The 54,691-nt window shown below is 70.7% G+C and carries 47 protein-coding genes and 2 pseudogenes (1 of these 49 running past the window's edge); 22 read left to right on the top strand and 27 right to left on the bottom strand.

From position 1 onward, the window contains the following. Positions 1-423: 423 nt before the first annotated feature. A complete protein-coding gene (locus KVT44_RS43355; RefSeq protein ID WP_217573446.1) occupies positions 424-1,431 on the bottom strand; it encodes a stage II sporulation protein M in 1,008 nt (335 codons plus the stop codon). 119 nt (positions 1,432-1,550) lie between these two features. On the opposite strand from KVT44_RS43355, the gene KVT44_RS43350 reads away from it, so the two are divergent. Further along, entirely contained in the window at positions 1,551-2,576 is a 1,026-nt protein-coding gene (locus tag KVT44_RS43350; protein WP_217573444.1) for an RDD family protein, read from the top strand. Positions 2,577-2,604: 28 nt separating this feature from the next. On the opposite strand, the gene KVT44_RS43345 is transcribed toward KVT44_RS43350, so the two are convergent. From KVT44_RS43345 to KVT44_RS43305, 9 genes and pseudogenes are all read right to left on the bottom strand, one after another. Continuing rightward, positions 2,605-3,219, bottom strand: coding sequence for a hypothetical protein (locus KVT44_RS43345; RefSeq protein WP_190171976.1), 615 nt, complete (start codon positions 3,217-3,219; stop codon positions 2,605-2,607). 99 nt (positions 3,220-3,318) lie between these two features. Next, positions 3,319-4,776, bottom strand: a complete 1,458-nt coding sequence (ahcY, locus tag KVT44_RS43340) for an adenosylhomocysteinase (RefSeq protein WP_217573442.1) — start codon at positions 4,774-4,776, stop codon at positions 3,319-3,321. A 350-nt stretch (positions 4,777-5,126) separates the two neighbouring features. Next, positions 5,127-6,107: a cation diffusion facilitator family transporter gene (locus tag KVT44_RS43335; protein ID WP_099922336.1), complete on the bottom strand. Its 981-nt coding sequence runs from the start codon at positions 6,105-6,107 to the stop codon at positions 5,127-5,129. 141 nt (positions 6,108-6,248) lie between these two features. Further along, positions 6,249-7,400 carry a mannose-6-phosphate isomerase, class I gene (gene manA, locus KVT44_RS43330; protein WP_190171973.1) on the bottom strand — a complete coding sequence of 384 codons (1,152 nt, stop codon included), beginning with the start codon at positions 7,398-7,400 and terminating at the stop codon, positions 6,249-6,251. Between the two features lie 84 nt (positions 7,401-7,484). Then, entirely contained in the window at positions 7,485-8,612 is a 1,128-nt protein-coding gene (locus KVT44_RS43325) for an SIS domain-containing protein (RefSeq protein WP_190171972.1), read from the bottom strand. An 80-nt stretch (positions 8,613-8,692) separates the two neighbouring features. Next, a complete protein-coding gene (locus KVT44_RS43320; RefSeq protein WP_075027380.1) occupies positions 8,693-8,863 on the bottom strand; it encodes a Trm112 family protein in 171 nt (56 codons plus the stop codon). A gap of 453 nt (positions 8,864-9,316) precedes the next feature. Next, positions 9,317-10,678 carry a phosphomannomutase/phosphoglucomutase gene (locus KVT44_RS43315; protein ID WP_190171970.1) on the bottom strand — a complete coding sequence of 454 codons (1,362 nt, stop codon included), beginning with the start codon at positions 10,676-10,678 and terminating at the stop codon, positions 9,317-9,319. A gap of 146 nt (positions 10,679-10,824) precedes the next feature. Beyond that, positions 10,825-12,168: pseudogene (locus KVT44_RS43310) on the bottom strand (L-lactate permease); the annotation flags it as partial. Between the two features lie 413 nt (positions 12,169-12,581). Further along, positions 12,582-12,956, bottom strand: coding sequence for a DUF3499 domain-containing protein (locus KVT44_RS43305; RefSeq protein ID WP_054229213.1), 375 nt, complete (start codon positions 12,954-12,956; stop codon positions 12,582-12,584). Between the two features lie 352 nt (positions 12,957-13,308). On the opposite strand from KVT44_RS43305, the gene KVT44_RS43300 reads away from it, so the two are divergent. Further along, positions 13,309-13,758, top strand: a complete 450-nt coding sequence (locus KVT44_RS43300) for a metallopeptidase family protein (protein ID WP_079090353.1) — start codon at positions 13,309-13,311, stop codon at positions 13,756-13,758. A gap of 81 nt (positions 13,759-13,839) precedes the next feature. Here KVT44_RS43300 and KVT44_RS43295 read toward each other — a convergent pair whose 3' ends face one another. The 3 genes from KVT44_RS43295 to KVT44_RS43285 form a co-directional block, all read right to left on the bottom strand. Further along, on the bottom strand, positions 13,840-15,339 hold the full coding sequence (locus KVT44_RS43295; protein WP_217573440.1) for a DUF5719 family protein: 1,500 nt from the start codon (positions 15,337-15,339) through the stop codon (positions 13,840-13,842). Further along, positions 15,336-19,013, bottom strand: coding sequence for a glycosyltransferase family 2 protein (locus KVT44_RS43290; protein WP_217573438.1), 3,678 nt, complete (start codon positions 19,011-19,013; stop codon positions 15,336-15,338). Before KVT44_RS43290 ends, KVT44_RS43295 begins: the two co-directional genes overlap by 4 nt. 186 nt (positions 19,014-19,199) lie before the next feature. Beyond that, positions 19,200-19,463: a WhiB family transcriptional regulator gene (locus KVT44_RS43285; protein ID WP_003975777.1), complete on the bottom strand. Its 264-nt coding sequence runs from the start codon at positions 19,461-19,463 to the stop codon at positions 19,200-19,202. Between the two features lie 706 nt (positions 19,464-20,169). On the opposite strand from KVT44_RS43285, the gene KVT44_RS43280 reads away from it, so the two are divergent. The 4 genes from KVT44_RS43280 (at position 20,170) to KVT44_RS43265 (ending at position 24,282) form a co-directional block, all read left to right on the top strand. After that, the gene (locus tag KVT44_RS43280; protein WP_054229209.1) at positions 20,170-20,661 is read left to right on the top strand and encodes a cysteine dioxygenase family protein; all 492 of its coding nucleotides are present in this window, start codon (positions 20,170-20,172) and stop codon (positions 20,659-20,661) included. 62 nt (positions 20,662-20,723) lie between these two features. Further along, the gene (gene cofD, locus KVT44_RS43275; RefSeq protein WP_099922328.1) at positions 20,724-21,683 is read left to right on the top strand and encodes a 2-phospho-L-lactate transferase; all 960 of its coding nucleotides are present in this window, start codon (positions 20,724-20,726) and stop codon (positions 21,681-21,683) included. Further along, positions 21,680-23,086 carry a coenzyme F420-0:L-glutamate ligase gene (locus tag KVT44_RS43270; RefSeq protein ID WP_254650684.1) on the top strand — a complete coding sequence of 469 codons (1,407 nt, stop codon included), beginning with the start codon at positions 21,680-21,682 and terminating at the stop codon, positions 23,084-23,086. Before cofD ends, KVT44_RS43270 begins: the two co-directional genes overlap by 4 nt. 182 nt (positions 23,087-23,268) lie before the next feature. Next, a complete protein-coding gene (locus tag KVT44_RS43265) occupies positions 23,269-24,282 on the top strand; it encodes a DNA-3-methyladenine glycosylase (RefSeq protein WP_217573436.1) in 1,014 nt (337 codons plus the stop codon). Between the two features lie 652 nt (positions 24,283-24,934). Here KVT44_RS43265 and KVT44_RS43260 read toward each other — a convergent pair. Continuing rightward, positions 24,935-26,017, bottom strand: coding sequence for an NDP-sugar synthase (locus KVT44_RS43260; RefSeq protein ID WP_217573434.1), 1,083 nt, complete (start codon positions 26,015-26,017; stop codon positions 24,935-24,937). A gap of 120 nt (positions 26,018-26,137) precedes the next feature. After that, on the bottom strand, positions 26,138-27,472 hold the full coding sequence (locus tag KVT44_RS43255) for a peptidoglycan recognition protein (protein WP_254650683.1): 1,335 nt from the start codon (positions 27,470-27,472) through the stop codon (positions 26,138-26,140). A gap of 129 nt (positions 27,473-27,601) precedes the next feature. Between KVT44_RS43255 and KVT44_RS43250 the strand changes: the two genes are divergently transcribed. From KVT44_RS43250 to KVT44_RS43235, 4 genes are all read left to right on the top strand, one after another. Then, positions 27,602-28,357 carry a TIGR03089 family protein gene (locus tag KVT44_RS43250; protein WP_190171964.1) on the top strand — a complete coding sequence of 252 codons (756 nt, stop codon included), beginning with the start codon at positions 27,602-27,604 and terminating at the stop codon, positions 28,355-28,357. Between the two features lie 261 nt (positions 28,358-28,618). Next, positions 28,619-29,833 carry an LCP family protein gene (locus KVT44_RS43245; protein ID WP_217573432.1) on the top strand — a complete coding sequence of 405 codons (1,215 nt, stop codon included), beginning with the start codon at positions 28,619-28,621 and terminating at the stop codon, positions 29,831-29,833. A gap of 244 nt (positions 29,834-30,077) precedes the next feature. Beyond that, positions 30,078-31,820 carry an LCP family protein gene (locus KVT44_RS43240; protein ID WP_217573430.1) on the top strand — a complete coding sequence of 581 codons (1,743 nt, stop codon included), beginning with the start codon at positions 30,078-30,080 and terminating at the stop codon, positions 31,818-31,820. A 141-nt stretch (positions 31,821-31,961) separates the two neighbouring features. Then, positions 31,962-33,782, top strand: coding sequence for an LCP family protein (locus tag KVT44_RS43235; protein ID WP_217573428.1), 1,821 nt, complete (start codon positions 31,962-31,964; stop codon positions 33,780-33,782). Between the two features lie 88 nt (positions 33,783-33,870). Here KVT44_RS43235 and KVT44_RS43230 read toward each other — a convergent pair whose 3' ends face one another. Beyond that, the gene (locus tag KVT44_RS43230) at positions 33,871-34,911 is read right to left on the bottom strand and encodes a glycosyltransferase family 2 protein (RefSeq protein ID WP_217573426.1); all 1,041 of its coding nucleotides are present in this window, start codon (positions 34,909-34,911) and stop codon (positions 33,871-33,873) included. A 72-nt stretch (positions 34,912-34,983) separates the two neighbouring features. Here KVT44_RS43230 and KVT44_RS43225 point away from each other — a divergent pair, with 72 nt between their 5' ends. Continuing rightward, positions 34,984-36,540, top strand: a complete 1,557-nt coding sequence (locus KVT44_RS43225; protein WP_217573424.1) for an LCP family protein — start codon at positions 34,984-34,986, stop codon at positions 36,538-36,540. 74 nt (positions 36,541-36,614) lie between these two features. Here the strand turns inward: KVT44_RS43225 and KVT44_RS43220 are convergent, their stop codons facing one another. Further along, positions 36,615-37,901, bottom strand: a complete 1,287-nt coding sequence (locus KVT44_RS43220; protein ID WP_217573422.1) for an LCP family protein — start codon at positions 37,899-37,901, stop codon at positions 36,615-36,617. Positions 37,902-38,020: 119 nt separating this feature from the next. Here KVT44_RS43220 and KVT44_RS43215 point away from each other — a divergent pair, with 119 nt between their 5' ends. The 3 genes from KVT44_RS43215 to KVT44_RS43205 all read left to right on the top strand — a co-directional run bounded on the left by KVT44_RS43215 (position 38,021) and on the right by KVT44_RS43205 (position 39,965). Continuing rightward, on the top strand, positions 38,021-38,566 hold the full coding sequence (locus KVT44_RS43215; RefSeq protein WP_217573420.1) for an acyl-CoA thioesterase: 546 nt from the start codon (positions 38,021-38,023) through the stop codon (positions 38,564-38,566). Positions 38,567-38,717: 151 nt separating this feature from the next. Beyond that, positions 38,718-39,356 (top strand): HAD family hydrolase, encoded by a 639-nt coding sequence (locus KVT44_RS43210; protein WP_190171958.1) that lies wholly within the window; start codon positions 38,718-38,720, stop codon positions 39,354-39,356. Between the two features lie 48 nt (positions 39,357-39,404). Then, positions 39,405-39,965 (top strand): SMI1/KNR4 family protein, encoded by a 561-nt coding sequence (locus KVT44_RS43205; RefSeq protein WP_217573419.1) that lies wholly within the window; start codon positions 39,405-39,407, stop codon positions 39,963-39,965. A 114-nt stretch (positions 39,966-40,079) separates the two neighbouring features. Here the strand turns inward: KVT44_RS43205 and KVT44_RS43200 are convergent, their stop codons facing one another. Continuing rightward, positions 40,080-41,237 (bottom strand): acyl-CoA dehydrogenase, encoded by a 1,158-nt coding sequence (locus KVT44_RS43200; RefSeq protein WP_054236893.1) that lies wholly within the window; start codon positions 41,235-41,237, stop codon positions 40,080-40,082. A gap of 175 nt (positions 41,238-41,412) precedes the next feature. On the opposite strand from KVT44_RS43200, the gene KVT44_RS43195 reads away from it, so the two are divergent. Further along, positions 41,413-42,756 carry a UDP-glucose/GDP-mannose dehydrogenase family protein gene (locus tag KVT44_RS43195; protein ID WP_099941717.1) on the top strand — a complete coding sequence of 448 codons (1,344 nt, stop codon included), beginning with the start codon at positions 41,413-41,415 and terminating at the stop codon, positions 42,754-42,756. A gap of 179 nt (positions 42,757-42,935) precedes the next feature. Here the strand turns inward: KVT44_RS43195 and KVT44_RS43190 are convergent, their stop codons facing one another. Then, on the bottom strand, positions 42,936-43,433 hold the full coding sequence (locus tag KVT44_RS43190) for a CGNR zinc finger domain-containing protein (protein WP_217573417.1): 498 nt from the start codon (positions 43,431-43,433) through the stop codon (positions 42,936-42,938). Positions 43,434-43,537: 104 nt separating this feature from the next. Between KVT44_RS43190 and KVT44_RS43185 the strand changes: the two genes are divergently transcribed. Continuing rightward, positions 43,538-43,906 carry a VOC family protein gene (locus KVT44_RS43185; RefSeq protein ID WP_099922312.1) on the top strand — a complete coding sequence of 123 codons (369 nt, stop codon included), beginning with the start codon at positions 43,538-43,540 and terminating at the stop codon, positions 43,904-43,906. Between the two features lie 106 nt (positions 43,907-44,012). Continuing rightward, a pseudogene (locus KVT44_RS43180) lies at positions 44,013-44,387 on the top strand (hypothetical protein); the annotation flags it as partial. Here the strand turns inward: KVT44_RS43180 and KVT44_RS43175 are convergent. Genes KVT44_RS43175 through KVT44_RS43165 form a run of 3 tightly spaced genes read right to left on the bottom strand, consistent with a single transcriptional unit; the run spans position 44,327 to position 47,237 of the window. After that, positions 44,327-45,544, bottom strand: coding sequence for a dipeptidase (locus KVT44_RS43175; RefSeq protein ID WP_217573415.1), 1,218 nt, complete (start codon positions 45,542-45,544; stop codon positions 44,327-44,329). The pseudogene KVT44_RS43180 and the gene KVT44_RS43175 sit on opposite strands and share 61 nt — an antisense overlap. Positions 45,545-45,549: 5 nt before the next feature. Continuing rightward, a complete protein-coding gene (purE, locus tag KVT44_RS43170) occupies positions 45,550-46,080 on the bottom strand; it encodes a 5-(carboxyamino)imidazole ribonucleotide mutase (protein WP_075027355.1) in 531 nt (176 codons plus the stop codon). Continuing rightward, positions 46,077-47,237: a 5-(carboxyamino)imidazole ribonucleotide synthase gene (locus KVT44_RS43165; RefSeq protein ID WP_217573413.1), complete on the bottom strand. Its 1,161-nt coding sequence runs from the start codon at positions 47,235-47,237 to the stop codon at positions 46,077-46,079. The genes purE and KVT44_RS43165 overlap by 4 nt, the downstream gene beginning before the upstream one ends. Positions 47,238-47,466: 229 nt before the next feature. Between KVT44_RS43165 and KVT44_RS43160 the strand changes: the two genes are divergently transcribed. Beyond that, complete coding sequence (locus KVT44_RS43160) at positions 47,467-48,018, top strand: GtrA family protein (RefSeq protein ID WP_190171953.1); 552 nt, start codon at positions 47,467-47,469, stop codon at positions 48,016-48,018. Positions 48,019-48,042: 24 nt separating this feature from the next. On the opposite strand, the gene KVT44_RS43155 is transcribed toward KVT44_RS43160, so the two are convergent. Both KVT44_RS43155 and KVT44_RS43150 read right to left on the bottom strand, forming a co-directional pair. Then, positions 48,043-49,323: an ATP-binding protein gene (locus tag KVT44_RS43155; RefSeq protein ID WP_217573410.1), complete on the bottom strand. Its 1,281-nt coding sequence runs from the start codon at positions 49,321-49,323 to the stop codon at positions 48,043-48,045. A gap of 213 nt (positions 49,324-49,536) precedes the next feature. After that, the gene (locus KVT44_RS43150; RefSeq protein WP_018566970.1) at positions 49,537-50,214 is read right to left on the bottom strand and encodes a response regulator transcription factor; all 678 of its coding nucleotides are present in this window, start codon (positions 50,212-50,214) and stop codon (positions 49,537-49,539) included. Between the two features lie 491 nt (positions 50,215-50,705). On the opposite strand from KVT44_RS43150, the gene KVT44_RS43145 reads away from it, so the two are divergent. Further along, a complete protein-coding gene (locus KVT44_RS43145; RefSeq protein ID WP_217573408.1) occupies positions 50,706-52,202 on the top strand; it encodes an oligopeptide:H+ symporter in 1,497 nt (498 codons plus the stop codon). A 242-nt stretch (positions 52,203-52,444) separates the two neighbouring features. Here KVT44_RS43145 and KVT44_RS43140 read toward each other — a convergent pair whose 3' ends face one another. Both KVT44_RS43140 and KVT44_RS43135 read right to left on the bottom strand, forming a co-directional pair. Then, positions 52,445-52,744: a DUF397 domain-containing protein gene (locus KVT44_RS43140; RefSeq protein WP_217573406.1), complete on the bottom strand. Its 300-nt coding sequence runs from the start codon at positions 52,742-52,744 to the stop codon at positions 52,445-52,447. After that, the gene (locus KVT44_RS43135; protein WP_217573404.1) at positions 52,726-53,568 is read right to left on the bottom strand and encodes a helix-turn-helix transcriptional regulator; all 843 of its coding nucleotides are present in this window, start codon (positions 53,566-53,568) and stop codon (positions 52,726-52,728) included. Before KVT44_RS43135 ends, KVT44_RS43140 begins: the two co-directional genes overlap by 19 nt. Before the next feature lie 189 nt (positions 53,569-53,757). Between KVT44_RS43135 and KVT44_RS43130 the strand changes: the two genes are divergently transcribed. From KVT44_RS43130 to KVT44_RS43120, 3 genes are read left to right on the top strand one after another with little or no spacing between them, the layout of a single operon-like run. Next, positions 53,758-53,904, top strand: coding sequence for a hypothetical protein (locus KVT44_RS43130; RefSeq protein ID WP_190171946.1), 147 nt, complete (start codon positions 53,758-53,760; stop codon positions 53,902-53,904). Beyond that, positions 53,901-54,080: a hypothetical protein gene (locus tag KVT44_RS43125; protein WP_217573402.1), complete on the top strand. Its 180-nt coding sequence runs from the start codon at positions 53,901-53,903 to the stop codon at positions 54,078-54,080. Before KVT44_RS43130 ends, KVT44_RS43125 begins: the two co-directional genes overlap by 4 nt. Continuing rightward, entirely contained in the window at positions 54,077-54,250 is a 174-nt protein-coding gene (locus KVT44_RS43120) for a hypothetical protein (RefSeq protein WP_159055457.1), read from the top strand. Before KVT44_RS43125 ends, KVT44_RS43120 begins: the two co-directional genes overlap by 4 nt. Before the next feature lie 103 nt (positions 54,251-54,353). Here KVT44_RS43120 and KVT44_RS43115 read toward each other — a convergent pair whose 3' ends face one another. Next, a protein-coding gene (locus KVT44_RS43115; protein ID WP_217573400.1) for a histidine phosphatase family protein crosses the window boundary here: on the bottom strand, positions 54,354-54,691 show its 3' portion. Its footprint extends 286 nt past the window's final position; the window shows 338 of its 624 coding nt (coding positions 287-624); the start codon falls outside the window, past its right edge — the gene reads right to left on this strand; it ends in the stop codon at positions 54,354-54,356.

Below are 54,691 nucleotides of genomic sequence, written 5' to 3'. Positions count from 1 at the left end.
CACGCTGTTGAGTTCTCAAGGAACGGACGCTTCCTTTGTACTCACCCTCTCGGGCTTTCCTCCGGGCGCTTCCCTTCTGTGTTTCCAACCTTACCAGATCCGTTTTCCGTTCCGTTTCCGGTCGAGAATTCATTTCCGGTGGCCGTTGGAGGGCCTTTGCCTATTCGATTGCCTTCCGGCTCTCTTTCGGCGAGTCCGACTTTATCAGAAGTTTTTGACCGGCCTTACCGGCCACTCAGTCCTGAATAATCGGGAGGTGCTTCTCGGGAATCGCATTCACAAGAAGCTGGCAGATACTAACTGCCACCGTCTGGACTTGTCCAGCTCTAGGCAACTGTTCGAATCTACCTCCCCATCGGCTCCGTGTCAACGGCTCCTGTGGGGCGAAGAGGAGACTAGCAGGTCAACGGGGATGAACGCACATCAGGCGGCCGTCGGAAGAGTCGCGCTGCGCTCGGACTCGTCGACGTCACCGGTGTCGCCGGCCCGTACCGCGCGACCGCCCAGGACATAGACGTACGTGAGGAAGGCCAGTTCAGCGGCGATTCCTATGCCGACGCGGGCCCAGGTGGGGAGACCGGACGGGGTGACGAAGCCTTCGATGGCGCCCGAGACGAAGAGGATCAGAGCCAGGCCGATCGCCATGCCGAGAGCGGCGCGGCCCTCTTCGGCGAGTGCCGTACGGCGCGAGCGGGGGCCCGGGTCTATCAGGGTCCATCCCAGTCGCAGACCGGTGCCCGCGGCTACGAAGACGGCGGTCAGTTCCAGGAGGCCGTGCGGAAGGATCAGGCCCAGGAAGGTGTCGAGGCGGCCCGCCGACGACATCAGGCCTATGCCCACGCCGAGGTTGAGCATGTTCTGGAAGAGGATCCAGAGAACCGGTAGCCCCAGGAAGATGCCCAGGACCAGGCACATCGCGGCGGCCTGGGCGTTGTTCGTCCAGACCTGGGCCGCGAAGGACGCGGCCGGGTGGCTCGAGTAGTAGGTCTCGTACTCGCCGCCGGGGCGTGTGAGCTGGCGCAGCTGGCTGGGGGCCGCGATCGAGGACTGGACCTCGGGGTGCGTGCCTATCCACCACCCCAGGACGACGCCGACCAGGGTCGACAGGAGCGCCGTGGGGACCCACCAGTGGCGTGAGCGGTATACCGCCGCCGGGAAACCCTGCGTGAGGAAGCGGGTGACATCGCGCCAGGAGGCGCGGCGGTTGCCTGTCACGGCACCACGCGCGCGTGCCACCAGTTGGCTCAGACGACCGGTGAGCTGCGGATCCGGCGCGCTGGACTGGATCAGGGAGAGGTGCGTGGCCGTACGTTGATACAAGGCGACGAGTTCGTCGGCCTCGGCTCCGGAGAGCCGGCGTTGGCGGCGCAGCAGGGCGTCGAGACGGTCCCACTCGGCGCGGTGGGCGGACACGAAGACGTCGAGGTCCATCGGTTCTGCTGCTCCTCGTCCTCTCGTACTGTGTGTCAGCTTGTCGTACTGCGGCGCGATGCGCCCTCAGCTTGGCAGACTGACCGTTCTCAGGGCAGGTCAGGGGAAGGACGGCGAGTGTGAGTGAGCTAGTGACGGGCGAGGCGGTGGCGCTGGAGCTGCGCCCCGCGAAACTGCCGAGCCGGGCGCTGGCCGTGCTGCTCGATCTGGCCGTGTCGATGACCGCCTATTTGATCGTCACCATCGGCCTGCTGGCCGCGACGGCGGCCTTGGACGATGCGGCGCGGATCGCTGTGTCGATCGCGAGTTTCGTTCTGCTGCTGGTGGGCGGCCCGATCGCGGTGGAGACGCTGAGTCACGGCCGCTCGCTGGGGAAGCTGGCCTTCGGGCTGCGGGTGGTGCGGGACGACGGAGGGCCGATCCGGTTCCGGCACGCGTTGGTGCGTGGTGCGATCGGTGTGGTCGAGATTCTGATGACGTTCGGGATCATCGCGTGCATCGCCTCGCTCGTGTCGGCTCGGGGGAGGCGGCTCGGTGACGTGTTCGCGGGGACCCTCGTCGTGCGGGAACGGATTCCCGTCGGACATACGGCCTTCGTTCCTCCGCCGCCGCCCTGGCTGGCGGGGCGGTTCTCCGGACTTGATCTGTCGGCCGTGCCGGACGGTCTGTGGCTGGCCATTCGTCAGTACCTGACGCGGATGCGGCAGCTGGACCCTCAGGTCGGCGGGGCGATGGCGGAACGGCTCGCGTCCGATCTGGCCGCCCGTACGGGGGCTCCGGCGCCGCAGGGGGTGCCGGCGGCCGCCTATCTGGCGGCCGTGGTGCAGGAACGGCAGGCGCGGGACGCTCGGCGGGCCTTCGGCGGCGGGAGCGCTCCGGCAGTGCCCGGGGGCCCGGGCGGGTTCGTCGCCGGGATGCCCGGCGCGGGCGGCGGCCCCGTCCTGGGGCAGCCAGGCGCGCACTCCTCTCCGCAGGCCTATCCGCAGGCGGGTGCCTCCTCGCCCGCTTCGGCGCGGGACCTCTATCCCTCGGCGTCCCCGGCCTCGGAGGGCCCGGCAGCGTCGGCGCAGCAGGCTCCGCCGCCCGCGGCATCTCGGGACGAGCCGGTCGAACGCCCGTCGACCGGGTTCGCGCCGCCCGCCTGAACCCGCCCCGAACGGTGTCCCGGCGTCGTCAGGCGAAGACCGACGGCGGGGATTCGAGGTGCTCGAGTTCCACGCCGGGCGCCGCCAGGACCACGTCTCCCGCGAGGTGTACGGAGTGCTGCTCCCCCGTGTCCAGGGCTGTGACCTGGTATTCGTCCACGGTCAGGGGGCCGTTGTCAGTGGCGTGTGTTTCTCTCGAGATCAAGGCCCAGGACTGGTCGACGGTGCGCGGGGCGAGGACCGGGTCGGTGAAGGCGACGAGGCGTACGCGGGTCGCGGAGGCATCGGGGGTGAGGCGCAGGAGGCGGGCGGTGGCGACGAGGAAGGCGGGGGATGTGCCGGTGAAGGCGTGGGCGCGGACATTGCCTTCGGTGGCCTCGGTGCCGGTGGGGTCGGTGCGGACCCAGGTCACGCCGTCGAGGGCGGCTCCACGGACCTGCCAGCTCGCGGCGTGCAGTTCGAGACGGATGGGGCGGCCGAGCTCGTCGAGGGCGAGGTCGACCGAGCCGGCATGGTCGCCGGAGGGGGTGGTCAGTTGCGAGACGTAGCGCCAGCCGGAGGGGCCGGGCGCGCAGTGGAAGTGTTCTTCGGCGAGGGGGGTGTGATCGTGCGGATCATGGAGCGAATATCGACCGCGGGGCATGGCGTTCAGGTCCTCATCGGGGACAGGCCCCCGCCACGGGGGGCGGGGGCCTGCTGACATCCGTACGCCGAGCCGTGGTACCGCTGCTCGGCGGGGTGCTCAGTAGCGGTAGTGGTCCGACTTGTACGGGCCCTCGACCTCTACGCCGATGTACGCGGCCTGCTCCGGGCGGAGCGTGGTGAGCTTGACGCCGAGGGCGTCGAGGTGGAGGCGGGCGACCTTCTCGTCGAGGTGCTTGGGCAGCACGTAGACGTCGGTCGGGTACTCGTCGGGCTTGGTGAACAGCTCGATCTGGGCCAGGGTCTGGTCCGCGAACGAGTTGGACATCACGAACGAGGGGTGGCCGGTGGCGTTGCCCAGGTTCAGCAGGCGGCCCTCGGACAGGACGATGATCACCTTGCCGTCGGGGAACTTCCAGGTGTGAACCTGCGGCTTGACCTCGTCCTTGACGATGCCCGGGATCTTCGCGAGGCCGGCCATGTCGATCTCGTTGTCGAAGTGACCGATGTTGCCGACGATCGCCTGGTGCTTCATCTTGGCCATGTCCGAGGCCATGATGATGTCCTTGTTGCCGGTCGTGGTGACGAAGATGTCGCCCTTGTCGACGACGTCGTCGAGGGTCGTGACCTGGTAGCCGTCCATCGCCGCCTGCAGGGCGCAGATCGGGTCGATCTCGGTGATGATCACCCGGGCGCCCTGGCCGCGCAGGGACTCCGCGCAGCCCTTGCCCACGTCGCCGTAGCCGAGGACGACTGCGGTCTTGCCACCGATGAGGACGTCGGTGGCGCGGTTGATGCCGTCGATCAGGGAGTGGCGGCAGCCGTACTTGTTGTCGAACTTCGACTTGGTGACGGCGTCGTTCACGTTGATCGCCGGGAACAGGAGGGTGCCGTCGCGGTGCATCTCGTAGAGACGGTGGACACCGGTCGTGGTCTCCTCGGTCACGCCGCGGATCTCCGAGGCGAGCTGGGTCCACTTCTGCGAGCCGTCGGTGATGGTGCGGTGCAGGAGTTCGAGGACGAAGCGGTGCTCCTCGGACTCGGCGGTGTCGACGGACGGGACCTTGCCGTCCTTCTCGTACTCGACGCCCTTGTGGACGAGGAGGGTGGCGTCACCGCCGTCGTCCAGGATCATGTTCGGGCCGCCGCTGGGGGTGTTCGGCCAGGTCAGAGCCTGCTCCGTGCACCACCAGTACTCCTCCAGGGTCTCGCCCTTCCAGGCGAAGACCGGGACGCCCTGCGGGTTGTCGGGCGTGCCGTTCGGGCCGACCGCGATGGCGGCGGCGGCGTGGTCCTGGGTGGAGAAGATGTTGCAGGAGGCCCAGCGGACCTCGGCGCCGAGGGCGACGAGGGTCTCGATGAGGACGGCGGTCTGCACCGTCATGTGCAGGGAGCCGGTGACGCGGGCGCCCGCGAGGGGCTGCGTGGCGGCGTACTCCTTGCGGATCGACATCAGGCCGGGCATCTCGTGCTCAGCGAGGGTGATCTCCTTGCGGCCGAACTCGGCCAGGGAGAGGTCGGCGACCTTGAAGTCCTGTCGGTTGTCGACAGTCGTCATTGCGAGCTGCTCCTCGGGGTCTGGATTGGGGCGAGGTGGATACGGCTGTCTGCGCGGCGCGGGGCATACGCATGCCCGAGCAGGGCACGGACGTGCCCCGCAGCAGGGCACAGGTGTGCCTAGTGCGCGCAGCGCAGTCCGTCGGAGGCCCTCTCTCCCTCGGCCGGTCCGCGGTGGGACCGCCCGACCGCCATCAGCAGCGACGTCTGGCTCAGCCACCAAGCTACACCGGTCGCCCCGGGCCGCCCCAGTCCGGCTCCGGCCAACGGTCGTTCCGGACAAGGTGTGCGGCTCGTCTTCGGGCGGGTGAGTCCAGGGGGTCAGTGCGGGGTGGGTCAGTGCCGGTGGGTTCAGTGCTCGGAAGGTGTCTGGGCGGGGCCCCCGGGGGTCGCTTCGGGGTTCGGGCCCTTCGCGGCCTCCGCCTCGCTGTAGATGTCCGGTTCCAGGTAGATCACGCGGGCGATCGGGACGGCGGCGCGGATGCGGGACTCGGCGGCGTTGATCGCGGTGGCGACCTCGGCGGCCGTGTCGTCGTGCTGGACGGCGATCTTCGCGGCGACCAGCAGCTCCTCCGGGCCGAGGTGGAGCGTGCGCATGTGGATGATGCCGGTGACCGTGTGGCCGTCGACGATGGAGGCCTCGATCTTCTTGACCTCTTCGACGCCCGCGGCCTCGCCCAGCAGGAGGGACTTGGTCTCGGCGGCGAGAACCAGCGCGATCAGGATGAGCAGGATGCCGATGCAGAGCGTGCCGATGCCGTCCCAGACGCCGTCGTCCGTGAGCAGGGCGAGGCCGACGCCGCCGAGGGCGAGGACCAGACCGATGAGTGCGCCGAAGTCCTCCAGGAGGACGACCGGCAGCTCGGGGGCCTTGGCGCGGCGGATGAACTGCGACCAGGAGTGCGTGCCCCGCAGTTCGTTGGACTCCTTGATGGCCGTACGGAAGGAGAAGCCCTCGGCGATGATCGCGAACACCAGGACGCCCACCGGCCAGTACCAGTGCTCGATCTGGTGCGGGTGCTTGATCTTCTCGTAGCCCTCGTAGACGGCGAACATGCCGCCGACCGAGAACAGGACGATCGAGACGAGGAAGGCGTAGATGTAGCGCTCGCGGCCGTAGCCGAAGGGGTGCTGGGGGGTCGCCTCGCGCTGGGCCTTCTTGCCACCGATCAGGAGCAGGGCCTGATTGCCGGAGTCGGCGAGCGAGTGGACGCCCTCGGCGAGCATCGAGGACGAGCCGCTGAAGGCGAACGCCACGAACTTCGATGCCGCGATCGCGAGGTTGGCGCCGAGTGCCGCCACGATCGCCCTGGTGCCGCCTGAAGCGCTCATGTGCTCCTGCTGTCCCTTCGTACGCCGTCCGGGCCCCGTTCGTACGCTCGTACGCCGGTCCGGGCTTTGCCCGCCCTTTGCGGTGGGCCATTGTTGCAGCCCGGTCCGACGGCGGTACGTCTGGCCGCCACAGTCGCCTCGTCAGGCCACCACTGTCGCACGGAAGATCGTGCCGGACCCGGACACCTCTGCCTTTTTGCCCGCCGGTACGAAGACCGACTCGCCGGGGGCGAGCGTGATGCCGTCGGCGTGTACGGAACCCGACGTGCAGAGCAGGATCTGCGGGGTGTCACGCGTGAGGTCGTGCGGGGCGGCGCCCTCCGCGAGGGCGTACCGGGAGAGGCGGAACTCGTCGATGGGGGTCGCGTAGACCTCCTCGCCGTCGGGGGACGCCTCCGGGCGCAGGACGCCGGGGTCGCTCGCCTCGAAGCGGACGACGCGCAGGAGTTCGGGGACGTCGACGTGCTTGGGGGTCAGGCCGCAGCGCAGGACGTTGTCGCTGTTGGCCATGATTTCGACGCCGAGGCCGTTCAGATAGGCGTGCGGGACGCCGGCGCCGAGGAACAACGCCTCGCCGGGCTGGAGCTGGACGTAGTTGAGGAGCATCGCGGCGATCACGCCGGGGTCGCCCGGGTAGTGGTGGGCGATGTCGGCGTAGGGGGCGTAGGCGCCGCCGAGACGGGCGCAGGCGGCCGCGGCCTCGGTGACCGTGTGGGCCATGTCGTCGGGGTCCGCGCTCAGCACCGCCGTCAGGACCTCGCGCAGCGCCGCGTCCTCCGGGTGGGCGTGCAGGAGGTCGACGTACGGCTTGAGGGAGTCGACGTCCAGGCCGGCGAGCAGTTCGGCGGTCTCGTCGGGGCTGCGGAAGCCGCACAGGCCGTCGAACTCGGTGAGGGCGCAGATCAGTTCGGGCTTGTGGTTGGCGTCCTTGTAGTTGCGGTGCGAGGCGGTTATCGGGATGCCGCGGCGCTCCTCGTCCTCGTACCCCTCCTTCGCCTGTTCGAGGTTGGGGTGCACCTGGAGGGAGAGGGGCGCGCCCGCGGCGAGGATCTTGAGCAGGAACGGAAGGCGGGGGCCGAACTTGGCGACGGCCGCGCGGCCGAGTTCCTTCTCGGGGTCCTCGCCGATGACCTCGTCGAGGGGACCGCGCGCCGTGCGGGAGGGCGCGCCCGGGTGGGCGCCCATCCACATCTCCGCCTGCGGTTCACCGGTCGGCTCGACGCCGAGCAGCCGCGGGATGGCGGTGGTCGAGCCCCAGGCGTAGGGGCGGACGGTGTTGTCGAGGCGGTCCATGTGTGTCGTTCTCTCCGTACGTGCGCTGCGCTGGTCAAGAGTCCCGGGTCGGCCGAGGCCGACCCGGGATGCCTGGCTACAAGATCAGGCCCCTGAAGCGAGCGCCAGGTAAACGGCGGCGAAATCCGTGACGGCGATCAGTTCCGCGAGGGTCTCCAGTTCGGGGCCCTCCTCCGGTTCGAGCTCGCTGAGAGCGGTGTCGTGGCTGAGGGCGAGCTCGCGAGCGGCCGGGGCGGCGGTGAGGCCACCGGACGGGCGGTCGCGCAGGAGCACCACGCGCACGTGCAGGGCCTGGGCCTCCGCCACGCGGTCGCGGAAGAAGTCGTCGGGGTCGGCGCCGGCGGCGAGTGCGCCCGAGAGCAGCACGCTGTGGGCGGCGAGCGCCTCGGGGAGTTCCGCGGTGAGGGCGGGGCGGCCGGCCAGTTCCGCGAGCGCGGCGGTGAAGCGGCGGCCCGCGGGGCCCGCGGAGGTGCCTTCCGTCCAGATCACCGGGAGTGCTTCTGCGAGCTCGGCGGCGAGCGTCTTGGCCGGGTTGCTGTAGGGCGCGATGGCCGGGCCGCAGCGTTCGGCGACACGGTCGAGGCGGTCGGCGACCTTCTCCAGCGCCTCGGGCGGGGCGGAGACCAGGCCGGTGCGGTCCAGCAGCGCGAGCAACGGGGTGAGCAGGGCCCACAGGACGCCGGGGGCGGAGGCAGCGAGGGGTTCGGTCGGCTCGTACGGGGCGGTCGCCATCGGTACGAACAGGCCGTGCGTGCCCTGCACCTCCTCCACGATCGGGGTGCCGGCGGGGGCCACCGCTACGACGGAGCAGCCGCGCCGGTACGCCTGCTCGACCAGGAGTTCGAGGCCTGGTTCGCTGCCGTCGGGAGTGGCGATCAGCAGGAGGTCCACCGGGCCCGCCCAGCCGGGCAGTTCCCAGCGGAGGGCGCCGGACGCGGGGGCGACGCCGGTGGGGGTGAGCCGGGTGATGGGGCAGCTGGCTCCGGCGAGGGTGCCGAGCAGTTCGGCGACGCCGGTGGCGGCCAGGCCGGGGCCGGCGATCAGGACGGCGCGTGGGCGGCCGTCCGGCTTCAGTTCCGCGATTCCGGCTTCCGCGGCGTGCCGCACTGCGGTACGCACACGGGCGCCCGCCTCCGCGGCGCCCCGGAGCAGCTCGCGACGGTCGGCGCGGGCGAGCGCCTCTGGGTCGTCGAGCAGCGATTCGTCGAGCATGGGTCGGCAGCCTCCCGATCGCCGGTGTGTTGCCTCTGTCGCCTTTTTCGCCTGTGTGGTGGGTGTCGCCGGTGGGGGTGTTACCCGGGGCGGCGGGCCTCGTCGACGAGGAGTACGGGGATGCCGTCGCGGACGGGGTAGGCGAGGCCGCAGTCCTGGCCCGTGCAGAGCAACTCGCTCTCCTGCTCCTTGAGCGGGGCGTGGCAGGCCGGGCAGGCGAGGATCTCCAGGAGGCCGGCTTCGAGCGGCATGGGGTGTCCTTTCGAACGGGGTGGATGCGGCCTGGTCAGCGTACCGCTGTGGGGGGTGGGGTGCCGGGGTGTGTGGACGTGGTGATTTCGCCCCCGCCGCCCCTACCCGACCCATCCCCAGGGGCTCCGCCCCCTCACCCCCGCCAGGGGCTCCGCCCCCGGACCCCCGCATCGCCCGAAGGGCTCGTCCTCAAACGCCGGACAGGCTGAGTGATACGGGCCGGGGTGGGTGGACCTGGGGGTGGGTGGGATGGACAGAGTGGGCGGGGTACGGCCTTCGGGACGGCTGAGGGGGTGGGCCTGGGGTGGGTGGGGTCTGGTTTTCGGTACCGGCCCCGGCCTCGCAACGCCGTGCGGACCGAGGCTTTTAGGGGCGCGAGGAACTGCGCGACCAGCCCCCACCCACCCCGCAGCCGAACAACCGCCGGACGGAAACAGCACCCCGGGAGGGGGTCAGCCCCTGATGATGTGCAGGATCTCGTCCCGTAGCTTCGCCATCGTCGGCTCGTCCTTCGCCTCGGCGTTCAGGCGGAGGAGGGGCTCCGTGTTGGAGGGGCGGACGTTGAACCACGAGTCGTCCAAGGTGACGGTCAGACCGTCGAGCTCGTCGATGGTGACACCCTCGCGACCCTCGTACGCGGCCTTGATCGCGGCGAGGCGGGCCGCCTGGTCGTCGACCGTGGAGTTGATCTCGCCGGAGCCGACGTAGCGGTCGTACTCGGCGACGAGCTGGGAGAGCGGGCCGTCCTGGCCGCCGAGGGCGGCGAGGACGTGCAGGGCGGCCAGCATGCCCGTGTCCGCGTTCCAGAAGTCGCGGAAGTAGTAGTGCGCGGAGTGCTCGCCGCCGAAGATCGCGCCGGAGCGGGCCATCTCGGCCTTGATGAAGGAGTGGCCGACGCGGGTGCGGACCGGGGTGCCGCCGTGCTCGCGGACGACCTCGGGCACCGACCAGGAGGTGATGAGGTTGTGGATGACCGTGCCGCCGCCGTGCTTGCCGAGTTCGCGGGCGGCGACCAGGGCGGTGATCGCGGACGGGGAGACCGGGTCGCCGTTCTCGTCGACGACGAAGCAGCGGTCCGCGTCGCCGTCGAAGGCGATGCCGATGTCGGCGCTCTCCTCGCGCACGCGCTGCTGGAGGTCCACGATGTTCGCCGGGTCCAGCGGGTTCGCCTCGTGGTTGGGGAACGTGCCGTCCAGTTCGAAGTACATGGGTACGAGGTCGAGGGGGAGGCCCGCGAAGACGGTCGGCACCGTGTGCCCGCCCATGCCGTTGCCCGCGTCGACCACGACCTTCAGGGGGCGGATGTCGGTCAGGTCGACGAGCGAGCGGAGGTACGCCGAGTAGTCCTCCAACGTGTCACGCTGCGTGATCGTTCCCGACGTCGCGTCGGAAGCCGGGAGGCCCGAGTCGAGCCAGGACTCGACGAGTTCGCGGATCTCGGCCAGGCCGGTGTCCTGGCCGACCGGGGCGGCGCCCGCGCGGCACATCTTGATGCCGTTGTACTGGGCGGGGTTGTGCGAGGCCGTGAACATGGCGCCCGGCAGGTTGAACGCACCGGACGCGTAGTACAGCTGGTCGGTGGAGCACAGGCCGATTTCGGTCACGTCGACACCGCGTGCCGACGCCCCGCGGGCGAAGGCGCGCGACAGGCCGGGCGACGAGGGCCGCATGTCGTGCCCGATCACGATGGCGTCCGCTCCGGTCACCTGGACGAAGGCCGCCCCGAACAGCTCGGCCATCGACTCGTCCCACTGGTCCGGGACCACCCCGCGTACGTCGTACGCCTTCACGAGCTGCGACAGATCAGCAGTCACGGCCAACCTTCCAGAAGTCCACTTCGGTCGCCCCAAACTACCCGTACCGGCTGACAGCCCGCCGTGAAGGGGCCGATCGGACGCTCACCCGTCATCTGAGAGCCCCAACCGTCACCCGGGGGTAACGCACGGGGCGGATCCGGCCGTCAGGGCAGCATCCGGTCGAGGACCGGTGAGCTCTGGCCCAGCACGATCCGACACATGATCAACAGCAGCCCGGCGCTCCACGGGAGCACTTTGCGCAGCAGGTCGCCCTCACGGCCCGCGAGCCCGACCGCCGCGCACGCGGTGGTCCGGTTCCGCGGCGAGATCATCTTGCCGAGCACTCCGCCCGAACTGTTGGCGGCGGCGAGCAGTTCGGGAGACGGCCCCGACTCGTGGGCCGCGCTGACCTGGAGGGCGCCGAAAGGGCGTTCGCCGAGGTGTCGGAGCCGGACACCGCCACGCCGAAGCAGCCCAGACGGGTGACAAGAAGGCGAGGGCCGGCATGGACGTCACGGTCAGGATCGCGAACCTCAACTCGCGTACCGTCGCCGCCCATTCCTCGACCGCCACGCGCGCGTGCACCCCGAGTACGACGGCCGTGCACAGTCCGGCGAGCAGGACGAGGGTGCCGCCGGTCGACACGAGCGGGAGCGTGAGGACACTGCCCCCGACCGGCTTGCCCTCGGGGGTGACGACGTCCTGCGTACGCCGGTCAGGACCGCGGCTCGTACGGGCTCGGCGGCGGGCCTGCGCGCGTGCGGTACGGCGACCAGGGCGGCGGCGCCCGCCAAGGGCGCGCCGATGTCGGCGAGTTGCGCGGAGACGTAGTTCGAGGCGGCGAACTGGGCGGCGGCGAAGGCGACTCCGCACACCAGGGCGGGCACCCAGGTCTTGCGCAACCCGCGCCGGCCGTCGGCCAGTCCGACGAGTGCAAGGGGCACGACGAGGGCCGGCAGCGGGGCCTGACGGCCCACTACGAAGGCGACGGAATCCAGTGGCAGGCCGGTGACTTGGGCGAGTGTGACGACCGGTGTGCCCATCGCGCCGAAGGCGACCGGCGCGGTGTTGGCGACGAGCGCCACCACGGCCGCGCGCACGGGGTCGAAGCCGAGCGCGACCAGCATCACCGAGCAGATCGCGCCGGGCGCGCCGAAGCCCGCGAGGGCTTCCAGGAGCGCGCCGAAGCAGAAGGCGACGACGAGTGCCTGGATGCGCGGATCGTCGGACAGCCGCCCGAACGAGCGGCGCAGGACGTCGAAGTGCCGGGCGCGGACGGTCATCCGGTACACCCACAGGACGTTGACGACGATCCACAGGATGGGGAAGAGGCTGAAAACGGCCCCGTGGGCGGCGCTGGAGAGTGTCTGGCCGACCGGCATGCGGTAGGCGAGCCAGGCGACCAGCGAGGCGGCCAGGAGGCCGATGAGCCCGGCCCGGTGCGCCTTCATGCGGACACCGGCGAGCAGGACGAGGACGATCACGAGGGGCAGGGGCGCGACTAGGGCCTGTCCGGCGGATCAGGTCGGAGGGAAGCGACGGTGCCTTACCGGCACTGGTGAGTGGGGCTTGGTGCGTGCGGCTGCAAGGCGGAGGAGGGCGTCGACGCGATGGGGGTCCCCCCTGCTCGAAGCAGCTTGGGGCAGGGCGTGCCAAGCCCCGCGTCTGCGGCATGATCCGCCGGACAGGCCCTGGGGTGGAGAGGCCGAGCGAGTAGTCGGCCACGGGTTCCAGTTCCTGGACGGAGACGGGCGCCTCCCGGGATTCCACCGCGCGGGGGTTTCCGCGATGCGGAAAGCGTTTTCTCACGGGTGAGGAAATCGCCGCGTCCGCGACAAGCCCTCGTCAACGGGCGTGCACGACTCGGTGGAGCCGAGAGAGGAAGCTCGGGGGCGACCCTGGATACGGAGGGGGCGGACGCTCAGTTGTCCGGCGAGCGCAGCACCCGTAGGTGGCCGCGGCGCGCGACCTCCATCGGGTCCGCCGAGCGGGCGCCGCCACCGGCCTCGGCGGCGCGCTGCTGCGGCCTGGCCGCCTCGCGCACCGCGTTCGCGAGCGCTTCCAGATCGTCACCGCTGGGGCGGGAGGGAGCGGAGGCGTCGGCGAGCCGGACGACCTCCCAGCCGCGCGGCGCGGTGAGGCGCTCGGAGTGCTCGGCGCACAGGTCGTAGCAGTGGGGCTCGGCGTAGGTGGCGAGCGGGCCGAGGACCGCGGTCGAGTCGGCGTAGACGTACGTCAGCGTCGCGACGGCGGGACGGCCGCAAGCGGTTCGCGAACAGCGACGTACAGGGCTCACGACGTTGGACGGTACCGCACTCTTGAGCGGGCCGCGACGACTCTCCCCCAGGTCACCCCACCGTGTCGTGCTGTGAGTCCGCCCACACAAGCCTTCGGACCACCCGTCCTGACCTGGGGCGACATCCCGCGACGAGATGCCGAACAGACCTGAATCCGGTCACCACTTGGTGCAAACCACGTCAATTGCCATGTGAGCGACGGTCCCGGAGGGATACGGAATCGAGCCCAAGCTTGGCTGGAATGGTCATCCTGCGACATCCGGAACATGCGCCGGGCTTCCTGCCCCGGGCCGCGGGCAGCCGCGTGGGGGCCGGGCACGCGCACCTCGTGGGGACTACTCTTCGTCAGTGATGGACACCCCCGTACCGCCCACCGCCGCCGCACCCGGGCCCCGCCGTCGTGATCGCCACGGAAGGGGCATGCGCGGCCCCGTCGCGCCGCCCCAGGTGCCGCTCGCCGCGAGCCGCGCCGAGGTCTTCGCGGACCTGGTGCAGGACTCCGTGGAGCGGCTGGAGCGGCGCTGGCCCCAACTCGCCGACATCGACTTCATGGTCCTCGAAGTGCCCCGCCTCGACGGCTCCGGCGAGGGCTGGAGCGACGAGGCGGTGCCCCTGGGGGGCACGATCCCGGCGCACGAGGGCCATCCCGCGCGCGTGGTCGTCTACCGTCGCCCGGTCGAGATCCGCACCAAGGGCCGCGACGAGCGCGCGGCGCTGGTGCACGAGGTCGTCGTGGAGCAGGTCGCGGAGCTGCTGGGACTGACACCGGAGACGGTGGACCCGCGCTACGGCGAGGACTGAGGCCCGCCCGAGCAGTACCGGGAGCACGGCCACGGCGCCACCGGGTCCCCCTCGAGGACCCGGCGGATCACCCCTACGGGATCACTTCTTCAGCAGCACCGACAGATCCTGGTCCGCCTCCGGCACCGCCACCGTCCCGCGGTCGTCCGGGAGGGTCTGGATCGTGAACCCGGGGACGCCCTCCTGGGTGGAGGCGAGGGTCCTGGAGGCGTAGACGGGGCCTCCGGAGACGGGCTCGACCGTCAGGGCGTACGTCCCCTTGAGACCGGCCGGGACCGGTGCGTCGACGTCCTGGGTCGTACCGCCCTTGATCGTGTACGTCTTCGTCACCGCCGTACCGCCCTCGCTGCCGGCGGACGCGGTGACCTTGACCTGGGCGCTCTGGCCGGGGGCGGACAGGGCGAGCGTGGTCCCCTTGGAGCTGTTGTCGGCGACCGTCGCGCGCGCGCCGACCGGGCTGGTGGCCGGGATGAACGCCATCTCCTGCTTGCTGCCCTTGCCGCGCACCACCTGCAGGGCCGCGACGACCGGCGCCGAGGTTCCGGTGGAGGTGAGCACCAGGGAGCCCGCCTCGCCGCGCGTGACGTCACCGAGGTCGGCCGCCGCGGTCATGCCGGCCTTCACGTGCAGCGTCTCGTTCCCGGCCGGCGTGATCAGGCCCGAGGGCGAGGCGAGGCGGACCTTCAGGTCGGCGTCCTGGTCGCCGGGCGCGAAGGCGACCAGCCGCACGGCCGTGGCGTCCTTGGGGATGCCCGGCATGACGAGGCTGCCCGCCGGGTCTCTGGAGGCGGCCAGCCAGTCCCCGCCGATCTTGTCGTCCAGGGCCTGGACAGCGGCGCCGACGCGGCCGCTGCGGACGGTCACGTGGACGGTGAGGTCGGTCTGCTGCCCGCTCGCGAGCGTGCTCAGCAGGATCGGCTCGCTGGCGTGCGGCTGGACCGTGATGCCCTCGCCCACCGTGGACTTGAGGGTGCCGTCCTTGCCGTACAGCTCGACGTCGACGACGGCCGCCGAGTCGTCGGGGTTGGTCAAGTGCACATAGTCGGTGCGGCCGGTGGCGGTGCTGACGCCCGGGAACCAGAACTCGGTGTCCGGAGCGGTGCAGTTGGTGCCGAGCAGACCGCGGCCGGTGCCCGCGGCGACCGCGGTGGTCTCCTGGACGGTCCAGCCGGGCGCGAACTTGCCCTCGGCGGTGCCGACGAGGGCGGGCGGCTCGGCTCCGGAGCCGTCACCGGTGGCCGGCTTGCCGGGCTCGGCCGGCTTCAGGGCGGGCTTCACGGTCTTCTTGCCCGTCTTCTTGCCGCTCGCGGAGTCCGCCGACTCCACGACCGCGGCCTGCAGTTCGGCCTTGCCGCCGTCGGCGGCGCCCTGGGTGACGGGCGTGTACGACGTGTACGCCGTCTCCGCGATCTCGGAGGTGCTGGGCTGCGGGCAGAGCAGGCTGGTGCGCTCCACGGGCTGCTGGGTGGCCGCCTTGGCGGTGTTGTCGCCGGAGGCGGCCGGCGCGTTGAGCGAGGCGAATCCGGTGACGGCGGCGAGCGCGGTCGCGCCGGCGATCAGGGACAGGGTGGTGCGGTTCACTGCTGGCTCCCGTCGGGGCGCTCACTGTCGGTGCCGTGCGGCGGCTGCGGGGGCGTGTTCGGGTCGTAGGCGGCGTCGTAGCCCTGGCCGGTCCCGTCGTAGCCCTGGTACGTCTGCATCGGGTCGTACGGTGCCGTGCCCCCGTAGGCGTACGGGTCGTACTGGCCTGTCTGGTAGGGGTCCGCCTGGTACGGCTGCTGCTCGTAGGTGCCCGCCGGGTACTGCTGCTGGCCCTGGTACTGCTCGCCGCCGTAGGTGCCGTACTCGGCGCCCGCGTAGGTCGATGCGTCCCACTCGTCGTACGCCTGCTGCTGCGGGACCGATGCGGGCGTCCGCTCGGCCTCCTCCTCCGGAGGAGGAAGCGCGCCCTCTTCCTGGACGGCCTGGTCGGACTGCTCCGCCTCGGCCTCGGCCTGGGCGCGCAGGCGGCGGGCGCGGCGGCCCTCGCCCGTGACGTCCTGGGCGGGGACGACCGGCTCGTCGGGGAGGTCGTCGTCGACGTCACGGCGCCGCCCGGGCAGGGCGAGGACCACCAGGACGACGGCGAGCGCGCCCTGGGCCCACAGCCAGCCGGTGTGGCTCATCGGGGCGTCGAAGGTGACGTCCAGCCTGCCGCCGCTCGCGGGCAGTTCGAAGCCCTGCGCCCAGCCGTCGACGGTGGTGCGGGTGAGCGGCTTTCCGTCCAGGGTCGCCGTCCAGCCCGCGTCGGCCGTGTCGGCGAGGCGCAGCACGCGGCCCTCTCCCCCGGAGGGGATGGTGGTGTGCAGTTCGACCGGCCCGGCGGCGATGGACAGGGCCTCGCCGGACTTGGGGACGATCGAGGCACGCGAGACCTGGCTGTCCAGGCGCCACAGGGCGCTGCCGTCCTGCTGGCTGAGCCGGGTCAGGCCCGGGGTGGCGTCCAGGACGCGGCTCATCTCGCGGGGCGCGCCCTTGCGGACCAGGACGTAGCGCACGGCGAAGCCGCCGAGCTGGTTGGCCTGGTCGGCGCCGGAGCCCGCGACGAGGTTGGCGACGACCTTGTCGAGCTTCTTGTTCTCGCCGCCCTCGGCCGCGAGTTCGCCGTCGCCCATGCGGGCGCCGGAGCCGCGCACGAGGGTGTAGCCGACGCGGGCGCCTGAGTCGCTGTCGAGGACGAGGGTGCGGGCCTGGTCGCGGGTGCCGCTCTCCTCGGCGACGAACGCGGGCACCTGCACCGGGTCGCGGCGCTCCACGGGGCCGGCGGCGCCGCCGAGGACCCATCCGGCGGCCACCAGCAGCGGGCCGGCGGCCGAGGCGAACGCGATGAGCGCGGCGACCGGCTGGCGCCAGCCGAAGCTCTGCTCGGCCACCCGCGCGCGTGCCCCGTCGGCGCCGAGCGTGGCGGCGGCGAGCAGTGCGAGGCCGTAGACGAGGGTGGCGGGTCCCGCCCAGGCCGACTTGTTGGACAGCACGGCGAAGACGAGCGCCACCAGGGCGACGACCCAGGCGGCCCACACCGCGCGCTGCCGCTCGCTGCGCATCAGGGCGGCCAGTGCCGCCAGCACGATGCCGATGAGCATCAGTCCGCTGACCGTGCCGGGACCGCCGGGGCTGGCGCCGAGCAGGTCGAGCGCGGAGGCCGCGCTCGCGCCGTAGGGCATCCCGGCTTCCTTGAAGAAGCCGAACGGGAGCAGCGTCAGCGACCAGGGGGCGAGGACCAGCAGCGGGGTGCCGAGCTGGGCCAGGAAACGCGGCCCGTAGGCGGTGATTTCCCTTCGGCGCACTACGAGGAGGGCGATTCCGAGGACCAGCGCGATGGGCCACACGATCGGCGTGAACGCCGTGGTGAACGTCAGCAGGAGGGCGTACGCCCAGGTGGCGCGCCAGCTGCCGCGCGCGCCGGAGGAGTGGGCCAGCCCGCTGGCGGCGATGCCCGCGCGCGCGATGAGCGGCAGCAGGATCGCGATGACGGCGGTGCCGATGCGGCCGCCGGCGAGGGCGCCGGCGGCGGCGGGCAGGAAGGCGTACGCCACGGACGCCCAGGCGCGCAGCAGGCGCGACTCGACGAGGGGGCGCGAGGCGAAGTACGCGGCGAAGCCGGCCAGCGGGACGGAGGCCACCAGGAGCACGGTGACCGCGAGCCCGGTGGAGCCGAGGAGCAGGGAGGACAGCAGGGCGACGAGCGCGAGGTACGGCGGCGCGGTCTCCGTGCCGCCGGCGCCCACCGGGTGCCAGCCGTCGACGTAGCGCGACCACAGCTCGGAGGCGTCGGCGGGCGCGGGCAGCAGCGCGCCGCCCGCGAGCGACCCGCTGCCGAGCAGGCCGCGGCAGGCCAGGAGGGAGACGAACAGCAGCACCAGGAAGAGCATCGGGCCCGGGTTGCGGGCGATGCGCTTGAGCCGGGCGAACTGCTCGATCTGCAGGAAGTCGGCATCGTCGCCGCCGGGTCCGGACTCGACGGCGCCGCCGTGCCGTCCGGCGCCGGTGGTGGCGTCGGGGTCGTCGCTGCCCATGAAGTTGCCCGCGACCTGCTCGACCGTGGCCCGCACGGTGGCGCCCGGCGGCGGGAACAGGGCGCGCAGCTCGCCCTTGTCGACCTGGGGGCGACCGCGTCTGCGGCGGCCCGCGAGGATCCGCTCGGGGCGCAGCAGGGTTCCCAGCAGGCCGCGGATCTCGTCGACGGCCTGTCCGGGGACCTTGCCCACGAGGTAGGCGACGGTGCGCAGCAGGGTGCCGAGGACGAGCCGGATCAGGATCCAGGGCAGCTGTGCCGTACGGGCGTTGACGAGGAGGGTGTAGACGGCACCCGCCTTGTCGACCTTGTGCGGGGAGGCGGCGGTGCGGCCCACGCAGTCGACGGTGCGGCGCTCGCGGGAGGCGGCCTCGGCGTGCCGGACGACCGCTTCGGGGGCGACGAGGACGCGGTGTCCGGCGGCCTGGGCGCGCCAGCACAGGTCGACGTCGTCACGCATCAGGGGCAGTCGGCGGTCGAAGCCGCCGAGTTCCTCGTAGACGTCGCGGCGGATCAGCATGCCGGCGGTGGACACGGCGAGCACGGGGTGGACGTGGTCGTGCTGGCCCTGGTCCTGCTCGCGGCGGTCCAGGCCCGTCCAGCGACGGCCGGAGTTGGCGATGGTGACGCCGATCTCCAGGAGCGCTCGCCGGTCGTACCAGCCGCGCAGCTTGGGGCCGACCACGGCGATTTCCCTGCCGAACTCCTGCTCGCTCTCGACGACCCGGAGCATCTGGGCCAGGGCGTCTGGCTCGGGGGCGCTGTCGTCGTGCAGCAGCCAGAGCCACTGCTCGGGCTCGCCGTGCGGGAGCTCCGGCATGTCGTAGGCGTCGTCGCGCCAGGTCCGGGTGACCGGGTCCCAGCCGCTGGGGCGCTTCAGATAGGGCAGGTCGTCCGGGGTGAGCACGCCGGCACCGCGGATGGCCTCCTCGACGGCCTGGCCGAAGCCGGTGCGCCGGGCGAGGTGCAGCACCCGGTCGGCGCCGAGTGCGTCGGTCAGCAGCTGGGCGGAGTCGTCCGCGCTGCCGGTGTCGGCCGCCACGGCGTTCTGCACCGGGCGCTCCTGGCCGAGCAGCCCGGCGAGCGCTTCGGGCAGCCAGCGGGCGCCGTCGTGGGAGACGAGGACCGCGGTCACCACGTGGCGCGGAAACTCAGGTGTGGCGGCGTCGTGTGGGACTGCCGAATGGCTGTGCACGGACATCGAGGTACGGGCCCCGGTTCGATGGACTGCGGTGGACGCCTGTGTCCGGCGGGGACAGCGGGACGTCTCGGACGAGGGCCCACACTAACGGCTGGGCAACACAGCGGCCCGCCGCCTGTGGATAACCCACCTGCGACGGGCCGTTCTTACCTGCCGGTATCGGTACGAGGGGTGCGCGCCGTGCGGTCAGACGGCGGCCTTCTTCAGCCTTCGGCGCTCGCGCTCGGACAGACCGCCCCAGATGCCGAACCGCTCGTCGTTGGCGAGCGCGTATTCCAGGCACTCGGAGCGGACCTCACAGGCGAGACAGACCTTCTTGGCCTCGCGGGTGGAGCCGCCCTTCTCGGGGAAGAAGGACTCGGGGTCGGTCTGGGCGCACAGCGCGCGCTCCTGCCAGCCGAGTTCCTCGTCCGCGTCGTCGACCAGCAGTTGCTGCACCAGCTCGGTCATGTGCGCCCCTCGTCTGTCTTTCGCGTCCCCGTGATGCTGCCGTTACCGATTTCGGCTGAACGACACGAGTGAAATTACAAGTGTGCCGATCCGGGCCAGTCAAGCCGAGATCTGCTATTGGGTCCCTTATTCACTCTGCGGAACCAAGGCTATGCGGAAAGTGTTCAAATCGACATAAGCCCTGACAGCCTCAAAGGGCCCGCCCGGACCCCCGACCCGCTACTGGGAAGGACGCCCAGAAGTTCGATCTCGTTCCGACGCGGACTCCGAAGCGAACCGGATCACATTTGGATCACGGGATCGCATCGAGGTTTGTGCGCCCGGTTGTGCGCCATGTGTCCGGGGTGGCTCCAGAGCAAACCTTTCGTCACACAGATGAACCGGATGAGGTGAAATATTTCCCATATAGCGGACATGAAGTTGACAGTCGAGGTGTGAACCGATGTCCTTATGGGCATGCTCGCGAACTTGGCGCTCACCTCGACCCGCACCGCCGGGTCCCACGGTGCTGCCCGCGCTCGCTGTAGCTGTTGTTGCTGTCCCAGCTGTTGAGCCGTACCGCGCTCCGGCTGCCTCGCCGCCACTGAGGCGAATCCCCGCCCCGCTTCCGGGGCGATCGCCCGTACCAGGGCACCCTCCCCGTCCGTGACCCGGACGGAAACGGCCCCGCGACACCCCAGCTCCCCGCCGAGGAACCACCGCACCCATGAACAGCGACAGCGACCTCCAGATCGCCGGCGACATCCTCGAAGTACCGCACCTGCTCCAGCCGCCGCGCGAGCACCCCGCCACCGTGTCCGAGTTCGTCGGCCTGGCCCGCTCCATCGCCGCCGACCGCTCCCAGTGGGAGCACCTCGTCCAGTACGACGCGACCTCCCGCTGGTACCACCGGCTGCGCACCGGACCCGGCTACGAGGTGTGGCTGCTGTCCTGGGTGCCCGGACAGGGCAGCGGACTCCACGACCACGGGCGCTCCTCCGGCGTACTCACCGTCCTGGAGGGCGCGTTGACCGAGCGCACGGAGCGCGACACCCGCGCGTTGGGGGCAGGATCCCAGCGGGTGTTCGCGCCGGGGTACATCCACGAGGTCGTGAACGACTCCCTGGAACCGGCCGTGAGCCTGCACGTTTACTACCCGGGTCTTACCGAGATGCCGATGCATTCGGCCCAGTGCGCGCCGGCCGTCGTCACGGCCTGAGGGCGCCCGCGGTCTCGTAACCGCCTCACGCGTTGTCGTACCCGCCTGCCAGACTGAACCCCATGCGCATTGTGGTTCTGGCAGGCGGTATCGGTGGTGCCCGGTTCCTGCGTGGTCTCCAGCGGGCCGTGCCGGACGCGGACATCACGGTCATCGGCAACACCGGCGACGACATCCATCTCTTCGGCCTGAAGGTCTGCCCGGACCTCGACACGGTGATGTACACGCTCGGCGGCGGCATCAACGAGGAACAGGGCTGGGGCCGGACCGACGAGACCTTCCACCTCAAGGAGGAGCTCGCGGCCTACGGGGTCGGGCCCGAGTGGTTCGGGCTCGGCGACCGCGACTTCGCGACGCACATCGTGCGGACGCAGATGCTGAGCGCGGGCTATCCGCTCAGCGCGGTCACGGAAGCCCTGTGCGACCGCTGGAAGCCGGGCGTCCGGCTGATTCCCATGTCCGACGACCGCGTGGAGACCCATGTCGCCGTCGAGATCGACGGGCAGCGCAAGGTGATCCACTTCCAGGAGTACTGGGTGCGGCTGCGGGCATCCGTGCCGGCCGAGGCGGTGGTGCCGGTCGGCGCCGAGCAGGCCAAGCCCGCACCGGGTGTCCTGGAAGCCATCGCGGAGGCGGACGTCATCCTCTTCCCGCCGTCCAACCCGGTCGTGTCCATCGGCACGATCCTCGCCGTGCCCGGCATCCGGGAGGCCATCGCCGACGCGGGCGTGCCCGTCGTGGGCCTCTCCCCCATCGTCGGCGACGCGCCCGTGCGGGGCATGGCCGACAAGGTGCTGGCGGCGGTCGGCGTCGAGTCCACGGCCACGGCGGTCGCCGAGCACTACGGCTCGGGGCTCCTCGACGGCTGGCTCGTCGACACGGTGGACGCGTCCGCCGTGGAACGGGTCGAGGCGGCCGGGATCCGGTGCCGGGCCGTGCCGCTGATGATGTCCGACCTGGACACCGCGGCACAGATGGCGCGCGAGGCGCTGACACTGGCGGAGGAGGTGCGGGAGTCATGAGCGGACGGCTCTCTCCGGCTTCTCCGGAACAAGTTCCGGAAGATGTTCCCGAACACGCTCCCGGACAAGGGCGCGCGGGCGACCAGGAGGTGGACGCCTCCGTCGCCTCTCCCGGTTACCGGGTCTGGGCGCTGCCCGGGCTCCCCGAGGTTCGACAGGGCGACGATCTCGGCAAGTTGATCGCCGTCGCCGAGCCCGGGCTGGTCGACGGGGACGTTCTCCTCGTCACCTCGAAGATCGTGTCCAAGGCCGAGGGGCGCCTGGTCGAGGCCGCCGACCGGGAGGCCGCCATCGACGCCGAGACCGTACGGGTCGTGGCGCGCCGCGGGGCCCTGCGGATCGTCGAGAACCGGCAGGGCCTCGTGATGGCCGCCGCCGGGGTCGACGCCTCCAACACCCCGGCCGGCACCGTCCTGTTGCTGCCCGAGGACGCCGACGCGTCCGCGCGGGCCATCCGGGACGAGCTGCGCGACACCCTCGGGGTCGACGTCGGCGTCGTGATCACCGACACGTTCGGGCGGCCCTGGCGCACCGGGCTCACCGATGTCGCCATCGGCGCCGCGGGCGTACGGGTGCTGGACGATCTGCGCGGCGGCACCGACGCGCACGGCAATCCGCTGAGCGCCACCGTCGTCGCCACCGCCGACGAGCTCGCCGCCGCCGGTGACCTGGTCAAGGGCAAGGCCTCCGGGCTGCCCGTCGCCGTCGTGCGCGGGCTGCCCCATGTGGTGGCCGAGGACGACGGGGAGGGGACGCGGGCGATGGTGCGGGGCGCGCGCGACGACATGTTCCGGCTCGGCACGTCGGAGGCCGTACGGGAGGCCGTGACCCAGCGGCGTACCGTACGGGCCTTCACCGACGAGCCGGTGGATCCGGGTGCCGTGCGGCGGGCCGTGGCCGCGGCCGTCACGGCTCCCGCGCCGCATCACACCACTCCCTGGCGGTTCGTGCTCCTGGAGTCCGAGGAGTCGCGTACGCGGCTGCTCGACGCCATGCGGGACGCGTGGATCGCGGATCTGCGGCGGGACGGGAAGAGCGAGGAGTCGATCGCCAAGCGGGTGCGGCGCGGTGATGTGCTGCGCAACGCTCCCTACCTCGTAGTGCCGTGTCTCGTCATGGACGGGTCGCACACGTACGGCGATCCGCGGCGGGACGGGGCCGAGCGGGAGATGTTCGTGGTCGCCGTCGGCGCGGGGGTGCAGAACTTCCTCGTCGCGCTCGCCGGGGAGCGGCTCGGGTCCGCGTGGGTGTCGTCGACGATGTTCTGCCGGGATGTCGTACGGGACGTGCTGGAGCTGCCGGAGGGGTGGGATCCGATGGGGGCCGTGGCGGTCGGACATGCGGCGGAGGAGCCGCGGGCTCGGCCCTCGCGGGATGCCGGGGCGTTTGTCGAGGTGCGGTGAGAGTGGTTGCCAGGGGGTGGTGACAGCCCTTGTCGAGGAGCGCGGAGAGTCTTCGGCCAGGTGCGGTGCGCCAGGTGTGGTGTGCGTTGCACGTCGAGAGTGGTGTGCGTCGAGAGTCGGGTGTTCGGAGAGGGTGAGCGCCTACTCTCGTAGGGCACCCCGAGCTTCCTAGGACCCTTTTCGTGGCTGGACGTTTCGCTCCTCGGCCGACGCGTACGACTGTGCGCGGCGGGCATGTCGCCGTGCCCGCGGATGCCTCCGGTGGGGTGCCTCGACAGGCGGTCGCACCTGAGCGTACGCGCACCTGGACGCCGCCCTGGCCGGTCGATCTCGGGCTCGTGCTCGGGCCGCTGCGCCGTGGACCCGGCGATCCGACCTTCCGTGCGACGCCGGACGGGGCCGTGTGGCGGACCAGCCGGACGCCCGCCGGGGCCGGGACGCTGCGGGTCTCGACGCGGAGTGGAGTGGTGCGGGGCGAGGCGTGGGGGCCGGGGAGCGAATGGCTGCTCGAACAGCTCCCCGAGATGCTCGGCGCGGCCGACGATCCCGATGCCTTCGAGCCTCGTCATCGGCTGGTCGCCGTCGCGCGGCATCGGCGGCCGGGGTTGCGGCTGACGCGTACCGGGCTGGTGCTGGAGTCGCTCATTCCGTCCGTTCTGGAGCAGAAGGTCACGACGGACGAGGCGTATCGGGCGTGGCGGTTGCTCGTACGGAAGTTCGGGGAGCCTGCGCCGGGGCCCGCGCCGGAGCGGATGTCCGTCATGCCGGAGCCGCGGACGTGGGCGCTGATTCCCTCCTGGGAGTGGCATCGGGCCGGGGTCGACAACAAGCGGGCGTCGACGATTCTGCGGGCCGTTCGGGTGGCGGGGCGGCTTGAGGAGGCGGTGGGGATGGAGCCGGGGGCTGCGCAGGCTCGGTTGGAGTTGGTGTCCGGGATTGGGCCGTGGACCTCGGCGGAGACCGTGCAGCGGAGTCATGGTGCGGCGGATTCGGTGACCGTGGGGGATCTTCATCTGCCGGGGATCGTGGGGTATGCGCTGGCGGGGGATCGGGATGCGGACGACTCCGTGATGCTTTCGCTGTTGGAGCCGTATGCCGGGCAGCGGCATCGGGCGGCTCGGTTGATTCTGTTGTCGGGGCGGGTGCCTGCGCGGCGGGTTCCGCGGATGCCGCGGGGGGATATCGGGCGGCTGTAGTCGTCCCGGGTACGGGCCGGGAGTCTCTCGCCCCCGCCGCCCCTACCCGTCCCATCCCCAGGGGCTCCGCCCCTTCGACCCCGCCAGGGGCTCCGCCCCCGGACCCCCGATCGCCCGAAGGGCTCGTCCTCAAACGCCGGACGGGCTGAGTGATGCGGGCCGGGGTGGGCGGGTGGACCTGGGGGTGGGTGGGGCATCGGCCCCCGACCTCGTCCTCAAACGCCGGACAGGCTGAGTGATACAGGCCGGGGTGGGTGGGTGGACCTGGGGGTGGGTGGGGCATCGACCCCCGACCTCGTCCTCGAACGCCGGACAGGCTGGAGGTGCGGGCCGGGGTGAGCGGGGTACGGCCTCCCACCTCCGGTCCCAAACGCCCGACAGGCCGGAAGTACGGGCCTGGGTGAGCGGGATACGACCTCTCCGGCCTCAAACGCCCGGCAGGCCGGAAGTGCCGGCCTGGGTGGGTGGGATGGACAGAGTGGGCGGGGTACGGCCTTCGGGACGGCTGAGGGGGTGGGCCTGGGGTGGGTGGGGTCTGGTTTTCGGCCCCGGCCCCGGCCCCGGCCTCGCAACGCCGTGCGGACCGAGGCCTTTAGGGGCGCGGGGAACTGCGCGACCAGCCCCCACCCACCCCGCAGCCGATCTGGCCGCTCTACTGGTCCGACGAAAAGCGGAGCGCCCCCGCTGGGATCTTGGCCTCACACCAGACTCTTACGCCCTCGCGGAGTTCGTTGTCGGGGCCGACCACCGCGCCGTCGCCGATGACCGTCCCGGAGAGGATGGTGCGTTCGCCGATGTGGGCGCGGGCGCCGATGAGGGAGTCGGTGATGACGGCGCCGGGTTCGACGACCGCGCCGGACATGATGGTGCTGCCCGTGATGCGGGCGCCCTCGCCGATGCGCGCGCCGTCGCCGACGACCGTGCCGCCGGTCAGCTTGGCGTCGGGGGCGACCCTGGCCGTGGGCAGCACGAGACGGTCCCCGCAGCGGCCCGGGACGGCCGGGGAGGGGGCGCGGCCCAGGACGAGGTCCGCGGAGCCTCGTACGAAGGCCTGGGGGGTGCCCAGGTCCAGCCAGTAGGTGGAATCCACCATGCCCTGGAGGTGGGCTCCCGTCGCCAGGAGGTCGGGGAAGGTCTCGCGTTCCACCGAGACCGGGCGGCCGGCGGGGATCGTGTCGATGACCGAGCGGCGGAAGACGTACGCCCCGGCGTTGATCTGGTCGGTGACGATTTCCTCGGGGGTCTGGGGCTTCTCCAGGAAGGCCGTCACGCGGCCTGTCGCGTCCGTGGGGACCAGCCCGTACGCCCGCGGGTCCTCGACGCGGGTGAGGTGGAGGGAGACGTCCGCGCCGGTCGTCTCGTGGGTCGCCACCAGGGCCCTGATGTCCAGGCCCGTCAGGATGTCGCCGTTGAAGATCAGGACCGGCTCGTCGGGGCCGGAGTGCAGGCGCGCGGCCACGTTGCGGATCGCGCCGCCCGTGCCGAGGGGCTCCTCCTCGGTGACGTACTCGATGTGGAGGCCCAGCCCGGAACCGTCACCGAAGTACGGCTCGAAGACCTCGGCCAGGTAGGAGGTCGCCAGGACGATGTGCTCGACGCCCGCCGCTCTCGCCCGCGCCAGCTGATGCGTGAGGAACGGGACCCCGGCCGCCGGAACCATCGGCTTGGGGGTGTTGACCGTGAGCGGGCGCAGTCGGGTGCCTTTGCCCCCGACCAGGAGGATCGCTTCTGTCACCTGTCGTCTCTGCTTCCTGCCGGGACCGGCCGAAGGGTGATTCGGCCGGCCAGTGTATGCAGTCGGTAGTAAGAAGGCCTTCGACGGCAGTGGGGTGTCCTCGATGGCTCCGCACAGACCTCAGCGGCCCTGGTAGCGGGCCGCGGCCGTTCTGGCCGAGCCGAGTTTGCCGTACAGGAGACTCCCCGGGCAGTCCGTGGCGAACCCGTCCCGATGACCAGAGATCACGTTCAGTCGTGCGTTCTTACCTTTTCGGTAGAGATTGCCACCGCCGGACTTCAGGTATGTCTTGGCGCGCGGATCGGCTCCGTAGAGACCGAGCTTCCATGCCGTGAGCCGCGCGATGGCGGTCACCGAGGCGGCGGCCGGCTTGGTGTTGCCGAAGGTGCCGAGGACCGCGATCCCCATGGTGTCGTCGTTGAAACCGAGGGTGTGGGCGCCCATGACGGGCTTCGACACGCCCCCGGCGCGGCCTTCGTAGATGTTGCCGCACTTGTCTACGAGGAAGTTGTAGCCGATGTCGCGCCAGCCGCTGCTCACTACGTGGTAGCGGTAGATACTGCGGATGACCGAAGGGGCTTGGGAGCAGCTGTAGTTGTTGCCCGAGGCCGTGTGGTGCACGAAGGCGGCCTTCACCTTTTTGGTGTACACGAAGCCGCCTTCGCGCAGGCTCTCGTCCGCGCCCCAGCCGCGCCGGGTGACGATGCTCGGGCGTTCACCGATGTACGGCTCCGCGTGCGACGCGCCCTGGCGGAGGGCCGCGAACTCGCGTTCGGTCTCGGTCCTGGACAGCGCCGGGATCTCCGCGGCGCCGAAGGGGGCGAGATCGGTGTTGGTGGCGTAGGTGGCGTAGGCCTGGGCGCTCTCCGCGCCCGCGAGCCCGTCGCCCGTCACCGCTCCCCGGGGCGCGGGTTCCGCGCCGGGGTCGACGAGTTCGAGGTGCATGCCTCTGGGGAGCGGCGACTCGCCGGCTGCCGTGGCTCTTTCGTCCACCTGCGCCTGGACGCGGACCTCGACCCCGTCCGAGTCGCCCACCCACAGGGGCGCCGTGGAGCCGCGCACCCGGCCCGAGCTGCCCTCGGCGGTGTCCGGGTCGGCCGCGTGCTCGTGGTTGTGGGTCTCGATGTCCTGCCAGCCGGACCAGCGGTTGGCTCCGGTGGCGCGGGTACGGACCTGGACGCGACCGCGCAGTTCGGTGTCGGGGTCGTCCCAGACGACCCCGACCAGCGAGAACGTCCGAACGCTCCGTCTGCCGAGGCCCTGTTCGGGCGCGTCGGGTCCGAGCGAGCGGTCGCCGGAGAGCGGGACCAGGGGGAAGGACTGGGTGCTGCCCGGCGCCGCGGGCTCGGTCCTCGCCGCCTGGGGTCGGGCGTGTGCCGGTGCGGACAGGGTCAGCGGAAAGGTGAGTGCGGCCGCGCAGGTGACGCCGACCGAGGAAGCAAGGATTCCATGCATGCCCCCGATCGTGGACATAGCCATACATATCTGTCCATTGCGGATTTGACGGACCGTCGGGTCGCGCTCGGCCGAACCGGTGGCGCGGACGCCGCATCCCGCCGGGCGCCCCCGCGTACGCTTGCGCGCGTGAACGCCACCGACCGCACCCCTGCCGACCTGCTGCGATCCGCGCTTGCCGCGGACCCCGCGCGCCCCCTGGTGACCTTCTACGACGACGCCACGGGCGAACGTGTCGAATTGTCCGTCGCGACCTTCGCCAATTGGGTGGCCAAGACCGCCAACCTCCTCCAGGGCGAGTTGTCCGCCGAGCCCGGCGACCGGGTGGCGCTGCTGCTGCCCGCGCACTGGCAGACGGCGGTGTGGCTGCTCGCGTGTTCCTCGGTGGGGGTCGTCGCGGATGTCGGGGGCGATCCCGGTGCCGCCGACCTCGTCGTCGCGGGGCCCGACGCGCTCGAGGCCGGGCTCGCCTGCTCTGGTGAGCGCGTCGCCCTCTCGCTCGCGCCGCTGGGGCGCCGCTTCCCGACACCGCCCGCCGGGTACGCCGACTACGCCGTCGAGGTGCCGAGCCAGGGCGACCGCTTCCAGCCGTACGCGCCGGTGGACCCGGAGGAGGCCGCGCTGATCGTCGCCGGGGCCGAGCACACGGGGGCCGAGGTCGTCGAGCGGGCCCGGGCGGAGGCGGCCTCGCTGGATCTGACGGGGCCCGGGTCGCGGATCCTGTCCGCGCTGGCGTACGACACCTGGGAGGGGCTGAGCGCGGGGTTGTACGCGCCGCTCGCCTCCGGGGGGTCCGTGGTGCTCTGTCGTCATCTGGAGCGACTGGGCGAGGACGCGTTGGCCAAGCGGATCGAGAGCGAGCGGGTGACTTCGACGGTTCGGTAGTCGCCGATCGCCGTCCGGGCCGGCCCGTGGGGGCCGGTCGCCTGCCGGGCCGGTCGCCTGTCGGGGCGGGCACGTGTCGGGGCGGGCCTGTGGGGGCCGGTCGCGTCCGCCGTCCCGTCGCGGATCCGTACCTGCCGGGGCCCCGCGCCCCTGACGGATCCCGTCACCCGTTCGGCCCCTTATCTGCCGCCGTCGCCGGGCCTCCGAGCCATGGTCGTAGGAGCACCGCACGCTCGCACGCCATGAGGGGTGGACTCCGACGTGACCGACAGGACAGGGCCGGGAGCGGGGGCTTCGCCCACCGGTGCCGGGCTCGTACGACGGCGACGGCGACGCTGGGTGCAGTACTCGGCGCTCGGTGTCGCCGTCGTGGTCCTCGGTGCCGTCGGCGTCGGTCTGGTCGCGTACGAGAAGCTGAGCCGGAACATCACGGCCGACGAGGAAGCCGCCGCCGAGCTCGCCCGCTACGAGAAGGAGCGGCCCACCGCGCTGGTGCGCGACGCGCAGAACATCCTGCTGATCGGGTCGGACTCGCGGTCGGGGGACGGGAACAAGGCGTACGGCCGGGACTCCGGGACCGAGCGCTCCGACACCACGATCCTGCTGCACCTGTCCGCGAACCGGAGCAGCGCCACCGCCGTCTCCCTGCCCCGCGACCTGATGGTGGACGTGCCGAGCTGCCGGCGTCCGGACGGCACCCGCACCCGGCCCATGTTCGCGATGTTCAACTCCGCCTTCGAGGTGGGCGGTTCGGCGTGCACGATCCGGACCGTCGAGAAGCTCACGAACATCCGTGTCGATCACCACGTGGTCGTCGACTTCCACGGGTTCAAGGACATGGTCGACGCCGTGGACGGCGTGGAGGTGTGCCTGAAGGAGCCCATCGACGACAAGGCGGCCAAGCTGAAGCTGCCCGCGGGCAAGGTCGTGCTCGACGGCGAACAGGCCCTCGGCTACGTCCGCGCCCGCAAGAGCATCGGCGACGGCAGCGACACCGACCGGATGGAGCGCCAGCAGCGGTTCCTCGGCGCGCTCGTCAACAAGGTGCAGAGCAACGACGTCCTGCTCAATCCGGCACGGCTCTATCCCATGCTCGACGCGGCCACTTCCTCGCTCACCACGGACCCGGATCTGGCGAGCCTGCGCGGGCTGTACGACCTGGTCCGCGGCATGCGCAATATCCCCACGGAACGTGTCCAATTCCTGACGGTGCCCCGAACGTCGTACGTCTACAACGCCAATCGCGACCAGCTCGTGAAACCCGCGGCAGACAAACTCTTCGCCCTGCTGCGCGCGGACGCTCCGGTGGCGGTCGCGAAGGACCTTCCGACGGACTCGGCAAGCGGCCACGACTCGGCATTCGACTACGAAGAGGAGTCGCACGGCAACGGGAAGTCGACGGGAAAGCGGCCCGACGCTCCCACATCCGCGCCGACTTTTCGCGGTAACACGGCGGCCGAGGACGCCTGCGGGTAAAGCGTGCGCCAAGGCGGGAACTGCGGAGCTGAGAAGTCTCTGAGAAATAGGGCGGATTGCCCAGTTGTAGGAAGGTGGAATTTGTCACCACCGTCGCTTGACCCTGAACCGGCCGGATAGTGTGAGCGATCCGGTGCACCCGGCCACGAGGTCCGTCCTGGGGGTCGCGCACTGCTGACCGAGACCCGAGCGCTCTTTGAGGGGGAAGAGCGCCGCGTGGCCCCGACGGAGGATTCAGACAACCGTGGACGCGCAAGGCCGTGGGCGGGCGGACAACATCGACCCCGCAGACCAGTGGGTACTCAACCCGAACACCGGTGAATACGAACTGCGACTGACTCCTTCCGCTCCGCAGTCGGGAGTCCCGAGACCGCGTCGGGGCAGCCCCGAGAACGCGGGACCGGGAGCGGGGACACGTGCGCGCCGGGCGCCGGAACGAGAGAGTCCGGCGACGCCCGGCCCCGATGTGCCCGGGCCGCGGCGGCGCCGCGGCGCGCCGGCCGAGCCACCGCCGGGCCGTCGCAAGGGGCGGACGAAGCCGAAGAAGTCGAAGGCGAAGAAGATACTGTTGTGGACCGGCGGCTCGATGGCCTTCGTGCTGGTCGCCGTCTCCGCCGCGGGGTATCTCTACCTCAAGCACCTTGAGGGCAACGTCAGTACGACGGACGTCGGCAGCGCGGGCAAGAAGGGCTTCAGCAAGGACGAGGCCTTCAACATCCTGATCATCGGCACCGACAAGCGCACCGGCAAGGGCAACGAGGGCTACGGCGACAAGGGCAGCGTCGGGCACGCCGACACCAACATCCTGCTGCACGTCTCCAAGGACCGTACGAACGCGACCGCGTTGAGCATTCCGCGTGACCTGATCGTCGACGTGCCGGACTGTCCGGTCAAGCAGTCGGACGGCACCGAGAAGGTCGTCCCGGGCACACAGAACGTCCGCTTCAACACGAGCCTCGGTCAGGACGGCCGCAACGCCGGCTGCACCATGCTCACGGTCAAGGCCGTCACCGGCATCGTGCCGGACCACTTCATGATGGCCGACTTCAACGCGGTGAAGACGCTGACCAGCGCGGTCGGTGGCGTCGACGTGTGCGTGGCGCACGCCGTCAACGACAAGGAGTCGCACCTCAAGCTGCCCGCGGGCAAGTCCAAGGTGGAGGGCGAGCAGGCTCTCGCGTTCGTGCGGACCCGGCACAGCTTCGGCAACCAGGGCGACCTCGACCGCATCAAGGTGCAGCAGCAGTTCCTGGGCTCACTGATGCGCAAGATGGCCTCCAGCGACACCCTCACCAACCCCGCCAAGCTGTTCAGCCTGGCCGAGGCCGCCACCAAGGCGCTCACTGTGGACACGGGCATAGGAAAGGTCAGCACCCTCAAGGACGTGGCCCTGGAGCTGAAGAAGGTGCCCACGAAGAACATCACCTTCACCACGGTGCCGGTGCTCGACAACCCCGCCGAGAAGGTCAAGGCGACCGTCGTCGTCAACCAGTCGCAGGCCCCCGCGGTCTTCGACGCGATCAAGAACGACGTCTCCTTCACCGCCGTGAAGCAGAAGGAGAAGAAGGAGAAGGCCGAGGTCGCCGCCCGCCTCAAGGGCACGCGTTCCGCCGCCTCCGACATCCGCGTCGACATCTACAACGGCGGCGCCCCCGCCGGCAGCGCACAGGAGACTCTTAACTGGCTGCAGAATACTGAGGGCGTGCTCAAATCCAGCCAACTCGGTAACGCCGACGCAACACTGAGCAAGACGACCCTGGAGTACTCTCCCGACCAGGCCGATCAGGCGCGCAAACTGGCGGACCTCATGGGGCTGTCCGCTTCGGCGTTGAAGCCTGGCAAGAGCGAGAAGAACTCACAGGGTCTGCCCGCGATCGTGCTGACCCTGGGCAAGGACTTCAAGGGCGCAGGGGTGTCGTTGACCACTCCGACCAAGGCGCCCGAGGTCGACAAGTCCACGGCGGACAAGACAGTGTGCGCCAGTTGATGACCTAACGGGTCTGTCAGACGTCTAACAGGACGCGGGGGCGTCCGGGCCGGACGCAAGGGGTGTCCGGCCAGACGTACGCGTCCGATCGGGCGCGGGACGGACCCGTTTGTCAGGCGCAGGGTGGGGAGGGGCAGGGAGATGGCGCGAAGCGGTGTGCGTGGGGAGGGGGCTCGACCACGTGTCCGGCAGGCCGACGATCTGGGCTGGGACGACAGCCTGTACGACGAGAACGGCGATCCCACCGACGGAGGCGGAGCTTCCGGCGGCAGAGGTGGCGATGCCACCGGTAAAGGCAGCGGCTCCAGCGGCACGGGCGGCGATTCGACCGACGGCCGAGGGGCCGGACGCGACGGGCGTCCGGTCGACAGGGACGGCGACGACGCGTCGGCCGAACCGCGGGCGCAGGGCCGGCACGGCGGTGGCGGCGGGCGTCGGCGCGGGGGCGGCGACGGCGGGCACCCACGGCGCAGACGCCGCATACTGCGCTGGTCGGCGTCGGTCCTGGCGCTTCTGATACTTGGCACGGCGGGCGCCGGTTACCTCTACTACCAGCACCTGAACGACAACATCAAGAAGGACGAGCTGAACCTCGGCGACGAGAAGGACCGGGCGGCCAAGAGCAAGGCGAACGCGGCCGGGCAGACCCCCCTGAACATCCTTCTGATCGGCTCGGACGCCCGGGACACCAAGGAGAACCAGGCGCTCGGCGGCGCCAAGGACGACTTCAACGCGCCCCCGCTCGCGGACGTCCAGATGCTGCTGCACCTCTCCGCCGACCGCAGCAACATGTCGGTGATCAGCATGCCGCGCGACACGCTGCTGAAGATGCCCAAGTGCACGGACCCGGACACCAAGAAGGTCTACCCGGCGACGGTCGGACTGGTGATGACCAACATCTCGCTCGGGCGCGGCGGCCCGGGCTGCACGGTGGCCACCTGGGAGAAGCTCACCAAGATCCACATCGATCACTTCATGCAGATCGACTTCTCGGGTGTGGTGTCGATGGCGGACGCGATCGGCGGCGTCCCGGTCTGCGTCGACGCCAACATCTACTCCAAGGACAGCCAGGGCCACGGCTCCGGGCTGAAGCTGAAGAAGGGCACGACCTCCGTCAAGGGCACACAGGCCCTGGCCTGGCTGCGGACGCGGTACGGCTTCGAGGACAACACGGACATCTACCGGACCAGGGCCCAGCACCAGTACATGAACTCGATGGTCCGCCAGATGCGCGAGAACGCCACGATCAGCAACCCCGGCAAGCTGCGCAGCCTCGCGGAGACGGCCACCAAGGCGCTGACCGTCGACAAGGGCCTGGGCAGCGTGCTGAAGCTCTACGACCTCAGCAACGAGCTCAAGAAGGTCGAACCGAAGCGCATCACGATGACCACGATGCCGTGGCAGTGGGCCGTGTCGGACAGCAACCGCGTGGAGCCCAGGCCGGCCGAGGCCGAGCAGCTGTTCCGTCTCGTGCGCGAGGACGTCGCGCTCGACGGCAAGGACAAGAAGAAGGCGACCGCGGTGAAGGCCTCCACGGACCCTGCCGCCGCGGACGACCAGATCGGTGTGACCGTCCAGAACGGCACCCGCACGGCCGCGCTGGGCCCGGTCGGCGGACGCGCGCGCACGGTGTCCCAGCTGCTCGTCGGCAAGGGCTTCACCAGGGCCGAGGCGGACACCTCGTCGGCGACCGCCGAGGAGACGACAGTGATCCGCTATCCGAGCGCCGATCTGCAGGGCGACGCCCAGGCGGTCGCCAAGGCGCTGGGGGTCCCGCTGAGCGCGGTGAAGAAGTCGACGGACGTCTCGGGCGTCACGCTCGTGGTCGGCGCCGACTGGCGCGAGGGCACGGCGTACAAGGCGAAGGCGCAGGACGACACGACGCCGGAGTCCGCGGACGTGCTCAACGGCGCCAAGACCGACGCCTGTATGCACGTCAACAAGGACTACACCTGGTCGTAGGAAACCGCACCTGGCCGCAGGCCGGTCGACAGAAAGCAGTTGGGCCCCTCTCGATGTCGAGAGGGGCCCAACTGCTCACGGATGAGGCTCAGTTGGCGGGCTCCGTCGAGCCGAGTACCGCCGGGCGGCGGGAGGCGATGACCTTCTTCGCCAGCGCCTTAGGGCTGGTGAGGAAGCCGAAGCCCCACGACATGTGCATGGTCGAGAGGGCGACGGGGATCTGCAGGCGGGCCTTCAGGGGCAGCCCCTTGCCCGCGGGCAGCGAGCCCGCGGCTATCGCCGCGAGATAGCCGACGGGGATCACGAAGCCCCAGGGCGTCAGCGCCACGCCCACCACGACACCCGCCGCGATCGCGCACACGGCGGTCGGCGGGGCCAGGTAGCGCAGGTTGATGGAGCCCTCGTGGTAGCGGGCGACGACATGGCGCCAGCGCCCGTAGTCCTTGTACTGCTTGGCGAGCGCCTTGACCGAGGGCCGGGGCCGGTACGACACCCGCAGCTCGGGCGAGAACCAGATGAGGCCGCCCGCCTCCCGGATCCGGAAGTTCAGCTCCCAGTCCTGGGCGCGGATGAACTCCTCGTTGTAGCCGCCCTGGCGCTCCAGGGCCTCGCGCCGGAAGACACCGAGGTACACGGTCTCGGCGGGACCCGCTTCGCCTCCCGTGTGGAAGGCGGCGTTCCCGACCCCGATCTTCGAGGTCATCGCGGCGGCGACCGCGTGCTCCCAGTCGTTCTCGCCCTCGGCGTGCATGATGCCGCCGACGTTCTGCGCGCCGGTCTCCTCCAGGAGGCGCACGGCGGTCGCGATGTAGTTCGGGGAGAGCATGCCGTGCCCGTCGACGCGTACGACGACGGGATGCCGGGACGCCTTGATCGCCGCGTTCAGCGCGGCCGGGGTGCGCCCGGTGGGGTTCGGGACGGTGTGGACGCGCGGGTCTTCGCGGACGAGTTCGGCGGCGATCTCGTCCGTACGGTCCGAGGACGGACCGATGGCGATCACCACCTCCATCTCGCCGTCGTACTCCTGCGCCAGGATCGCTTGGACGGCCCCGCGCAGATGCCGCTCCTCGTTGAGGACGGGCATGATCACAGAAACGGCGGGGGGCCGCACGTCAGGCTTCTCGCTCATCGGACGTCACGTTACCGCGAATGGGGGACACGGGCGCGCGCCGCCCGGTCCACGGGCCGGGCAGCAGATCGTATGGGCCTACGGTGCTCACGGATCCCCACGTTCACCCCCGCGGAGGTGTCCCCCTTGCCCACGCCGCCCCGCTCCCCCGCACGCCCGCAGCCCCGCCCCCAGAGCCGCCCGCAGCCGCCCCGCTCCCGGCGGCCTCCGGAGCGGTCCACCGTACGGCCCCCCGTACGGAGGAAGAAGCCGCGCTGGGCCATGCGGGTGGTCACCACGATCTCGGTGGTGGTCCTCGCCTCGGCGGGCATCGGGCACGCGGTGGTCACCAGCCTGGGCGAGAACATCGCCCGGGTCGACCCCTTCAAGGACATGAAGAACCGCCCCGCAGGGGGCCACGGTATGAACGTGCTGCTGGTCGGCACCGACGGCCGCGACAAGATCACGGAGGAGGAGCGGCGGAAGTACCGTCTGGGCGGTGCCCCGTGCCACTGCACCGACACGATGATGATCGTGCACATCGCCGCCGACCGGGAGCGGGCCAGCGTCGTGAGCCTGCCGCGCGACTCGTACGCCGAGGTGCCCGCGCACACCGACCAGACCACCGGCGCCGAGCACGGCCCCCACCCGATCAAGCTCAACGCGGCGTACGCGGAGGGGGGCCCGCAGCTGACCGTGCGCACCGTCGAGAACATGACCCATGTGAAGATCGACCACTACTTGGAGGTCGATTTCACCAGCTTCATGCGGACGGTGGACGTGCTCGGCGGCGTGAGCATCTGCACCGCACAGCCCCTCAAGGACTCGTACACCGGACTCGACCTGACCGCCGGCACGCACACGCTGAGCGGCGGGCAGGCACTCCAGTACGTACGGTCCCGGCATGTCGACGGCGCCTCCGACATCGGCCGGATGCAGCGCCAGCAGCGGTTCCTGGCGGCGCTGATCGAGCGGGCCACGTCGTCGGGGGTGCTGCTGAACCCGATGAAGTTCCGTGATGTCACCCGGGCCGTGCTCGGTTCGGTCCGCGCGGACCAGGGGTTCGGCACGGACGAGCTGCTGGACCTCGGCCGGGCGATGCGGAACTTCTCCCCTTCCTCCTCCGAGTTCACGACCGTGCCGATCGGACAGATGGCCTACATGGCCAAGGGCATCGGTTCCACACTGAAGTGGGACGACAACAAGGCCGCCGCGCTCTTCCAGTCACTGCGCGACGACAAGCCGCTCGCTCCCCCGCACAAGGCCGCACACGCCAAGACCGTGCGCGTCGAGGTGGCTCCGCAGCAGATCCAGGTCCAGGTGGAGAACGGGACGCCCACGGACGGCCTCGGCAAACGCATGGACGGCGCCCTGGCCGCCACCGGGTTCCGCACGACGGGCCGGCCCGTCAACGCCCAGGACCGCGACGCCCGGCACAGCGTCATCGTCTACGACCCGCGCTGGGACCGCTCCGCGAAGTCCCTCGCCGCCGCGCTCCCGGGCAGCGAGCTGCGCGAGGTCAAAGGGCGGGGACCGCTGCTGAAGGTGATCGCCGGGGCGGACTTCAAGGAGGTCACACGGGTCCGGGTGCAGGATCCCTACCAGGGCGAGACCCGGGTGGTGACGGGGGATCAGGTGGTGTGCACGTAGGTGACGCGCGCGTCCACGGGACACGCGAAGGGCCCCGCCGTATCGTCCGGCGGGGCCCTACGTGGTGGTGCGGGTCAGTTGCTCGACACCGTCACCGTCTGGTCGTTCTTCAGCTCGTCCACCAGCGTCTTGACCTTGGCCTTGTCCCAGACGAGGTTGCCGCCCGTGGAGCCGGAGATCGGCATGTTCATGGACTTGCCGCTGCCGCCGGTGACGCCCTTCATCGCCCAGAACATGCTGCCGAGGTCCCACAGGCTCATGTCCTTGTCGACGGTGAGGCTGTCGAGGCCGGAGCCCATGGTCGGGTACAGCTTGAAGGGGTTCAGGATGGTCCCGGGGGTCGCGACCTGGTGGGCCAGGGCGGACAGGAACTTCTGCTGGTTCTTGGTGCGCTGGAGGTCCGAGGCCGCGAAGGCGTGGCGGGTACGGACGAAGGCGAGGGCCTGCTCACCGTTGAGGGTCTGCTTGCCCGCCTTGAAGTCGGCGCCGGAGTACTTGTCCTTGAAGCCCTGGTCGAGGGTCATCTCCACACCGCCGACCGCGTCGACGATGTTCGCGAACCCGGCGAAACCGATCTCCACGTAGTGGTCGATGTGCAGGCCGGTGTTGTACTCGATGGTGCGGACCAGCAGCGTCGGCCCGTCCTCCGCGTACGCCGCGTTGAGCTTCACCTGGCGGCCCGTGCCGGGGAAGGTCTTGCCGGACGCGGATCCCTTGTACGTCGGGATCGTCACGTTCGAGTCGCGGGGGAGGGAGACCAGGGTGTCGCCGTTGTCCCCGACGTGCAGGATCATCATCGAGTCCGTGCGCTTGCCCTCGGCGGACCCGGTGTGCAGCTTCTTCTTCTCCTCGGCCGACATGCCGGCGCGGCTGTCGGAGCCGACGATCAGGTAGTTGGTGCCCTTGCCCGAGTCGGGCCGGTCGATGACCTTCGAGAGATCCACGTCACGGTGGAGCTTGGAGTCGGCCCAGAAGTAGGTGCCCACGGAGACCACGACCAGCAGCGTGACCAGCGTGATCGCTATCCACTTGATCCGCCGGCGCCAGTTCGGCGCCGGGCGCGGGCCACGGCCGCCCTGGCCGCCGGGACCCTGCGGACCACCGGGGCCGCCCGGCGAACCGTAGACGTGCCCGGTGTTGTAACCGGAGTCGTACCCGTTGTCATACCCCTGGCCGTCGTCGTACGTCGGCTGCTGGGGCACCCCGCCGTACGGCGGGGCGGACGGGCGCGGACCGGGCGTTCCCGGGCCACGCTGAACCTGCCGCATGACGCGGGCGCCCTCAGGCTGAGCGCCTGCGCTGCCGCGTCCGTAACGGTCGCTGCGGTTGCTGTCGGACCACCCGTCGGGCCAATCGTTCATGCGGACCAGTGTGCAGGTCCGCACGGTGTGCCTAACAAGAGACCGGGGAGATCTGGGTCACGCCTGTTGCAGAGCTGATGCAAAGCGACTCTCGCACGCCCCCGCATAGGGTGGACGGCATGACAGACCTGGCGCCCAACCCGGAATCCGATATACCGGGCAAGCCGACCTTCGCGTCCCGGACCACCCTCAGCCACATCATGACCCACAACGACACCAACCTTCTGGGCACGGTGCACGGCGGAGTGATCATGAAGCTCGTGGACGACGCGGCGGGCGCGGTGGCCGGGCGGCACTCCGGCGGGCCCGCCGTCACCGCCTCCATGGACGAGATGGTCTTCCTGGAGCCGGTCCGCGTCGGTGACCTCGTCCATGTGAAGGCCCAGGTGAACTGGACGGGGCGGACGTCCATGGAGGTCGGCGTGCGCGTGCTGGCCGAGCGCTGGAACGAGTCGACGCCGCCCCAGCAGGTCGGTTCGGCCTATCTCGTCTTCGCCGCGGTCGACGCCGACGGCAAGCCGCGGCGCGTGCCGCCCGTCCTCCCGGAGACCGAGCGCGACGAGCGGCGCTACCAGGAGGCGCAGATCCGGCGCACCCACCGGCTGGCACGCCGTCGGGCGATCATGGAACTCCGGGAGAAGCGGGCCTCGGAGGGGCTGGACTAGTCGGGATGCGAGGGGCCGGACCAGCAGGGACGCGAGGGGCTGGACCAGTAGGGGTTCGGCGGTGCTGGACGCCCGAGGGCCGGGCCGGGAAGTCACCCCGGCCGGTGGCCCTGGCCGAGAGTGGCTCCCGGGCGGATGTCAGGGTGACGTCATGACCCTCTCCCCCGCCGCCCCGCCCGCTTCCGGCGGACGCCCCTTCGACGCGGTGCTCTGTGACGTCGACAACGTGATCCGCGTCTACGAACCGGCCCACCTGTACGCGCTGGAGCGCGCCGCCGGGCTGGCCGAGGGCACCACCATGAAGGTGGCCTTCGCACCGGAGACGGTGCTTCCGCTGGTGCTGGGCCGGATCACACCGGACGAGTGGGCGGGGTCGATCCTGCGGGGCCTGACCGGGCTGGTGGTCGACGGGACGGCGGTGGAGCTGAGCACAGCGCTCATACGCTCGCCGTTCCACGCCGACGAGACTGTGGTGGCGCTGCTGCGCCGGGCCCGTACCCACATGCCCCTGGTCCTCGTCACCAACACCTCGGTCCAGCTGGAGGAGGACCTGGAGTCCCTGGGCCTGACGGACCTCGCCGACCACGTGGTCAGCAGCGCGCGGGTGGGCATCGCCAAGCCCGACCGGCGCATCTACGACATCGCCGTCGAGCGGGCCGGCGTCCCGGCCGAGCGCTGCCTGTTCGTGGACGACACCCTGGAGAACGTGGAGGCGGCGGCCGCACTCGGTATGCGGACCGTCCACTACCGCACGCCGGAGGATCTGCGGAACGCCCTGAACGGCCTGTGAGGCCGAGCGCACCGGGCGCTGTCGGAGCCGGCTGGTATCCATGACCGCATGAACGACGATCAGGCCACCCCGGAGGAACTCGCGGCGCTGCGAGGGGCGTTCGACATGGACGACGACGGGGAGTCGGCGCTCGGCTGGGCGGCGGTGCACGCCTTCGAGGCGGAGCACGGCATCGTGCTGCCCGAGCCGTACCGGACGTTCGTCGCCGAGGTGACCGACGGGTCGTACTCCGGGCCGCCGGAGTACGGGCTGGTGTCCCTGGCCGAGCTGCCCGAGGACTGGGGCGACGACGGGCAGGGGCGCGACCTGAGCCGACCGTTCCCGCTCACGGAGGCGTGGCTGTGGGAGGACGACCCGAGGCCGGCTGAGGAGATCGATCCGGTCGTCGAGCGGGTCTTCGACCACGGATCCGTCGTGCTGGGCACCGACGGGTGCGGAATGAACTGGCATCTCGTCGTCACGGGCCCGCACCGGGGGCACATCTGGCACGTCACCGGGGAGGGCGCCGCTCCCTTCGGCGCCGAGTTCGGGTTCACGACCTCCGCACCGGGGTTCGCGGGGTGGGTCGGACACTGGGCCGCGCAGAAGGAATGGTTCGACGCCGAGTAGGGGCACGTGACTGGCGCGTAGGGGCACGTGACTGGCGCGCGAGTGGGCCGACCGGGGACAAGAACGAGGGGCACCCCGGCGGGGTGCCCCTCGAGTTCGTGGTGCGGGGGTGGGTTACGGGAGGTTGCGGGCCATCACGATGCGCTGGACCTGGTTCGTGCCCTCGTAGATCTGGGTGATCTTGGCGTCGCGCATCATGCGCTCGACCGGGTAGTCGCGGGTGTAGCCATAGCCGCCGAGGAGCTGGACGGCGTCCGTGGTGACCTCCATCGCCACGTCCGAGGCGAAGCACTTGGCCGCGGCGCCCTGGAAGGTGAGGTCCTTGTCGCCGCGCTCGGACTTCGCCGCCGCGGCGTACGTCAGCTGGCGGGCGGCCTCGATCTTCATGGCCATGTCGGCGAGCATGAACTGGATGCCCTGGAAGTCGGCGATCGCCTTGCCGAACTGCTTGCGCTCCTGGACATAGCCCTTGGCGTAGTCGAGGGCGCCCTGCGCGATGCCGAGCGCCTGCGCGGCGATCGTGATGCGGGTGTGGTCCAGGGTCTTCATGGCCGTGGCGAAGCCGGTGCCCTCCTCGCCGATCATGCGGTCGGCGGGGATGCGGACGTTGTCGAGGTAGACCTCGCGCGTCGGGGAGCCCTTGATGCCGAGCTTCTTCTCGGGGGCGCCGAAGGAGACGCCCTCGTCCGACTTCTCGACGACGAAGGCCGAGATGCCCTTCGAGCGCTTGGTGGGGTCGGTGACCGCCATCACCGTGTAGTACTCGGAGACGCCCGCGTTGGTGATCCAGCGCTTCACGCCGTTGAGGACGTAGTCGTCGCCGTCGCGGACGGCCTTCGTCTTCATGCCCGCGGCGTCCGAGCCCGCGTCCGGCTCCGAGAGGCAGTACGAGAACATCCCGTCGCCCTTGGCGAGCGGGGTCAGGTACTTCTGCTTCAGGGCCTCGGAACCGGAGAGGATCACCGGGAGCGAGCCCAGCTTGTTCACGGCCGGGATCAGGGAGGAGCTGGCACAGACACGCGCCACCTCCTCGATCACGATCACCGTGGCGAGCGCGTCGGCACCCGCGCCGCCGTACGACTCCGGCACGTGCACGGCGTGCAGGTCGGAGGAGACCAGTGCGTCCAGGGCCTCCTGCGGGAAACGGGCTTCCTCGTCCACCACGGCCGCGTACGGCGCGATCTTCGCCTCGGCCAGCGAGCGGATCGCGTCACGGAGCATGTCGTGCTCCTCGGACGGGCGGTACAGGTCGAAATCAGCCGATCCGGCCAAGGTCTCTCACGCTCCAAGGACGCTAATTACCGTTAAGTAACCCAAATTTTAGGGGTCCGCCCACGGGAGGGATACGTGAGCTTGGCGACAAGGGGCAACCTGCCCGATGAGGGGCCCGAACATGCCCCGACTATGCTCGGGCAGCGCACCGAGCCCATTCATCCCAGGAGCACCCATGGCCCTCAAGATCACCGTGATCGGCACCGGCTATCTCGGCGCCACCCACGCCGCGGCCATGGCCGAGCTCGGGTTCGAGGTACTGGGGCTCGATGTCGTCCCCGAGAAGATCGAGATGCTGCAGCGGGGCGAGGTCCCGATGTACGAGCCGGGGCTCGAGGAGCTGCTGCGCAAGCATGTGGCGGGCATCGAGGGATCCACCGGCCGGCTCCGCTTCACCATGGACTGGGCCGAGGTCGGGGAGTTCGGCGACGTCCACTTCGTCTGCGTGAACACGCCGCAGAAGCACGGGGAGTACGCGTGCGACATGTCGTACGTCGACGCCGCCTTCGAGACGCTCGCCCCGCACCTGTTGGGCCCCGCCCTCGTCGTCGGCAAGTCCACCGTGCCGGTGGGCTCCGCGGAGCGGCTGGCGCGCACGCTCGCCGAGCTCTCCCCCGCCGGTGAGGACGCCGAGCTCGCCTGGAACCCGGAGTTCCTGCGCGAGGGCTTCGCCGTCCAGGACACGCTGCACCCCGACCGTCTCGTGGCCGGCGTGCGCAGCGAGCGGGCCGAGAAGATCCTGCGCGAGGTGTACGCGACGCCCGTCTCCGAGGGCTCGCCCTTCGTCGTCACCGACTTCCCGACCGCCGAGCTGGTGAAGACCTCCGCGAACTCCTTCCTCGCGACCAAGATCTCCTTCATCAACGCCATGGCCGAGGTCTGCGAGGCCGCCGGCGGCGATGTCGCCCTGCTGGCCGAGGCCATCGGCCACGACGAGCGGATCGGGAAGAAGTTCCTGCGGGCGGGGATCGGATTCGGCGGCGGCTGTCTGCCGAAGGACATCCGCGCCTTCATGGCCCGGGCCGGTGAGCTCGGCGCGGACCAGGCGCTGACCTTCCTGCGCGAGATCGACTCCATCAACATGCGCCGTCGCGGCCAGATGGTGGAGATGGCCCGGGAGGCGCTGGGCGGCGGATCCTTCCTCGGCAAGCGGGTCGCCGTGCTCGGCGCGACCTTCAAGCCCGACTCGGACGACGTCCGGGACTCGCCCGCACTGAACGTCGCCGGGCAGATCCACCTCCAGGGCGGCCAGGTCACCGTCTACGACCCGAAGGGCATGGCGAACGCCAAGCGGCTCTTCCCGACGCTCGGGTACGCCGACTCCGCCGTCGGGGCCGTGCGCGGCGCCGACGTCGTCCTGCACCTGACCGAGTGGCGGGAGTTCCGCGAGCTGGACCCTGCGGTGCTGGGCGAGGCCGCCTCGGCCCGGGTGCTCCTGGACGGCCGCAACGCGCTCGACCCCGAGGTGTGGCGCCGGGCCGGTTGGACGTACCGGGCGATGGGCCGCCCGACCGCCTAGGGCCGGACAGTCCCCAGTGGCCCCAGTGGCCCTGGTGGGGCTTCGCAGGTGACCCCGTAGCGCTTCGCAGGTGACGGCGGTCCGGCCGAGGCTCAGTCGGCCGGACCGCCGTCGCCACACATTCTCCACGCTCCCGGCGACCGGTGCGGCCTGTTGTCCACTTCCCGCGTACGAACGGGCTATTTCGCGCGGTACCGGCGCATCTTCGCGCGCGCCCCGCAGACCGCCATCGAGCACCAACGGCCGCGGCCCGCCGGGGAGCGGTCGTAGTACGCCCAGTGGCAGGTCGGTGCCTCACAGGCCTTCAGCCGCAGCCAGGTGCCCTCGACGAGCGCGTCCGCGAGGGCCGCCGCGACGCGTGACGCGAGTGAGTCGCCCGCGGGGGCGAGCCGTGCCGCGCCGTCGCGCTCGTCGACCGTCACGTGCAGCGGGGCCCGGGCCAGCAGCTCGCCAAGAGGGGTCACCGCGCGGTGCGCCGGGTGGCCCGCGTGCGCCAGGCAGGCCGCGCGCAACGACTCGCGCAGCTCGCGGGCCGCCTCCGCCTCGCCCTCCGCGAGGCCGAAGGGCGCCCGGCCCTCGGCGGTGTCCAGCGAGTCCGCGCCCGACTCGATGTCCAGGGTGTTCACCAGCGACTGGATCAGAGCCAGACCGCCGGGCGCGGGCGCACGGTCATTCATGGTTGCGACGTTACCTCCTATGCGGGAGCATGCAGTAACCGTTACCTCTTGAAGAGGTCTTGAGGTAACTCATTGGTGTCGTTGGTAACCCATCGGAGGAAGTCATGGCTCTCGCCAAGCTGGGTGTCGTCGTCCTGGACTGTTCCGACCCGCGCGCGCTCGCCGGGTTCTACGCGCAGGTGCTCGGCGGCAGCGTGGAGGAGGACCCCGGGGACGGCTCGTGGGTGGACCTGAAGGTGCCGGGCGGTCAGGCGCTCGCCTTCCAGCAGGCGCCCGGCTTCGTCCCGCCGCGGTGGCCCGCGCCGGACGGCTCGCAGCAGTTCCACCTGGACCTGGTGGTGGAGGATCTGGACGCGGCCGAGAAGGAGGTGCTGGCGCTGGGCGCGAAGCCGCTGGACACCGAGGACCGCTCGCGCACCTGGCGCGTGTACGCCGACCCGGCGGGGCACCCCTTCTGTCTCTGCGCCTGCTGAGGACGAGCGGGAGGGCGGACGCGGGCGAGGCCGAGGGGGCCTAGCCGTCCAGTTCGGCGATTCTCGCGGTCGACAGTTCCCAGCGGCACTGCGCGGCGCGGGCCGTGAAGTCCAGCACGGTGGGCGGGTCAGCCATCCGGCGACCACCGGCCTGACCCCGGTCGCGCCCTCCCCCGTGCCGCTGCCGGAGACGATCTTCACTCCGCGGGGGCACCGGCCCGCCGTCGTGCCCCGGGAGATGACCCGCGACGACATCCGCGCCACCACCGCCGACCTGGTCGCCCTCGGCCGCCCGTTCCTGGCCAACCCGGACCTGGTGCGACGGCTGCGGCTGGGCGCCCCGCTCAACCCGGTCCGGGACCGGTACCGGATGTACGTGGGCGGGGCGGACGGCTACACCGACTACCCCGCCCTGGACGCTCAGGCCCCGTCGCCGTCGAGGGACTCGATCGTCGCGACGGACGGACCGCGGGTGGCCTGAAGACCGCGCGCCACGTCTTCCGCGGCACCCAGCACCCGTACCGCGTTCTGCCAGGTCAGCTTGGCGAGGTCGGTCTTCGACCAGCCGCGGTCCAGCAGCTCGGCGATCAGGTTCGGGTAGCCGGAGACGTCGTCGAGGCCGTCCGGGGTGAACGCCGTGCCGTCGTAGTCGCCGCCTATGCCGAGGTGGTCGACACCGGCGACCTCGCGCATGTGGTCGAGGTGGTCCGCCACCGTCGACACCGTGGCGACGGGGCGCGGGTGGGACTCCTCGAAGGCGCGGTGGACCTTCATGCCGTCGGGGGTGGTGTCGAGGTGGTGGAAGCCGTTCGCGCGCATGTTCTCGTCGGCCGCGGCCGTCCAGTCGACCGCCGCCTGAAGGACGAACTTCGGTACGAACGTCACCATCGCCACTCCCCCGTTGGCGGGCAGCCGCTCCAGGACGTCGTCCGGGATGTTGCGCGGGTGGTCGCACACCGCGCGCGAGGAGGAGTGGGAGAAGATCACCGGCGCGGAGCTCGTGTCGAGCGCGTCCCGCATGGTCGTCGCCGCGACGTGCGAGAGGTCGACCAGCATGCCCTCGCGGTTCATCTCCCGCACGACCTCACGGCCGAAGGCCGACAGACCGCCGACGGTGGGCACGTCGGTCGCCGAGTCCGCCCACGCGATGTTGTCGTTGTGGGTGAGGGTCATGTAGCGCACGCCCAACGCGTACAACCCCCGCAGCACGGCGAGGGAGTTGTCGATGGAGTGGCCGCCCTCCGCGCCCATCAGGGAGGCGATACGGCCCTCCGCGCGCGCCGCCTCCATGTCGGCGGCGGTCAGCGCGGCCCGCAGGTCGGAGGGGTGACGGTCGATCAACCGCCGTACGCAGTCGATCTGTTCGAGCGTCGCGGTGACCGCGCCCGGCAGGTCCGAGCGGACGTACACCGACCAGAACTGCGCGCCGACGCCGCCCGCGCGCAGCCGGGCCAGGTCGGTGTGCAGGTGGGCACTCTGGTCGGCGGCGATGTCGCGGGCACCGAGGTCGTAGCGGACCTGTTCGCGCAGCGCCCAGGGGAGGTCGTTGTGGCCGTCGACGACGGGGAAGTCGGCGAGGAGGGCGCGGGCCTCGTCGAGGGGGGCCGTGGACGTGACGGACGACGTGGCGGAGGCCATGGGCGTCACTTCCCGGAGCCGAAGCCGAAGCCGCCGCCCGCGCCCTCGACCTTGGCGCGCAGCCGCTTGCCCTTCTCGGTGGCCTGGTCGTTCAGCTCCTGCTGGAACTCCCGCATGCGGGTGAGGAGTTCCTCGTCGTGCGCGGCGAGCATCCGGGCGGCCAGCAGGCCCGCGTTGCGCGCGCCGCCGACGGAGACGGTCGCGACCGGGACGCCGGCCGGCATCTGCACGATCGACAGCAGCGAGTCCATGCCGTCGAGGTACTTCAGCGGGACCGGCACGCCGATGACGGGCAGCGGGGTCACGGAGGCGAGCATGCCGGGCAGGTGGGCCGCCCCGCCCGCGCCCGCGATGATCGCCTTGAGCCCGCGCTCCGCGGCCTGCTCGCCGTACGTGATCATCTCGTGCGGCATGCGGTGCGCGGAGACGACATCCACCTCGTAGGGGATCTCGAACTCGTCCAGCGCCTGCGCGGCCGCTTCCATGACGGGCCAGTCGGAGTCCGACCCCATGACAATGCCTACGACGGGGCTCATTCGGTGATCGTGCCTCTCAGGTAACCGGCTGCGTGGCGGGCGCGCTCGAGGACGTCGTCCAGGTCCTCGCCGTAGGTGTTGACGTGGCCGACCTTGCGGCCGGGCTTCACGTCCTTGCCGTACATGTGGATCTTCAGCTGGGGGTCGCGTGCCATGCAGTGCAGGTACGCGGAGTACATGTCCGGGTAGTCGCCGCCCAGGACGTTGACCATGACCGTCCACTTGGCGCGCGGGCGCGGGTCGCCGAGGGGCAGGTCCAGGACCGCGCGGACGTGGTTGGCGAACTGGGAGGTGATCGCGCCGTCCTGGGTCCAGTGGCCCGAGTTGTGCGGGCGCATGGCCAGCTCGTTGACCAGGATGCGGCCGTCGGGGGTCTCGAAGAGCTCGACGGCCAGGTGACCGACGACACCGAGTTCCTTGGCGATGCGCAGCGCGAGTTCCTCGGCCTGGAGGGCCAGCTCGTCCGGTATGCCGGGCGCGGGGGCGATCACCGTGTCGCAGACGCCGTTGACCTGCTGGGACTCGACCACGGGGTACGCGACCGCCTGGCCGTGCGGGGAGCGGACGACGTTCGCCGCGAGTTCCCGGACGAAGTCGACCTTCTCCTCGGCGAGGACGGGCACGCCGGCCCGGAAGGGCTCGGCCGCCTCCTCGATCGACCGGACGAACCAGACGCCCTTGCCGTCGTAGCCGCCGCGGACCGTCTTGAGGATGATCGGGAATCCGTCGCCCCCGGCCCCTTCGGCGAGGCCCTCCGCCGCGAACGCGGCCACGTCCTCGACGTCGGTCACGATCCGGTGCCGTGGGCACGGCACGCCGATCTCGTCGAGCTTCGCGCGCATCACGCCCTTGTCCTGGGCGTGCACGAGCGCGTCCGGGCCGGGACGGACGGGGATGCCGTCCGCCTCCAGGGCACGCAGATGCTCGGTGGGTACGTGTTCGTGATCGAAGGTGATCACATCGCAGCCCCGCGCGAACTCACGCAGCGTGTCGAGGTCGCGATAGTCGCCGATGACGACATCGCCGACGACCTGCGCCGCGGAATCCTGAGGGGTGTCACTGAGGAGCTTGAACTTGATGCCGAGCGGGATGCCCGCCTCGTGTGTCATACGAGCGAGCTGGCCCCCGCCGACCATGCCGACTACCGGGAACGTCACGCTGCAAGGGTATCGGTCGCGCCACGGGGGCCGGTTTCCGCGCCTGCGGTCCGGCCGTGATCCCGGCGTGGCCCCGGCTGTGATCCCGGCGTGGCCCCGGTTTTCCCTCGCTGTGACCCGCTCTTTCCGCTCCCGTGAGGCCGTCCACAGGCACGAGGGCCGTCCGCTGGTTAGAGTGGCTGGGTTGAATTTTTCGACCGATGTCCGACCTACGGGGGCTGGCGACACCATGGGCAGTGCTTCTTCGGGGCTTCACGTACGGCCCCGCAGCGCGGTTCGCCGCCGGTTCGACCAGCTGTTCCGGGAGATCGCGAAGTTCGGGGCAGTCGGCGGAGCGGGGCTTCTCGTCAACCTGGTGACCTTCAACCTGGTGCGCAGCGCGACCGGGCTGCAGGTCGTACGGGCCAGCGTCATCGCCACGATCGTCGCAATCGTCTTCAACTACATCGGGTTCCGCTACTTCACGTACCGGGACCGTGACAGTGGCGGCCGCACCAAGGAGATGGGCCTCTTCGTGCTGTTCAGCGCGGTGGGGCTGGTCATCGAGAACGGTGTGCTGTACGTCGCGACGTACGGGTTCGGCTGGGACAGCCCGCTGCAGAGCAACATCTTCAAGTTCCTCGGCATCGGCATCGCGACGCTGTTCCGGTTCTGGTCGTACCGCACGTGGGTGTTCCGTACGGTGCCGGACGAGGCGCGTGAGGTCCTGGAGAGCGCGGAGGCGATCCTCGACGAGGAGCCGGAGCCTCGACGGTCCCGGGCACGGGCCCGGGCGAACTGAGCCCCCTGGGGCTGCCCGCCGGGGCTATCTGACCGTTCGTTCCTCGTCCTCGTCCACCAGGGGTGGTCTCTTCAGCGGGGTGCGGGAGAGGAACAGGCCGAACACCGGCGGCTGTGCCTGGAGCATCTCCAGACGGCCCCCGTCCGCCTCCGCGAGGTCGCGGGCGACCGCGAGGCCGATGCCCGTGGAGTTGCGGCCGCTGATCGTGCGCTCGAAGATGCGGGCGCCCAGGTCGGCGGGGACACCGGGGCCCTCGTCCGTGACCTCCACGACGGCCTGGTTGCCCGTGACACGGGTGCGCAGGGCGACCGTGCCGCCCCCGTGCATGAGCGAGTTCTCGATGAGCGCGGCCAGTACCTGGGCGACCGCGCCCGGGGTGCCGACGGCCTGCAGATGCCGCTTGCCCGAGCTGACGATGGCGCGGCCCGCGCTGCGGTAGGCCGGGCGCCACTCCTCCAGCTGCTGCTTGATGACCTCGTCGAGGTCGAAGGCGACGGCGGAGCCGGTACGGGGGTCGCGGGCGTTGGTGAGCAGCCGCTCCACCACGTCCGTGAGGCGCTCGACCTGGGTCAGGGCGATCGTCGCCTCCTCCTTCACGTTGTCCGGGTCATCCGTGAGGGTGATTTCCTCCAGACGCATGGAGAGGGCCGTCAGCGGCGTACGGAGCTGGTGGGAGGCGTCCGCGGCGAGCCGGCGCTCGGCGGTGAGCATCCGTGCGATCCGCTCCGCGCTGGCGTCCAGCACGTCGGCGACACGGTCCAGCTCCGGGACGCCGTAGCGCTTGTGGCGCGGGCGGGGGTCGCCGGAGCCGAGCCGCTCCGCGGTCTCCGCGAGGTCGGTGAGCGGGGAGGCGAGGCGGTTGGCCTGCCGTACGGCCAGCAGGACCGCGGCGACGATCGCGAGCAGCGCGACCAAGGCGATGATCAGGAGGGTGCGGCCGACCTCGCGCGTCACGGCCGAGCGGGGCTCCTGGACGGTGACCGTCTCGCCCTCCTCGCCCTTGGCCGTGGAGTGGATGACGTCACCGCTGGGCTGGAGGCCTAGCTCGACGGGGGCCTGGCCGGGGATGCGGATCACGGCGTACCGGTCTTCCGCGATCTGGTTCTTGAGAATCTCCGCGTTGATGTGCTCGTCACCGAGGATGCGGCTGTCGACGATGCTGGCCAGGCGCAGGGCCTCGGAGTCCACGCGTTCCTGGGCGCTGTTGCTGATCGTGCGGGTCTCGACGATCACGAGGGACACGCCGAAGACGGCGATCACGACGAGCACGACGGCGAGCGTGGACTGGATGAGACGGCGACGCACGGGGTCCTCCGGGCGGGTGGCTGTACGTGGACCAGTGTGCCTTGCCGCTGCGCTGGGCTGGGACGGGGGAGGCGCTCGGGTAGCCCGGGGTTCTCTTTGGCTGCGGGCCGGTGGGGGCTGGGCACGCAGTTCCCCGCGCCCCTGGGGCGGGGCTTCGCCCCGCATCCCCGGCCCGCCCGGAGCCGCCCCGAGTCCCCCCGCCGCCGCGCGGCCTCAGCTCTTTTCGAAGCGGAAGCCGACTCCTCGTACCGTCGCGATGTAGCGGGGGTTCGCCGCGTCGTCGCCGAGCTTCTTGCGGAGCCAGGAGATGTGCATGTCGAGGGTCTTGGTGGACGACCACCACGTGGTGTCCCAGACCTCGCGCATCAGCTGGTCACGCGTGACGACCCGGCCGGCATCGCGGACGAGGACCCGCAGCAGGTCGAACTCCTTCGCCGTGAGCTGGAGTTCCTCGTCGCCCATCCAGGCCCGGTGCGACTCGACGTCGATGCGCACCCCGTGCGTGGCGGGCGGCTGCTGCGGCTCCGCGGCTCCGCGCCGCAGGAGGGCCCGGACACGGGCGAGCAGTTCGGCAAGGCGGAAGGGCTTGGTGACGTAGTCGTCGGCGCCAGCGTCGAGACCGACGACGGTGTCCACCTCGTCGGCGCGCGCGGTCAGGATGAGGATGGGGACGGTGTGGCCTTCGGCACGGAGGCGGCGGGCCACTTCGAGGCCGTCCATACCGGGCAGGCCCAGGTCCAGGACGACCAGGTCGACGCCGCCCTGCATTCCGGCGTCGAGCGCGGTGGGTCCGTCCTCGCGCACTTCGACCTCGTAACCCTCCCGGCGCAGGGCGCGGGCCAAAGGCTCCGAGATGGACGCGTCGTCCTCGGCGAGCAGTACACGGGTCATGGGGTGATGGTAGTCCGCCGCGGACAGCGCCTGTGGTGTGATCGCCAACCGTAATTCTTACCTGGGGCTGTACGGTTTCTTGCCTGCGGCTGTGGGAAGCGATCTTGCCCGACACCTTCGAATAGGTGTCCGTGGTTCCATTATTACCTGTGATCCATGTCTCAAGTCCTTCCATATGCCACATTGAGATGTCGTATGGTGACCAGACGCCTGTAGCACCAGTAGGAGACCTTTGGCGCGTACTTGACGCTGAAGGTCTCTTTCATGTGCGGGCTGGTGTTCGCCAGCCTCGAAAGGAATGACCTGTGGCCGGGCCCCAGCGCATCAATGCGCGATGGGCGTGGATCCCGGTGGTCGCCGTCCACCGCTTCGCAATCCGGAGCGGACTCCCCGTGGGCGTGGGGAAGGACGGGCGAATCCCGCCGGTGCCGGCCGCCCCCCACCGGGCGCGTAACGCTCAAGCAGCGCGTCCCGACCAGCAAGGAACGACCATGGCGTCCAGCCTGACGAAGGACTCGGTGACTCCGGGCACCCCCGGTTCCGAGAAGACCTTCTTCGGCCACCCCCGCGGACTGGCCACTCTCTTCATGACCGAGATGTGGGAGCGATTCTCCTACTACGGCATGAAGGCTCTGCTCCCGCTGTACCTGGTGGCACCGGGCGGCCTGCACCTGAGCGCGGCCACCGCGACCGCGATCTACTCGGTGTACCTGTCGCTGGTGTACCTGCTCGCCCTACCGGGCGGCTGGTTCGCCGACCGTGTCCTCGGCCCCCGCAAGACGGTCGCCGTCGCGGGCGTCATCATCATGCTGGGCCACCTCACGCTGGCCCTGCCGTCGTCCGGCACGTTCTACGGCGGCCTCGGGCTCGTCGCGATCGGTTCCGGTCTGCTGAAGGCCAACATCTCCACGATGGTCGGTCACCTCTACGACGGTCCGGACGACCCGCGCCGTGACGGTGGCTTCACGCTCTTCTACATCGGCATCAACGTCGGCGCCTTCGCCGCTCCGCTGGTCATCGGCACCGTCGGCGAGAACGTCAACTGGCACCTGGGCTTCGCGCTCGCCGCGCTCGGCATGGCGCTGGGTCTGGCCCAGTACCTGCTCGGCGGCCGTCACCTGAACCCGCGCTCGCACGAGATCCCCACGCCGCTGTCGGCCGCGGAGAAGTCCGCGACGCTGCGCAAGTCCGCGCTGTGGGCGGCCGTCGCGGTGGTCTTCTACTGCATCGTCGGCTTCTCGGGTCACTACACCCTGAACTGGCTGCTGGTCCCGATCACCATCGCCGGTCTGATCATCCCGGTCATGGTCATCGCGCGCATCAAGCGGGACAAGGACCTCGACCGCGCCGAGCAGTCGAAGATGTCCGCGTACATCTGGTTCTTCGTCGCCGCGGCCGTCTTCTGGATGATCTACGACCAGGGCGGCTCGACCATGTCGATCTTCGCCGACTCCTCCGCCGAGAACACGATCTTCGGCTGGGAGTTCCCGGTCTCCTGGTACCAGTCCGTCAACCCGGTCATGATCATGGCGCTCGCGCCGGTGTTCGCCTGGGCGTGGCTGGCGCTGAACAAGCGCGGCAAGGAGCCGAGCACGGCCACCAAGTTCGCGTCGGGTCTGATCCTGATCGGTGCCTCGTTCTTCCTGTTCCTGGCTCCGCTGACGATCGCCGAGGGCGGTCACAAGGCGGCCGCGATGTGGCTGGTCGCGATCTACTTCGTGCAGACCGTCGGTGAGTTGACGCTCTCGCCGGTCGGCCTCTCCGTCACCACGAAGATGGCTCCCGCGAAGTACGCCTCCCAGATGATGGGCGTCTGGTTCCTGGCCGTCACCGCCGGTGACGCCACGACGGGTTTGCTGTCCATCGCCAACGTCGACCTCAACAAGACGGGCATCGTCGCCCTGGAGGCCACGCTCGCCGTGATCGCCGGTGTCGCGGTGTGGATGTACCGCAAGAAGGTCAAGGAACTGATGGGCGACGTCCACTGACGCCCGCCTGAACCTGGCGTTCCACCGAAGGGTCGCTGCACCGAGGGGTGCGGCGATCCTTCGGGTTTCCCGGCGACCTTCGGTATTCACTTGGGGAGCGCACGGCCCGCGCGGTTGCCTACGTCCGGGCCAACCTCTGCCCGGACCTCATGGAGGTCGTCCCAGGAAGGGTCATGACCGCCACGCCCGAGGCCTACGACCGTACGGGCGTGTGGGCCGTCGACATCGGCAAGTCCTGAGTCTCAGGCGTCGGGCAGCTCGTCACGTCGTACGGCCGTGACGAAGGACGCCCAGGCCGCCGCCGGGAGTACGAGGGCGGGCCCGTGGGGGTTCTTGGAGTCGCGGACGGGGACGAGGGGGGTGAGGGTGAGGAGGTTGTCGACGACTTCGAGGCACTCGCCGCCGTCCTGGTTGCTGTAGCTGCTCTTGCGCCAGGCAGCAGCGGCGAGCAGGTCGTCGGAGACCTCGACGCACGCGCCGCCGTCCGGGTTGCTGTAGCTGCTCTTGCGCCATGTCACGGCTGTCAGGTCGACGGATCGCATGGTGCTTCCTCCAGCATCTGCCCGATGAACTTCCGCGACTCGGCCGGGGACAGCGCCAGGTCGCGCATCGAATCGTACGCACGTTGCAGACGCTCAACCTCCCCGTTTTCTTCGACCAGTTCGCCGTGGTAGGCGGTCTCGGTGTAGGCCACTGTCTGCCCGTCGAGCAGCCTCAGGAACATCACGTCGGTGCTCACCAAGCCGTGCAGGCCGGAACTCTGAGGCAGCACTTGAAGCGTGATGTTCGGGCGCTCTGTCATCTCCGCGAGGTGTTCGAGCTGCTCCTTCCACGCCTTGGCATCCCGCAACGGTGTGCGCAGCACAGCCTCGGACAGGATGGTGCGGAACGGCGGCGCGTCCTCGCCCACCAGCAACGCGCGGCGGCCGACCCGCGCCTCCACCTGCTGGGCCAGCTCCTCGCCCTTGGTACCACCCACCGCGAGCACTTCACGCACGTACCCATCCGCCTGAAGCAAGCCGTGCACAGTACTCACAGCGAAGTGCCACAGGCTCACCGCCTCCGCCTCAAGCAGCATGTACCTGCGGTACTGCTCCTTGAACTGCGTCGGATCGCCCACCGCCAGCTCCCACAACGCCAACAGCAACCCCGGCGTCCCGTAATGCCGGTCCAGCGCCTGGGCCACCTCGGGGCTCCCCAGGGTGTGCCCGGTCTCCAGCTTCCCGAGTGTCGACCAGTCCCAGCCCAGTCGCTCCGCGAGCTGGCGCAGGCTGACGCCGCTCCGCTCACGTAACTCCCTCACCTCCTCGGCGAATCGCCTGCGCGGCTCCTGGCTGCGGCTCGTCACCGTCCGTCTCTGCGGCATCCCCGTCCTCCCCCTCCGGCGGCTGTGGAATTTGTGGAATTTGGAGTGCCCGGTGTGGAACCAGCGCCCTTCCACGGCATTTCCGCCCTGCTCACGCGGCATGCTCGTACTGCCTGAACACGCACCGTAATCCACCGGGTGCGCTCCGCACAGGCATGTCCGCGACCACGTAACCAAGGAGTGAGCCCCATGACCACCACGACCCTCCCCCGACTCCCCCGCCGCACCCGTACCCACAGCACCACCTCCTCCTGGACCCCGCCCGGCGGCTGGGCGCGTCCGACCCCCGCGGCGCTGCGGGCGATCGAGGCGGCGCTCGCGCAGTGGTCGGCATGACGGCGCGTACGGCGGTGGCGGCGCCCAGGCCCCCGTACGGCGGCGGCTGCGACGTGTGCGCGGCGCTGCTGGCACAGCGGACGGCCGCGAAGGAGGCGGGCCGCATGGGCGAGGTCGCCGAATGCGACCGGGAGTTGCGGGCGCACGGCAGACACGGGGAGGGGCGTACGACATGACCGGGCCGACGTACGACGTGAGCCGCTCCCCCGTTCCCGTCGACGGTTGCGAGGCCTGCCGGGAGTTCGCCGCACGGCGCCACGCGGCGCGGGCGGTGTTCGACCACAGCGCGGTGAGCGACGCGAACGTGCGGATGCGGGCGCATCTGCGGCAGGAGCACGGCGGGTGAGGAGGAGACGGCGGACCCCGCTCGACGACGCGTTCTGGAGCGGGGTCCTCACGCTGTTCAGCATGTCCGTGCTGCTTGCGGTGCTCTTCGTGGGGGTGCGGGGCTAAGCGCGTGCCTCCGGTGGGAAGCCGGTCGAGCGCAGGTCCTCGGGCAGGTGGGACATGTCGTTGTAGACGAGGACCGAGGCCACGCGGCCCGGTGTGTAGCGGATGACGGACAGGGCGGCGTTGCAGTGGTTGAGGCCCAGCCAACGCCAGGGCGGGGCGTCCAGCGCGGCGCGTACCAGCCAGCCGACGAGGAAGTTGTGGGTGACGACCAGCTCGTGTCGGTCCTCGGCGCCGTCCACCGGCCCGGTGAACCGCTCTTCGGCCTCGCGGGCCAGCGCCGCTCCCTCCTCACGCTCCTGAGCCGTGAACTGCTCAAGGAACGCCAGCAGCCGCT

It is taken from the genome of Streptomyces sp. GbtcB7 (assembly GCF_019091445.1).
Classification (GTDB): domain Bacteria; phylum Actinomycetota; class Actinomycetes; order Streptomycetales; family Streptomycetaceae; genus Streptomyces; species Streptomyces mirabilis.
This window is presented reverse-complemented; position numbering and strand designations above follow the sequence as displayed.

Bases quoted from the DNA above. Each gene is read 5' to 3' on its own strand.
- KVT44_RS43355 (WP_217573446.1), bottom strand. From the start codon at position 1,431: ATGGACCTCGACGTCTTCGTGTCCGCCCACCGCGCCGAGTGGGACCGT.
- KVT44_RS43345 (WP_190171976.1), bottom strand. From the start codon at position 3,219: ATGCCCCGCGGTCGATATTCGCTCCATGATCCGCACGATCACACCCCC.
- ahcY (WP_217573442.1), bottom strand. From the start codon at position 4,776: ATGACGACTGTCGACAACCGACAGGACTTCAAGGTCGCCGACCTCTCC.
- KVT44_RS43335 (WP_099922336.1), bottom strand. From the start codon at position 6,107: ATGAGCGCTTCAGGCGGCACCAGGGCGATCGTGGCGGCACTCGGCGCC.
- manA (WP_190171973.1), bottom strand. From the start codon at position 7,400: ATGGACCGCCTCGACAACACCGTCCGCCCCTACGCCTGGGGCTCGACC.
- KVT44_RS43325 (WP_190171972.1), bottom strand. From the start codon at position 8,612: ATGCTCGACGAATCGCTGCTCGACGACCCAGAGGCGCTCGCCCGCGCC.
- KVT44_RS43320 (WP_075027380.1), bottom strand. From the start codon at position 8,863: ATGCCGCTCGAAGCCGGCCTCCTGGAGATCCTCGCCTGCCCGGCCTGC.
- KVT44_RS43300 (WP_079090353.1), top strand. From the start codon at position 13,309: ATGGACACCCCCGTACCGCCCACCGCCGCCGCACCCGGGCCCCGCCGT.
- KVT44_RS43290 (WP_217573438.1), bottom strand. From the start codon at position 19,013: ATGTCCGTGCACAGCCATTCGGCAGTCCCACACGACGCCGCCACACCT.
- KVT44_RS43285 (WP_003975777.1), bottom strand. From the start codon at position 19,463: ATGACCGAGCTGGTGCAGCAACTGCTGGTCGACGACGCGGACGAGGAA.
- KVT44_RS43280 (WP_054229209.1), top strand. From the start codon at position 20,170: ATGAACAGCGACAGCGACCTCCAGATCGCCGGCGACATCCTCGAAGTA.
- cofD (WP_099922328.1), top strand. From the start codon at position 20,724: ATGCGCATTGTGGTTCTGGCAGGCGGTATCGGTGGTGCCCGGTTCCTG.
- KVT44_RS43270 (WP_254650684.1), top strand. From the start codon at position 21,680: ATGAGCGGACGGCTCTCTCCGGCTTCTCCGGAACAAGTTCCGGAAGAT.
- KVT44_RS43255 (WP_254650683.1), bottom strand. From the start codon at position 27,472: ATGCATGGAATCCTTGCTTCCTCGGTCGGCGTCACCTGCGCGGCCGCA.
- KVT44_RS43235 (WP_217573428.1), top strand. From the start codon at position 31,962: ATGGCGCGAAGCGGTGTGCGTGGGGAGGGGGCTCGACCACGTGTCCGG.
- KVT44_RS43230 (WP_217573426.1), bottom strand. From the start codon at position 34,911: ATGAGCGAGAAGCCTGACGTGCGGCCCCCCGCCGTTTCTGTGATCATG.
- KVT44_RS43225 (WP_217573424.1), top strand. From the start codon at position 34,984: ATGGGCCTACGGTGCTCACGGATCCCCACGTTCACCCCCGCGGAGGTG.
- KVT44_RS43220 (WP_217573422.1), bottom strand. From the start codon at position 37,901: ATGAACGATTGGCCCGACGGGTGGTCCGACAGCAACCGCAGCGACCGT.
- KVT44_RS43215 (WP_217573420.1), top strand. From the start codon at position 38,021: ATGACAGACCTGGCGCCCAACCCGGAATCCGATATACCGGGCAAGCCG.
- KVT44_RS43210 (WP_190171958.1), top strand. From the start codon at position 38,718: ATGACCCTCTCCCCCGCCGCCCCGCCCGCTTCCGGCGGACGCCCCTTC.
- KVT44_RS43205 (WP_217573419.1), top strand. From the start codon at position 39,405: ATGAACGACGATCAGGCCACCCCGGAGGAACTCGCGGCGCTGCGAGGG.
- KVT44_RS43195 (WP_099941717.1), top strand. From the start codon at position 41,413: ATGGCCCTCAAGATCACCGTGATCGGCACCGGCTATCTCGGCGCCACC.
- KVT44_RS43190 (WP_217573417.1), bottom strand. From the start codon at position 43,433: ATGAATGACCGTGCGCCCGCGCCCGGCGGTCTGGCTCTGATCCAGTCG.
- KVT44_RS43185 (WP_099922312.1), top strand. From the start codon at position 43,538: ATGGCTCTCGCCAAGCTGGGTGTCGTCGTCCTGGACTGTTCCGACCCG.
- KVT44_RS43175 (WP_217573415.1), bottom strand. From the start codon at position 45,544: ATGGCCTCCGCCACGTCGTCCGTCACGTCCACGGCCCCCCTCGACGAG.
- purE (WP_075027355.1), bottom strand. From the start codon at position 46,080: ATGAGCCCCGTCGTAGGCATTGTCATGGGGTCGGACTCCGACTGGCCC.
- KVT44_RS43160 (WP_190171953.1), top strand. From the start codon at position 47,467: ATGGGCAGTGCTTCTTCGGGGCTTCACGTACGGCCCCGCAGCGCGGTT.
- KVT44_RS43150 (WP_018566970.1), bottom strand. From the start codon at position 50,214: ATGACCCGTGTACTGCTCGCCGAGGACGACGCGTCCATCTCGGAGCCT.
- KVT44_RS43145 (WP_217573408.1), top strand. From the start codon at position 50,706: ATGGCGTCCAGCCTGACGAAGGACTCGGTGACTCCGGGCACCCCCGGT.
- KVT44_RS43140 (WP_217573406.1), bottom strand. From the start codon at position 52,744: ATGCGATCCGTCGACCTGACAGCCGTGACATGGCGCAAGAGCAGCTAC.
- KVT44_RS43135 (WP_217573404.1), bottom strand. From the start codon at position 53,568: ATGCCGCAGAGACGGACGGTGACGAGCCGCAGCCAGGAGCCGCGCAGG.
- KVT44_RS43130 (WP_190171946.1), top strand. From the start codon at position 53,758: ATGACCACCACGACCCTCCCCCGACTCCCCCGCCGCACCCGTACCCAC.
- KVT44_RS43125 (WP_217573402.1), top strand. From the start codon at position 53,901: ATGACGGCGCGTACGGCGGTGGCGGCGCCCAGGCCCCCGTACGGCGGC.
- KVT44_RS43120 (WP_159055457.1), top strand. From the start codon at position 54,077: ATGACCGGGCCGACGTACGACGTGAGCCGCTCCCCCGTTCCCGTCGAC.